65 protein-coding genes and 2 pseudogenes (2 of these 67 running past the window's edge) are annotated in these 53,112 nt (G+C 61.0%); 41 read left to right on the top strand and 26 right to left on the bottom strand.

Annotated elements, in window-relative coordinates; translation table 11 throughout:
- Positions 1–480 carry the 5' end (the start) of a DUF6056 family protein gene (locus ACSMDR_RS07075; RefSeq protein WP_436467753.1) on the bottom strand. 1,275 nt of this gene lie to the left of the window's left edge, so 480 of the gene's 1,755 nt are visible here — the first part of the coding sequence; the start codon lies at positions 478–480; its stop codon lies off the left edge, out of view.
- A gap of 39 nt (positions 481–519) precedes the next feature.
- Positions 520–606 (bottom strand): annotated as a pseudogene (locus tag ACSMDR_RS07070) (IS5/IS1182 family transposase); the annotation flags it as partial.
- A gap of 326 nt (positions 607–932) precedes the next feature.
- Here ACSMDR_RS07070 and ACSMDR_RS07065 point away from each other — a divergent pair.
- Positions 933–1,082: a DUF4113 domain-containing protein gene (locus ACSMDR_RS07065; protein ID WP_240039242.1), complete on the top strand. Its 150-nt coding sequence runs from the start codon at positions 933–935 to the stop codon at positions 1,080–1,082.
- Positions 1,083–1,098: 16 nt separating this feature from the next.
- Here the strand turns inward: ACSMDR_RS07065 and ACSMDR_RS07060 are convergent, their stop codons facing one another.
- The 18 genes from ACSMDR_RS07060 to ACSMDR_RS06975 all read right to left on the bottom strand — a co-directional run bounded on the left by ACSMDR_RS07060 (position 1,099) and on the right by ACSMDR_RS06975 (position 9,345).
- Positions 1,099–1,434 (bottom strand): hypothetical protein, encoded by a 336-nt coding sequence (locus ACSMDR_RS07060; RefSeq protein ID WP_436467752.1) that lies wholly within the window; start codon positions 1,432–1,434, stop codon positions 1,099–1,101.
- A 100-nt stretch (positions 1,435–1,534) separates the two neighbouring features.
- Positions 1,535–1,876 carry a hypothetical protein gene (locus ACSMDR_RS07055; RefSeq protein WP_436467751.1) on the bottom strand — a complete coding sequence of 114 codons (342 nt, stop codon included), beginning with the start codon at positions 1,874–1,876 and terminating at the stop codon, positions 1,535–1,537.
- Positions 1,873–2,070 carry a hypothetical protein gene (locus ACSMDR_RS07050; RefSeq protein WP_436467750.1) on the bottom strand — a complete coding sequence of 66 codons (198 nt, stop codon included), beginning with the start codon at positions 2,068–2,070 and terminating at the stop codon, positions 1,873–1,875. The genes ACSMDR_RS07055 and ACSMDR_RS07050 overlap by 4 nt, the downstream gene beginning before the upstream one ends.
- Positions 2,067–2,417 carry a hypothetical protein gene (locus ACSMDR_RS07045; protein ID WP_436467749.1) on the bottom strand — a complete coding sequence of 117 codons (351 nt, stop codon included), beginning with the start codon at positions 2,415–2,417 and terminating at the stop codon, positions 2,067–2,069. Before ACSMDR_RS07045 ends, ACSMDR_RS07050 begins: the two co-directional genes overlap by 4 nt.
- Positions 2,414–2,659 carry a DUF7415 domain-containing protein gene (locus tag ACSMDR_RS07040; RefSeq protein ID WP_436467748.1) on the bottom strand — a complete coding sequence of 82 codons (246 nt, stop codon included), beginning with the start codon at positions 2,657–2,659 and terminating at the stop codon, positions 2,414–2,416. Before ACSMDR_RS07040 ends, ACSMDR_RS07045 begins: the two co-directional genes overlap by 4 nt.
- Before the next feature lie 3 nt (positions 2,660–2,662).
- Positions 2,663–3,259 carry a 3'-5' exonuclease gene (locus ACSMDR_RS07035; RefSeq protein ID WP_224432191.1) on the bottom strand — a complete coding sequence of 199 codons (597 nt, stop codon included), beginning with the start codon at positions 3,257–3,259 and terminating at the stop codon, positions 2,663–2,665.
- 10 nt (positions 3,260–3,269) lie between these two features.
- Positions 3,270–5,660, bottom strand: coding sequence for a replication endonuclease (locus ACSMDR_RS07030; protein WP_436467747.1), 2,391 nt, complete (start codon positions 5,658–5,660; stop codon positions 3,270–3,272).
- A 229-nt stretch (positions 5,661–5,889) separates the two neighbouring features.
- Positions 5,890–6,222 (bottom strand): hypothetical protein, encoded by a 333-nt coding sequence (locus ACSMDR_RS07025; protein WP_436467746.1) that lies wholly within the window; start codon positions 6,220–6,222, stop codon positions 5,890–5,892.
- A 101-nt stretch (positions 6,223–6,323) separates the two neighbouring features.
- Complete coding sequence (locus ACSMDR_RS07020; protein WP_436467745.1) at positions 6,324–6,530, bottom strand: hypothetical protein; 207 nt, start codon at positions 6,528–6,530, stop codon at positions 6,324–6,326.
- Positions 6,527–6,838, bottom strand: a complete 312-nt coding sequence (locus ACSMDR_RS07015; RefSeq protein ID WP_436467744.1) for a hypothetical protein — start codon at positions 6,836–6,838, stop codon at positions 6,527–6,529. The genes ACSMDR_RS07020 and ACSMDR_RS07015 overlap by 4 nt, the downstream gene beginning before the upstream one ends.
- Positions 6,835–7,017, bottom strand: a complete 183-nt coding sequence (locus ACSMDR_RS07010) for a hypothetical protein (RefSeq protein WP_436467743.1) — start codon at positions 7,015–7,017, stop codon at positions 6,835–6,837. Before ACSMDR_RS07010 ends, ACSMDR_RS07015 begins: the two co-directional genes overlap by 4 nt.
- A complete protein-coding gene (locus tag ACSMDR_RS07005) occupies positions 7,014–7,190 on the bottom strand; it encodes a hypothetical protein (RefSeq protein WP_436467742.1) in 177 nt (58 codons plus the stop codon). Before ACSMDR_RS07005 ends, ACSMDR_RS07010 begins: the two co-directional genes overlap by 4 nt.
- Before the next feature lie 126 nt (positions 7,191–7,316).
- A complete protein-coding gene (locus ACSMDR_RS07000) occupies positions 7,317–7,760 on the bottom strand; it encodes a hypothetical protein (RefSeq protein WP_436467741.1) in 444 nt (147 codons plus the stop codon).
- A 14-nt stretch (positions 7,761–7,774) separates the two neighbouring features.
- Entirely contained in the window at positions 7,775–7,996 is a 222-nt protein-coding gene (locus ACSMDR_RS06995; RefSeq protein ID WP_436467740.1) for a hypothetical protein, read from the bottom strand.
- Entirely contained in the window at positions 7,993–8,217 is a 225-nt protein-coding gene (locus ACSMDR_RS06990) for an Ogr/Delta-like zinc finger protein (protein WP_131729902.1), read from the bottom strand. Before ACSMDR_RS06990 ends, ACSMDR_RS06995 begins: the two co-directional genes overlap by 4 nt.
- 11 nt (positions 8,218–8,228) lie before the next feature.
- Complete coding sequence (locus ACSMDR_RS06985) at positions 8,229–8,747, bottom strand: phage regulatory CII family protein (RefSeq protein WP_436467739.1); 519 nt, start codon at positions 8,745–8,747, stop codon at positions 8,229–8,231.
- A gap of 33 nt (positions 8,748–8,780) precedes the next feature.
- Entirely contained in the window at positions 8,781–9,143 is a 363-nt protein-coding gene (locus ACSMDR_RS06980) for a hypothetical protein (RefSeq protein ID WP_436467738.1), read from the bottom strand.
- A gap of 10 nt (positions 9,144–9,153) precedes the next feature.
- Entirely contained in the window at positions 9,154–9,345 is a 192-nt protein-coding gene (locus ACSMDR_RS06975; RefSeq protein WP_275909774.1) for a Cro/CI family transcriptional regulator, read from the bottom strand.
- Between the two features lie 122 nt (positions 9,346–9,467).
- Here ACSMDR_RS06975 and ACSMDR_RS06970 point away from each other — a divergent pair.
- From ACSMDR_RS06970 to ACSMDR_RS06920, 11 genes and pseudogenes are all read left to right on the top strand, one after another.
- Positions 9,468–9,638, top strand: a pseudogene (locus ACSMDR_RS06970) (helix-turn-helix domain-containing protein); the annotation flags it as partial.
- 51 nt (positions 9,639–9,689) lie between these two features.
- Positions 9,690–10,385 (top strand): LexA family protein, encoded by a 696-nt coding sequence (locus ACSMDR_RS06965; RefSeq protein WP_436468214.1) that lies wholly within the window; start codon positions 9,690–9,692, stop codon positions 10,383–10,385.
- 42 nt (positions 10,386–10,427) lie between these two features.
- Positions 10,428–11,348 (top strand): hypothetical protein, encoded by a 921-nt coding sequence (locus tag ACSMDR_RS06960; RefSeq protein WP_436467737.1) that lies wholly within the window; start codon positions 10,428–10,430, stop codon positions 11,346–11,348.
- Entirely contained in the window at positions 11,345–11,680 is a 336-nt protein-coding gene (locus tag ACSMDR_RS06955; protein ID WP_436467736.1) for an STAS-like domain-containing protein, read from the top strand. Before ACSMDR_RS06960 ends, ACSMDR_RS06955 begins: the two co-directional genes overlap by 4 nt.
- A 1-nt stretch (position 11,681) precedes the next feature.
- Positions 11,682–12,176 (top strand): hypothetical protein, encoded by a 495-nt coding sequence (locus ACSMDR_RS06950; protein WP_436467735.1) that lies wholly within the window; start codon positions 11,682–11,684, stop codon positions 12,174–12,176.
- The gene (locus ACSMDR_RS06945) at positions 12,176–13,222 is read left to right on the top strand and encodes a phage integrase (RefSeq protein WP_436467734.1); all 1,047 of its coding nucleotides are present in this window, start codon (positions 12,176–12,178) and stop codon (positions 13,220–13,222) included. Before ACSMDR_RS06950 ends, ACSMDR_RS06945 begins: the two co-directional genes overlap by 1 nt.
- A gap of 108 nt (positions 13,223–13,330) precedes the next feature.
- The gene (gpt, locus tag ACSMDR_RS06940) at positions 13,331–13,798 is read left to right on the top strand and encodes a xanthine phosphoribosyltransferase (RefSeq protein WP_005892554.1); all 468 of its coding nucleotides are present in this window, start codon (positions 13,331–13,333) and stop codon (positions 13,796–13,798) included.
- A gap of 155 nt (positions 13,799–13,953) precedes the next feature.
- On the top strand, positions 13,954–15,216 hold the full coding sequence (gene frsA / locus ACSMDR_RS06935) for an esterase FrsA (protein ID WP_005892556.1): 1,263 nt from the start codon (positions 13,954–13,956) through the stop codon (positions 15,214–15,216).
- A gap of 71 nt (positions 15,217–15,287) precedes the next feature.
- Complete coding sequence (gene crl, locus ACSMDR_RS06930; protein ID WP_436467733.1) at positions 15,288–15,680, top strand: sigma factor-binding protein Crl; 393 nt, start codon at positions 15,288–15,290, stop codon at positions 15,678–15,680.
- 89 nt (positions 15,681–15,769) lie between these two features.
- Positions 15,770–16,873, top strand: coding sequence for a glutamate 5-kinase (gene proB / locus ACSMDR_RS06925; RefSeq protein ID WP_005892561.1), 1,104 nt, complete (start codon positions 15,770–15,772; stop codon positions 16,871–16,873).
- 92 nt (positions 16,874–16,965) lie between these two features.
- Entirely contained in the window at positions 16,966–18,219 is a 1,254-nt protein-coding gene (locus ACSMDR_RS06920) for a glutamate-5-semialdehyde dehydrogenase (RefSeq protein WP_436467732.1), read from the top strand.
- A gap of 129 nt (positions 18,220–18,348) precedes the next feature.
- On the opposite strand, the gene ACSMDR_RS06915 is transcribed toward ACSMDR_RS06920, so the two are convergent.
- Complete coding sequence (locus ACSMDR_RS06915) at positions 18,349–18,774, bottom strand: universal stress protein (RefSeq protein WP_005892565.1); 426 nt, start codon at positions 18,772–18,774, stop codon at positions 18,349–18,351.
- A gap of 214 nt (positions 18,775–18,988) precedes the next feature.
- Here ACSMDR_RS06915 and ACSMDR_RS06910 point away from each other — a divergent pair, with 214 nt between their 5' ends.
- Complete coding sequence (locus ACSMDR_RS06910) at positions 18,989–19,744, top strand: substrate-binding periplasmic protein (protein ID WP_436467731.1); 756 nt, start codon at positions 18,989–18,991, stop codon at positions 19,742–19,744.
- Here ACSMDR_RS06910 and ACSMDR_RS06905 read toward each other — a convergent pair.
- Entirely contained in the window at positions 19,729–20,223 is a 495-nt protein-coding gene (locus tag ACSMDR_RS06905) for an RNA methyltransferase (RefSeq protein WP_436467730.1), read from the bottom strand. The genes ACSMDR_RS06910 and ACSMDR_RS06905 overlap by 16 nt on opposite strands.
- A gap of 309 nt (positions 20,224–20,532) precedes the next feature.
- Here ACSMDR_RS06905 and ACSMDR_RS06900 point away from each other — a divergent pair, with 309 nt between their 5' ends.
- From ACSMDR_RS06900 to ACSMDR_RS06855, 10 genes are all read left to right on the top strand, one after another.
- The gene (locus tag ACSMDR_RS06900; protein WP_436467729.1) at positions 20,533–23,154 is read left to right on the top strand and encodes a nitrate reductase; all 2,622 of its coding nucleotides are present in this window, start codon (positions 20,533–20,535) and stop codon (positions 23,152–23,154) included.
- Positions 23,151–23,936, top strand: a complete 786-nt coding sequence (gene cobA, locus ACSMDR_RS06895; RefSeq protein ID WP_436467728.1) for a uroporphyrinogen-III C-methyltransferase — start codon at positions 23,151–23,153, stop codon at positions 23,934–23,936. Before ACSMDR_RS06900 ends, cobA begins: the two co-directional genes overlap by 4 nt.
- Before the next feature lie 111 nt (positions 23,937–24,047).
- On the top strand, positions 24,048–24,629 hold the full coding sequence (locus ACSMDR_RS06890) for an ANTAR domain-containing response regulator (RefSeq protein WP_436467727.1): 582 nt from the start codon (positions 24,048–24,050) through the stop codon (positions 24,627–24,629).
- A 385-nt stretch (positions 24,630–25,014) separates the two neighbouring features.
- Entirely contained in the window at positions 25,015–26,400 is a 1,386-nt protein-coding gene (locus tag ACSMDR_RS06885; protein ID WP_436467726.1) for a CmpA/NrtA family ABC transporter substrate-binding protein, read from the top strand.
- A 21-nt stretch (positions 26,401–26,421) separates the two neighbouring features.
- Positions 26,422–27,354: an ABC transporter permease gene (locus ACSMDR_RS06880; protein ID WP_436467725.1), complete on the top strand. Its 933-nt coding sequence runs from the start codon at positions 26,422–26,424 to the stop codon at positions 27,352–27,354.
- A gap of 25 nt (positions 27,355–27,379) precedes the next feature.
- Complete coding sequence (locus tag ACSMDR_RS06875) at positions 27,380–28,201, top strand: ABC transporter ATP-binding protein (RefSeq protein WP_436467724.1); 822 nt, start codon at positions 27,380–27,382, stop codon at positions 28,199–28,201.
- A 65-nt stretch (positions 28,202–28,266) separates the two neighbouring features.
- Positions 28,267–30,813 carry a nitrite reductase large subunit NirB gene (gene nirB, locus ACSMDR_RS06870; RefSeq protein ID WP_436468213.1) on the top strand — a complete coding sequence of 849 codons (2,547 nt, stop codon included), beginning with the start codon at positions 28,267–28,269 and terminating at the stop codon, positions 30,811–30,813.
- Positions 30,810–31,142 (top strand): nitrite reductase small subunit NirD, encoded by a 333-nt coding sequence (gene nirD, locus ACSMDR_RS06865; protein ID WP_436467723.1) that lies wholly within the window; start codon positions 30,810–30,812, stop codon positions 31,140–31,142. Before nirB ends, nirD begins: the two co-directional genes overlap by 4 nt.
- Before the next feature lie 153 nt (positions 31,143–31,295).
- Entirely contained in the window at positions 31,296–32,387 is a 1,092-nt protein-coding gene (locus ACSMDR_RS06860) for a PfkB family carbohydrate kinase (RefSeq protein ID WP_436467722.1), read from the top strand.
- Positions 32,381–33,289 carry a pseudouridine-5'-phosphate glycosidase gene (locus tag ACSMDR_RS06855; protein WP_436467721.1) on the top strand — a complete coding sequence of 303 codons (909 nt, stop codon included), beginning with the start codon at positions 32,381–32,383 and terminating at the stop codon, positions 33,287–33,289. Before ACSMDR_RS06860 ends, ACSMDR_RS06855 begins: the two co-directional genes overlap by 7 nt.
- Before the next feature lie 65 nt (positions 33,290–33,354).
- Here ACSMDR_RS06855 and ACSMDR_RS06850 read toward each other — a convergent pair whose 3' ends face one another.
- The 3 genes from ACSMDR_RS06850 to ACSMDR_RS06840 are packed head-to-tail and all read right to left on the bottom strand — an operon-like array spanning position 33,355 to position 35,085.
- Positions 33,355–33,558, bottom strand: a complete 204-nt coding sequence (locus ACSMDR_RS06850; RefSeq protein ID WP_436467720.1) for a hypothetical protein — start codon at positions 33,556–33,558, stop codon at positions 33,355–33,357.
- A gap of 29 nt (positions 33,559–33,587) precedes the next feature.
- A complete protein-coding gene (locus ACSMDR_RS06845; protein WP_436467719.1) occupies positions 33,588–34,670 on the bottom strand; it encodes a methyltransferase in 1,083 nt (360 codons plus the stop codon).
- Positions 34,671–34,689: 19 nt separating this feature from the next.
- Positions 34,690–35,085, bottom strand: coding sequence for a hypothetical protein (locus ACSMDR_RS06840; RefSeq protein WP_436467718.1), 396 nt, complete (start codon positions 35,083–35,085; stop codon positions 34,690–34,692).
- Between the two features lie 263 nt (positions 35,086–35,348).
- On the opposite strand from ACSMDR_RS06840, the gene ACSMDR_RS06835 reads away from it, so the two are divergent.
- The 16 genes from ACSMDR_RS06835 to ACSMDR_RS06760 all read left to right on the top strand — a co-directional run bounded on the left by ACSMDR_RS06835 (position 35,349) and on the right by ACSMDR_RS06760 (position 50,879).
- Entirely contained in the window at positions 35,349–36,062 is a 714-nt protein-coding gene (locus ACSMDR_RS06835; RefSeq protein WP_436467717.1) for a beta-ketoacyl synthase chain length factor, read from the top strand.
- Positions 36,047–36,805 carry a lysophospholipid acyltransferase family protein gene (locus tag ACSMDR_RS06830; protein ID WP_005893806.1) on the top strand — a complete coding sequence of 253 codons (759 nt, stop codon included), beginning with the start codon at positions 36,047–36,049 and terminating at the stop codon, positions 36,803–36,805. The genes ACSMDR_RS06835 and ACSMDR_RS06830 overlap by 16 nt, the downstream gene beginning before the upstream one ends.
- Positions 36,806–36,822: 17 nt before the next feature.
- Entirely contained in the window at positions 36,823–37,077 is a 255-nt protein-coding gene (locus ACSMDR_RS06825; RefSeq protein ID WP_005893805.1) for a phosphopantetheine-binding protein, read from the top strand.
- Positions 37,078–37,103: 26 nt separating this feature from the next.
- A complete protein-coding gene (locus tag ACSMDR_RS06820; RefSeq protein ID WP_436467716.1) occupies positions 37,104–37,352 on the top strand; it encodes an acyl carrier protein in 249 nt (82 codons plus the stop codon).
- Complete coding sequence (locus tag ACSMDR_RS06815) at positions 37,345–37,932, top strand: COG4648 family protein (RefSeq protein WP_436467715.1); 588 nt, start codon at positions 37,345–37,347, stop codon at positions 37,930–37,932. The genes ACSMDR_RS06820 and ACSMDR_RS06815 overlap by 8 nt, the downstream gene beginning before the upstream one ends.
- Positions 37,932–39,740 (top strand): ApeI family dehydratase, encoded by a 1,809-nt coding sequence (locus tag ACSMDR_RS06810; RefSeq protein WP_436467714.1) that lies wholly within the window; start codon positions 37,932–37,934, stop codon positions 39,738–39,740. Before ACSMDR_RS06815 ends, ACSMDR_RS06810 begins: the two co-directional genes overlap by 1 nt.
- Positions 39,737–41,500 carry a glycosyltransferase family 2 protein gene (locus ACSMDR_RS06805; protein ID WP_436468212.1) on the top strand — a complete coding sequence of 588 codons (1,764 nt, stop codon included), beginning with the start codon at positions 39,737–39,739 and terminating at the stop codon, positions 41,498–41,500. Before ACSMDR_RS06810 ends, ACSMDR_RS06805 begins: the two co-directional genes overlap by 4 nt.
- On the top strand, positions 41,490–43,085 hold the full coding sequence (locus ACSMDR_RS06800; protein ID WP_436468211.1) for an HAL/PAL/TAL family ammonia-lyase: 1,596 nt from the start codon (positions 41,490–41,492) through the stop codon (positions 43,083–43,085). Before ACSMDR_RS06805 ends, ACSMDR_RS06800 begins: the two co-directional genes overlap by 11 nt.
- The gene (locus tag ACSMDR_RS06795; RefSeq protein WP_005893795.1) at positions 43,075–43,500 is read left to right on the top strand and encodes an acyl-CoA thioesterase; all 426 of its coding nucleotides are present in this window, start codon (positions 43,075–43,077) and stop codon (positions 43,498–43,500) included. Before ACSMDR_RS06800 ends, ACSMDR_RS06795 begins: the two co-directional genes overlap by 11 nt.
- Positions 43,497–44,108, top strand: coding sequence for an outer membrane lipoprotein carrier protein LolA (locus ACSMDR_RS06790; RefSeq protein ID WP_436467713.1), 612 nt, complete (start codon positions 43,497–43,499; stop codon positions 44,106–44,108). The genes ACSMDR_RS06795 and ACSMDR_RS06790 overlap by 4 nt, the downstream gene beginning before the upstream one ends.
- Positions 44,098–46,443 (top strand): MMPL family transporter, encoded by a 2,346-nt coding sequence (locus ACSMDR_RS06785; RefSeq protein WP_436467712.1) that lies wholly within the window; start codon positions 44,098–44,100, stop codon positions 46,441–46,443. The genes ACSMDR_RS06790 and ACSMDR_RS06785 overlap by 11 nt, the downstream gene beginning before the upstream one ends.
- 54 nt (positions 46,444–46,497) lie before the next feature.
- Positions 46,498–47,076, top strand: coding sequence for a DUF3261 domain-containing protein (locus ACSMDR_RS06780; protein WP_436467711.1), 579 nt, complete (start codon positions 46,498–46,500; stop codon positions 47,074–47,076).
- Positions 47,073–48,362, top strand: a complete 1,290-nt coding sequence (locus ACSMDR_RS06775) for a beta-ketoacyl-[acyl-carrier-protein] synthase family protein (RefSeq protein ID WP_436467710.1) — start codon at positions 47,073–47,075, stop codon at positions 48,360–48,362. Before ACSMDR_RS06780 ends, ACSMDR_RS06775 begins: the two co-directional genes overlap by 4 nt.
- Positions 48,355–48,810, top strand: a complete 456-nt coding sequence (locus ACSMDR_RS06770) for a hotdog family protein (protein WP_005893790.1) — start codon at positions 48,355–48,357, stop codon at positions 48,808–48,810. The genes ACSMDR_RS06775 and ACSMDR_RS06770 overlap by 8 nt, the downstream gene beginning before the upstream one ends.
- Positions 48,811–48,918: 108 nt before the next feature.
- Complete coding sequence (locus ACSMDR_RS06765; RefSeq protein ID WP_436467709.1) at positions 48,919–49,644, top strand: 3-ketoacyl-ACP reductase FabG2; 726 nt, start codon at positions 48,919–48,921, stop codon at positions 49,642–49,644.
- On the top strand, positions 49,641–50,879 hold the full coding sequence (locus ACSMDR_RS06760; RefSeq protein WP_005893787.1) for a beta-ketoacyl-ACP synthase: 1,239 nt from the start codon (positions 49,641–49,643) through the stop codon (positions 50,877–50,879). The genes ACSMDR_RS06765 and ACSMDR_RS06760 overlap by 4 nt, the downstream gene beginning before the upstream one ends.
- A gap of 59 nt (positions 50,880–50,938) precedes the next feature.
- Here ACSMDR_RS06760 and mog read toward each other — a convergent pair whose 3' ends face one another.
- Entirely contained in the window at positions 50,939–51,469 is a 531-nt protein-coding gene (gene mog, locus ACSMDR_RS06755; protein ID WP_005893786.1) for a molybdopterin adenylyltransferase, read from the bottom strand.
- A 412-nt stretch (positions 51,470–51,881) separates the two neighbouring features.
- Between mog and ACSMDR_RS06750 the strand changes: the two genes are divergently transcribed.
- On the top strand, positions 51,882–52,220 hold the full coding sequence (locus ACSMDR_RS06750; RefSeq protein ID WP_005893784.1) for a DUF3135 domain-containing protein: 339 nt from the start codon (positions 51,882–51,884) through the stop codon (positions 52,218–52,220).
- A gap of 305 nt (positions 52,221–52,525) precedes the next feature.
- Positions 52,526–53,112 carry the 5' portion of a threonine/serine exporter family protein gene (locus ACSMDR_RS06745; RefSeq protein ID WP_436467708.1) on the top strand. It continues 211 nt past the right edge of the window, so 587 of the gene's 798 nt are visible here — the first part of the coding sequence; the start codon lies at positions 52,526–52,528; its stop codon lies off the right edge, out of view.

The following is a 53,112-nucleotide window of genomic DNA, read 5'->3' as shown; positions in this document are numbered from 1 at the left end:
TCGATTTACAGCTAACGAAAAAACACAAAAAAATATCAATGTGTATAGTGTTGTCCAAAGATAATTTGCTGATCCGACTATCCAGAAAGTGGTTTGACCAAGATTTGGATTGGCAATCCAGTACACAAAGAATAGAATAAGAAATGTCAAGCAATCTCTAGCTGTCGATTTTTTATTAAAGATAAATGACGGTAGCATGGTACACAGCAGCAATAATGAAACTAGTGCAAGGCTATTTAATGCTGAGTATATGTTTTTGTGAAACAATGAAAGCATTGTGCTACTAGTCACGTCCGCAGCTAGACGCCCACTCCAAGATAGGTAATGATTTATTAGCCCCTCAATATTACCACCAAGACTTAAGTAACTATAATCATCTGATTGCATCGGGACATTAATCTGGACAGCAACCAATAAGGAAAAAATAAAAGCACAGCATACAGCGAACAGGAGGTATTCATAACGTAACTTTACATTCACCACTCACCCCATAATTTTCAGTTGAAAAACACTAAGAGCCTATCCAAGTAGGCTATTATTCCAAACAATGAGACCACAGGCAAAATACAACATAGCCTCGTAACTTTCGCACTTCTTTTCCCAGCGAGTCTATATCCAGCGAAAGCGATTCATGGATATTGAAAAAATACCATATAAATACTATAATGGGTAGTGTTAGAAGTGTGACATGGCAAACAGGAGCTGACAGATAAGTGATGAACTCTGGGAGAAAATCAGGGTGAGATCATGAGTGAGCAAAAGCAAAGCGAAGTGTTCAATAAGCGAGCTTCCCAAGCTTAAATCGGGTTGGCTGCGCTTATTTGGTGAGCGTTCTTTGTTTGTTTTGTTCTCATTTTTAGCTTAAAAAACGTTCATAATCTCGCCCTGGGGATAAAATAGCCCTATTTGCTTCCCCGCGCAGTGAGGCGCTGATGCAGGTCATCGACAAGATCAACCAAGGGCGGTTGGGGAAGGTCTACTTCGCGGCCAGAGGCCGCGACACCCGAGAGTGGATGATGAAGCGGGAGCAGTTAAGCCCCCGCTATACCACCGCGCTCGGTGAGCTGCCGGTGGTGAAGTAACTGCTGCTCTAACCTGTCAGTACATACGTTCGATCTGCTTGCCAAAGCTCACCATCATCCATCCGGCGGTAAAAAAGCTGGCCCAAGTGAGGAACCCAATGAAGGTCTCCGGGATCATGGCCTGGATGATGGGCCACTGGTCAAACAGCCCTGGTGGAGGAGGGAGTGCAGCTTTGCCATCTGTAATGGTCTGGATTCTGGCAAAAGCCCGTTCGAGACGGCGTTCAAACAGGAGTGTTCTGACGCCCAGCATCATTGCCGCCAAAGAGGATAGCATCAGCAAGCCACCAAAGAACTTCATCACCACTGGCTCCATTATCAGTGTTACAAGCAGGTCTTTCAGGCGTTCCATCTTGGGTATCCCATTCAAGCCTCGTTCGAGGCAGCTTACACCTGATAGTCATCTCAGGTCATCAGGGGAGGACTATGCCAAATATCGACACTGTGACCGGTCACAACGCCAAGATTTGATCCCCAGATGTGTGCCAGCATGTCGCCTCGCCCTTGAAGGTGCCGCCGCAACCCTCTGGCAGTGCGCACTCGCAGTTGGGGCAGGTCTGCACGGCCAGCTCTGCTTGTTGTTGCTGCCAGCGTTCCCAGTCGCGGCGCAGCAGGGTACTGATGTACTCATCGGCGCTGTAGGGCTCACCAGATCCAGCGCGAGCCCGGCGCAGGGTCTCCAGTGTCTCGCGCTCACGGGTGGAGAGGGCTACTTCCACCCGCTTGATGCCGAGCGCGGCCTGGCGCTTGCGCTGTTCTTCCTTGCGCGCTTTGGCGTCTTTGGCAGTCTTCATCGGCGTACCCCCACAACCTGGCCAGAAACGCGCCCGCTTTCGCGGATGTCCTGCAAGATGATGTTGGCGTGATCCCACGACAGGGCGTGGATATAAAACTCGAAATCAGCCTCGGGGGTGGTGTAGCGAATGGTGAATAGCTTCCACTCACGACCATCGACAATGGTGGATAGCTGAATGGGGATCGTCTTCACGATGACCTCCTTGCGTAGATGCCACGACGCGCCCGGGTGTCTTTGCCTACCTGGCGATAACCTGGGCCGGTGACGCTTACCGTTCGCTTTGGCTTGGTCGGTGGAGTTAGGGTGTCGAGCTCGCCCTGGAAGAAGGGGAACCAGGCATCCTCGAACCTGATGACTCGTTCCATGCGGTCGAGCAACTGATCGCAGATGTGGCGGTCGGCGTCCGGCAGGCCATTGAGTTCGCGGGTGATGGCAGTGCGACCCGCCGATCCCGGCGGGTGCTGCTGGATGATGGGCCATAGCCGCAGGCAATGCGGCTGCAGGCGCTCGATGTCGGAGCGGGTGATGGTGTCAGTCATGCCTGCGGCTCCTTCGTCCACTCTGTAATCTTTGCCCGGGCTTCCTCTTCGCTTACCTGCGGCACCTTGAGGGTGAGCATCTGGTCGTATTCCCAGATCCCATCGTCACTCACCAATAGCATCTCCGATGCACCATTCTCTGGGTTGCGGGTCATGGCCAGCCCCAATGGGTGAAGGATTTCACGGTTTATGCGCATGATAAGCCCCAATTCGCTGGCCTGATTCCAGTTGATGTGCTTCATCCCTTATCCCCCAACCATTCCGCAGCCATTCATTGCTGCCTGTATCCGCTGATAGATGGCGCTGACGTAGCGGGCCTGATGCTTGGCATCGTCCAGCGCGCGATGGGCCACACCCTCGAATGGCATGTCTTTCTTAGGGTCAAAGCCCAGAAGGTCACGCCCCATATCAACAACGGTGCGCACATCCCGATCCTTAAATCCGTTCCAGTAGCCAATAAAACGCACTTTGTTCACCGCATCATAGGCGCTGGCCATGATGGTGCAGTCAAACCCAGCACCGTTACCCCACACACAGGGGCGCTTGCCTTCTTGCATCAGCCACTCCTGAAACTTTTGCAGTGCCTGGAGAAGCGCCATCCGTTTTTCGCCATCTACGTTATAGGCTATGGCCGCGCGTGCTTCATCACTCTGCCCCAGCCACCACAGCACGGTGTCAGGGTCTATCTCCCCAAACCTTGCGCTATCTCGTAGGTCGATATGCGCCTCGAACTCTGCGCCCAGTTCACCGGTCATCGGGTCAAAGAACACTCCCCCGATGGTGACGATTGCCGCGTTCGGGCCTTTGCCCATGGTTTCCAGATCCAGCATTACGTTTTTCATCTTCATTCCCTCAGTTAACGCCCAGGCGCGCCCGCGCCTTGGCAATCTCCGCCTTATGACGGTCGTTGTCGGCTTGCATGCTCGCGGCGCGGGCTTGCTCCTGTTCGCTGGGCTGATAGCTGCCCCGGTCTTCTTCGTCATCCAGCAGGCGGGTGAAGATGGCGACCGCCTCTTCGGCCTGGGTCAGCGGCAGGTCGGCCAGCCAGTTGGTGACGCTGCCGCCGGAGTGCATCAGCTCGCGGGCCTGCTGTTTCAGCGCGCTGCTGCTGGCGGCCCGGTTGCGGGCCAGTTCGGCTTCCACCTCGGCGGTCAGCTGATTGGTGACCGCATCGCCAGCACCTGGCCAGTGACGGGTCACAATCAGCCGATCACCCCGCAGTCGCACATACTGGCCGCCGGCATTGATGATGCTGCCGTGTTGCAGCAGGGCCGCGCTGCTTTCATCGAGACCCATACGGATCAACTCTTTAGCCAGAGTGGATCCTTTAACCCCTGATTTAGATCCTTCCGTACAGTTATTGACAGAACTCCAAGGGGCGCGGCTGCCGCCGCTCAAGGTCAACTCGCTGCGCTCGCCCACTGCATGCTCGCGCTGCTCGCCCAAACCCGACACCGCTGCCCCCTTGCGCACTATCTGCCAGCCTTCGGTGCGGGTGACGGCCGTGGTCATGCCCACGTCAGAGATCACCCCCAGCAACTTGATCACGTCCTCGCCATACTTGTTGGCGGCTTCATCCAGGCGCTTGGAGAGGCGGATCAGATGTTCTTTGCGCGGGGCATCGATGCCGCCCATGGCGTTGATGAAGTCGCCCCAGCGGTTGTTGTCAGCCGCTTGGCGGGCTAATTCCAGCACGCAGTCCCATTCGATCACCTCGTCGCCCAGGCGGCGCAGCTCGCGCCACACGCTCACGGCAGGGCCACCGATCTGCTGAAACTGGCGGATGCGCCAGCAGCTCGCCCAGGCAGCCACGGCAATGGTGGTGTGGTCTACGGGGGCCTCGGCCTCGTAGTCCATCCCCACGGCATGGCCGTCGATGTTCTTGGCGATGTACTTGGCGATATAGCCGGTGGCGCTGCCCTTGGTCGGGTCGATCTCTTTCCAGTTCACCCTGGGGTTGATGGCCTTGATGGTCTGCTTGTCAGTGATGTCGAGCAGGCTCTTGATATGTGGCAGCTTGTTGCGGGTGCGCGACTTGGCCAGCGCGTCCAGCTCGCTGCCGTTGGGCATGTTCAGTTCGGCCCGTTCGGCAGCAGTGAAGTGAAAGGCCAGCAGGGTCAGAAAGACGTGCTGATGTTCCGGATTGATGAACAGCAGGCAGTGCCAGTGCGGGGTGGCGTCGTGGTGCGGCTCCACCACCCGAAAACCAAAGGCCCCGACCTTTTCCCGCGCCAGCGCGGCACGAAAGCGGGCCCACTGTTTACACAGCAGGCGGTTGGTCTCGGTCGGGGTGGCGTTGTTAAAGGCTTCGTTCTGGTATGTCTTGGACTTGTCTTGTTTGCCCACCCGCCAGGCGTGATAGCTGGATGGGGCGGTCAGGGTCAGGAACAGGCCCAGCTTGCCCTGTTCCTGTGCCATGTCCTCAAAGCCCCGCATCCGCACCATCAGCTCATGACGGCGGATCTCGGGGTTGGCCACGGATGCCATGATGGCGTCAGTCAGATCGATCTCTTGCCCCAGCTCCTCGTTGACGGCGCTCATGCTCTCCATCCATGCCCGCTGGGCCGCCTTGCGCTGGGTGAACTCGCGCACGGCGTGGGCACTGGCGTAGGGGCTGACCCCTTTACGTACCTGGCCGGTGAGGATGGCGATCAGCTCGCAATAGACAGCCCAGGCGCGGTTAATCTTGCGTAGCCACCACGACTCGTCGAGCAGGCGCACCAGCAGGCTGGCGGCGGCGCCTTCGAATTTCTCTATCTGTGGATCCATAGCGGCTCGCTCACCAGCAATCAGTGGGCGGCACAGCAAACGTTCAGCCTGAGTGCGTGGGTCTTTTGGCAAAGTTGGGCAGAAGTTCCAGGCCCGAGCCTGAGCGCCAAGGTCTGCCAGAAGTTGTTCGGCATCCCACTGATGCTCGGTGCCATTGTTGAGCAGTGTCTGGCAGCGACGGGCCCATTCTGCAGCCGCCATTTCCCGGCGAACATCGTTGCGCAGGTCGACCACCGGGATAGGAAAGCGGGCAGCCGCCTTGCTGCAAACGTCCACAATACGACGCAGCCAGATATTGGCTGTTTTGGGGTTGGCCGGGTAACGGTGCAGGTAGGTTTTAGCCAGCGGCTTGGCAACATGCCACTCGACGGATGCCAGCTTCTCGGCAGCACCAGCCATGTTGATGGCGTGGTGACCAGAGCGATAAATCGGGGGGAGCTGAATGCCCTGCAGGTTAGTGACTGGCGTCATCATCGGGTCACCGCCTTGGCTGCAAAATGGCGGCCATTCCGACCACATGCCCAGGGCGCCCAACGGCGACGCTCAAGATAGGTGGTTTGGCACAGGGTCAGGCTTTCAGTGGTGATGCCGGTTGAGTGATCGGTGTGTTTGATCACCCAGCGGCGGGTACACACTGACTCACCGCGGCAATTTGTTGCTTGGTGCTGACAGTCGGCACAGGTCTTTGGTTGGTTATTATTTTTCATTTGCACACCCCGCATTTGCCATTGGTGTATTCCTGCGGTTGCAGGAAGCGGCCGCACTTGTTGCAGGTCGGTACCATGTCCAGGGTTGCCAACCGATCAGACCAGCAGTTGGCTTCGCAGAACATCAGGTCAGTCCAACCGCTCGTCAGGCGCACTGCGAACACTGGGCCGAAGTCGCCGCAGCAACTGCAACGCATGGAGGGGCGAGAAGCAGGGGCCGCCTTTATCACGGTTTCACTGGCAGCGCGGGCCAGTGACCAGCATTCGTTAACGCAGTAGGGATAGGAGCGGCGGCCATAGCGCCCGGCAACGGGCAGGCAAACGGCCATGTTTTTGCAGTGGGTGCAGGGTTCCAATGTGGAGGGAGGGACGACAATCGGGCGCAGAGAGCCCAAAGCCGGGGCAAGCCCGGCTGGTTTTTGATGGGTCATTAGATAGCGCCTCCGTTGTATGACTGGCGCAGACGGGCGGCAGATTGGCGCTCGCAGCGGCGGGCTGCGCGCACCATGTTCAGCATGGTTTTGATATAGCTGTGTGGGCGGCAGGGACGTCGACGGGCATTCAATAATTCGAGTTGGTATTCCCGGCGGCGCGCTGCGTCGCTCAACATGGCATCAAGCCAGAAGTCGTGGATCATTTGATGGTCTCCCCCAGGCCGTGGAGCGGTTCACAATCAGCCCACCACTCGGCGATTTCTTTAGCCAGGGCCAGCTCGGCGCTACCGACGGCCAGCCAGTACACGGCGCGGATGGCGCCCAGCGCCAACAGCTCAGACGCATCGAGATCAGCCCACAAAACCCGAGCCTGATCGTATTCAGCGCGGGCCGCTTCCCAGTGCTTGGTCAGCTGGCTGACCGGCGCCGGCGGCTGCATATGGGCTGGGCCAGCTTCTGCGCCGCCAAGCCCATCGCTCGTGGCTTCCTGTTCAAACAGGTCGTCGGTCATAGGGCCCCCCCTTCCACTTCGCTGTAATCCGGCTCATCGATGGCAACATGGCCCGCTTCGATACGGATGGAGATACCCAGTTCGCCGCAGCAACAGAGCGGGGCGGTCGTGGTCAGGCTGGATTCGTTCTCGGCTATCCACTGTTTCAGGCTGGCGAGGGTCATGATGGTTTTGCTCATACCGACACTCCTTCCAATACACAGGCGCGGCCAGAGGACAGGGGCTCGATACGGGCTGCATGGCGTTGGCCTCGGAGCCAGTGGCCGCGCACCTTGATGTAGCCGTGGCGCACCAGGTAGGCGATGGCATCGGCAGGGGATTGGGCGGTGTGCTTGCTGGTGATGGCGATCATTGGGCACCGCCTTGCAGGTCATTGGCGACTTTGCGGATTGCCTGTTCTGCTGTACTATTGTTCATGAGTTAACCCTCAGTTTTGTTTGTAAAACCCCGCGGTGTTCCACCACCTTTGCGGGGTTTTTTATTGGCCGTTTCCGGCCACTTTCTTCAGTGCCGCAATGCGGCTTTCCAATGTGCCGGCCTGCTCGGTGAGCAATGCCCGGCGTTTGTCTTCGTGTTCTGCATGCTCCCGCTCACTGCGCGATGGCCCCTCACCACGGCGGGTTGAGCGGTGCCACTCGCGCCGGTGCAACACAGACCCGTCGAACTCCCGCAGGGTGGCCAGCAGATCGCCCAGAGCGATGCGGATTGCCTCTTGCTGCTCAAAGTCGAACTGGTCCAGCTCCTGCCCTGCGGTGGTGGTTGATACCCCAGCCGCGTAACAGATGACCGACTTGGCCTGGGTTGGCAGGCGTGACCAGCGGCTGGCCGCCCCATTGCGGCCAAACTGGGCGCGCATCTCAGCCAGCGCCACGTCAGCGACGCTGGATTGTTGAACGAGCTCGAAAACCTGTGCTGTGTTCATGGGGTGACCCTCTCTTATACCTGCAGCAGCTTGGTCAGCCAGCGCGGGCGAGGTTGGCGGCAGGGCTGGAAGCGCAGGGCGCCGCGGCGGCCTTGGTTGTCTTCCAGATAACTGCCATCGAATCGGGTGTTGTTGCGCATCACCGGCTCGTCGCCGCTGGCAACGACGGTGGCGCGGGTGAACAGCAAAAATGGCAGCGGGATCAGCCCCGGCTGCTCGGCGCGCAGCTTATTCATTGGGCCACCGCCTTTACCCTGCGCGGGACCATGGGCAGCACTATGGCCGGGTTGGGCATGGCGCTGGGGCTGATGGTGGCGATGATTTCGAACCCCGCCTTGAAGGTGTGGCCGCAATCCACGTTGCTGCATTGGTAAGTGGCAATGCCGCACAGCGGGCTCATCCGGGTGGATGTGCGAGTGCTGGCGCGGGAACCACAGTGTGGGCAAATCAATCTCATGGTCTGGTCTCCTATGCGCCCAGGGCTGCGCGGGCCATGTCGGCGGCACACGCAAGACTAGGGACGGCGTGAAAGCGGTCTTCGATCTCGGTTGCCAGCAGCACAAGATGCTCGATGCCAGCCCACAAGCCGCCGACGACGGTGTTTCTGTTGGATTTGGTGACGCGGTCACCAGCGAGGATGGTGGTTGCCTGGGCAGTGACGCCCATGATCTGGGCGCCAGCGTTGAGCGCCTGCTGGGCACGGGTCTCTGTAGTGATGGCGGCGCCGGTAGAGGGGAGGCAAACGGCAGTCAGGCCGCACTCAAACAGCAGACCGTCAAACAGGGTGTCGTCACCGGTGGCGTGGTAGAGAGTGATCAAGTCTTGGGCGGTCAGCTTGTGCCGCTCTTGCGCCGGGTTGAACTTGTTGCGCAGCACATCGGCGTTCATGTCGATCTCGGCGGCCAACTGGGTCAGGTTGTGCACCTGCTTGAAGCGGTCACACGCACCGGCAAAGTGACTGTGTAGGTTTTGTTGATGTTTAGACACTTTCGGCTCCTGTTCGTAGCCGCTACTGTGAGATCAAGCCACAGAGCGGGGAGTGGACTTCTTGGCCAAGGCACTGCTGGCCAACCGGCGGCCAGTGTTCTCATTGACCAACTTGAAATACTGTTCTGGCTCTCTGGCCATATCGCGCCAGCGCACCAGATTGACCCAGGGCTGATCGCCAGCCCGCAGTTTGGGGATGATGGGAATGCGGCCATCGGCAATCATGTCTTGGGCGGTACGCTTGGGGAGCTTGAAGTTGTAAACGTCGAGCAGCATGTCCAGAAAGGCATCGAGCGGGATGGCCGGCAGAGATTGCAGGACTAACCCCTGCTTGATGGCCGCCAGCTCACGCAGTACCTCGGTGAGAGGCTCGACAGAATGACTTTCCATCGTCATGGCGATCTCCTTACTGCGCTGGGCGAGCAGAAGGTGCTGCGGGGTCGGCTTTCAACTGGCCGCTGGTCAGCACTTCAATTTGGTAGGCACGGCCTTGGGGGATGGTTTGGCCCCACTGAGAAATTGCGGCCTCTGAGATCTTCAACGCCTTTGCCAATGCAGCGGCTGAGTTGAAGTAGCTAATCGCATCTGCTTTTTTCACTGTCACACCTCGACCATAAGTTCGGATTTGTAAAAATCCTAACCTAGGTTTGAGCCATAAGCAAACTTAAATTTGCTAAATAAGTGAGCTTAAGTTCGGATTGCCAAGGTTAAGCTAGGCCAATGAACATTTCAGATCGAATACTCAGCAGAAGAACTGCCCTGGGTCTTTCCAAGACGGCACTCGCCAAAGCGATTGGTGTGAGTGATGTTTCTGTTGGAAAGTGGGAGTCAGGTCTAAATCAGCCTAAAGGCCGCTATCTCAATGATTTAGCTGATGTTTTGGGTGTGTCCGTAGATTGGCTGTTGACGGGAGCAATAAAGCCACCAACTTCCTTGTATGCGATGCAGGTTGGGGAGCGGATTAAAGCTAAACGGGTACAGCTTGGCCTCGAACCATCCCAACTTGCTGACACACTCGGTGTAAGCCATGGCTTGATAAGCAAGTGGGAGAGAGGGGAAGTTGTACCCAGTGATGAAAGGCTATCTCATTTGATGGCTGCTCTTGGTGTTGATGAACACTGGCTGCTTCATGGGGTTGGCTCTTTACCTAAACCGGAACGACAGGAAAGTCTTGAGGGGCTGCATTTTGAATACCCCAGCATTGAGCCTGTCCCAATACCACATGGAAACAGAATTCCGATCATAAGTTATGTTCAGGCCGGAAACTGGCGGGAAGTGTGTGAGCAGGCCACCACCTTCGATGGTAATGTCGAATATGTGACATCCAGCGTCGATATTGGGCCCTGTGGCTTTGGTCTCTGGTTGCGTGGTAACTCAATGAGCCCAGTATTCAATGAAGGTGACCTGGTCATCATCGACCCCGATGAACAACCGCGCCCAGGCGACTATGTGGTCGCCAAGAACGGCAGCGAAGAGGCCACCTTCAAGAAGTACCGGCCCCGCGGCATCGATGAGAATGGGCAAGAGGTGTTTGAGCTTGTCCCCCTCAACGACGATTACCCCCCCATGCACTCCGACCGGCAGCAGATCGAGATCATCGGCGTCATGGTAGAACACCGAATTTTCAGAAAACGATAGGGCGCTTCGATAGGCCTGTCATTGGATAGCAAGAGAGAAAGAATGACAACGATCGTTGCGCCTTCCCATATTTGTGTTTATCACAGTGACCACGTTAGTAACGTCACCGCATCATTCCTGCGGACTCTGATGGAACATGGTCATAAAGGTCCGGTCATTCTCGATTTACGAGAGACTCAATATATCAGTAGTGCCGCGGCGCTCATGTTGTTCGCCCACGTAAACTTTCTACATCTACTTTATGGTTCCAGACATCGAGTGAAATGCTTGTACCCGTCCCAAAAAGTTAACCCTAACGGGCATAGATATGTAGTTGGCACCCAACTGTCGAGAGCTCTGTCGAGTGGCTCGCTAGAGGCGCTGGATCTGCTGGTGAAAGATAAGGTGTTCTTTCAATCCTCGAACGATTTGGGTAAACATGCGGGTACCACTCTGGCGCAATTGACCGAAAAACTAGCATTACCTGCAGGCGACCAATTACTACAGATGCTTGGCGGTGCTATCGGTGAGGCGATGCTCAATGTAAAGCACCATGCCTATGCTCATGACCCAGTTCTGTTCAGCGGCCCCTTGGCCGCACGGTGGTGGCAGTACGCTCGTTTTGATGAGGCCGAAGGCAAATTTATCTTTTTGATATATGACCTTGGGCTTGGCATATTACAAACATATAAGAACGCTGTTACGGGTTTCAAGCAAGATGAGTACCTCATGGAAGAGGCCCTGAGCTTTGGTTTCAGTCGTCATAGTGCTACAGACCCCTCACGGGGTTGTGGCTCCGATGACTTGAAACACCCGATAAACTGCGGAGAAACGTTGCTTATCCACTGTGATGATGTGCGGTACGTTTACCGTGGCGAGATCGAGTCTGGGAAGGCAACGATAAAACGGACAACCTTCAACCTAGGTGGTAACCTCCTAGAATGGGTTTTAAAGGTGAATGATTTGTATACGGAGGCTCCATGATGAGTATCATTATTGATGTGGGAACGAAGTTCTCCCGCTCTCCCATTGGCCGCTACTACTCCGACGGCAACAACAGCGGTGCACGTTTTCGGGACGAGATCCTTAAGCCAGTACTTACTGACAGTGACGAGCTTGTTATCTTGGACTTTTCCAATGTGAACATCGGGGTAGGCTCTTCATTCCTTGAAGAAAGCTTTGGTGGGTTGGTGAGAGAAGGTTTTGATGCCGAAGAGCTGAAACGCCGCATTAAAATTGAAGGTGGTATGGCGGCTTATCCATCACAGGTTATCCGGTTTGTTGACAGAGCAAAATCGCATTTTGTGAAGGGGTAGTATGCAGCCAGAGTTAGACACTTGGTCTTTGTTGGTTCGGTCTGGCATCCTTGGCATTATTAGCATTACGCTGGTTTTTATCGGTTGGTGGGTTGTCTATCGAAATGCCAAAAAAATGGCTACTCGTTCAGAGACGAAAGGGTTTGTCGATGACCTGATGAAGCAGGTTTCTGAAATGGAAAAGGCAGCAGTTGACTACTGGTTAGCGGGTCGAAAAGACCGTACAGAACCCCGAAATTTCGAAATGCTAATGCTCGCTAAATTGGCACTTCTAAACCAAAAAGTTGACATACTCAACACGAGAAATATTCAAACAAAAAGCATAATCGAGCAAATCGGTTTGTTGCAGGATGGCATGCTGCTTGACTGTGAGCGCGCGGATCAGATGTCTTTGGATGAGCGAAGTGCAAAAGCCAATGAAGTCTTGACTGCTGGTTGTGAAATTCAGACATCTCTCTATCGACAATTCATCACTAAATATCCCCCTCAGCTCTAATGACCGTCCGTAAACTTGATGACGGCAAGCCGCTCCCCTGGCTTGCCGAAGTGTATCCCCAAGGCCGAGAAGGCCCCCGCAAGCGCAAGCGCTTTGCCACCAAAGGCGAAGCGCTGGTCTGGGAAAAGTGGCTGCTCGAAGAGCACAACAGCAACCCCTGGTTGGCCACCAATGGCGTGGCAGAGGACAAGCGCAGGCTGTCAGACATCATTGACCTTTGGTATCGGCTCCATGGCCAGGGGCTCACCGCCGGGGCCAAGGTATACCGCAAGCTCGGGTTAATGGTTGAAGCAATGAACAACCCCTACGCGGCCGACTTCTCCAAGAATCACTTCGCCTCGTATCGAGACAAGCGGATAAGTCATGAGATCATATTCCCGGGACGCTGCAAGCCTAAACCCGCAAGCACCAAAACGGTCAATGATGAACTTCGGCTAATGAATGCGGTGTTCGGTGAACTCATTCGTCTGGAAGAGTGGACTCATGAACACCCGCTCAGAGGGTTACGCTCCTTCAAGGTGCAAGACCCTCAAATGACCTATATGACGGCCAATGAAATCCAGATGCTGCTGGCATCCTGTGAACGGTCCAAGATCCCCGATTTGGTCACTGTGGTAAAGCTGTGTCTTTCAACTGGGGCTCGCTGGTCAGAAATACAGGGGCTAACCCGGGCACAGGTGACCAAGTATCGCCTGACCTTTACCCGCACCAAGAATAAACGCTCCCGGACTGTGCCTATCTCCTCCGAGATGTATGACCTGATCTCAACCCGGAGCAGAGAGGACGGGAACTTGTTTGCCCCTTGCTATGATGCGTTTGAATACGCTGTGCAAAAGTCAGGAGTAAACCTGCCAGTCGGTCAGTTAAGCCATGTTTTAAGGCATACGTTTGCGAGCCATTTCATGATGAATGGTGGTAATATCCTCGTCCTACAACGGATCCTTGGTCACAGCACGATAGTCATGACCATGAGATACGCACATTTTGCCCCCGACCACCTTGATGACGCTGTCAGACTTAACCCGCTGACCTGCCCACACTCATAGGTAAAAATGGCGACAGAATGGCGGCAGAGATCCGTAAGCCTTGCGTCTGGTTGCGCGCTACCGCGCACTAAGTCATTGTTTTAACTACAAGCCGTTGAGATTAATAGTATGCCTAAGAAATTCTACGTGTCATGGGATAACCTGCAGCGGGAAGCCCGTCGTCTGGCTCGTCGCCAACTGCCAGTCAGCCAGTGGAAAGGGATCATCGCCGTCAGTCGTGGTGGTCTGGTCCCCGCGGCCCTGATGGCCCGTGAACTGGGCATTCGCAACGTAGAGACCCTGTGCATCTCCAGCTATGACCACAACAACCAGCGCGAGCTGACAGTGGTCAAGGCCGCGACCACAGCAGGGGATGGTGAAGGCTGGCTGGTGGTTGACGATCTGGTCGATACCGGGGGGACCGCCAAGGCCATTCGCGAGCTCTATCCCAGAGCCAAGTTCATCACCATCTTCGCCAAGCCGCTGGGCGAGCCGCTAGTGGACGACTTCGAAGTCGCCATTCCGCAAGACACCTGGATTGAACAACCATGGGACATGGCGCTGGAGTTCACCACGCCCATCTGCGAAGAGCAGTAATTCCGGCGGCCGTTGCCGGCACGTCTTGCTGATACACAGGGCTCCTTCGGGGGCCCTGTTTCGTCGCCCGCGTCTCATGAAGCCAGTCTGGGGTGGTCTGCCATGACAAAACATGGGTAAGATGGGTCACTGATTGATGGCGATGAGACGATTCTGTGAAGCCAAGCGACGACATTAACCTGACCGAACAACTATTTACCCGCGTCAAGAAGGTACAGGAGACCTCGGCGATTTCGAACAGCAGCCCCCTTGAACCACAGGATGAGACGGAAGATTTCATCGATGGTTCTGCGGTGCGCAGCTGGTATCGTCTGCTGCGTCGTCCTTCCTGGGCCTGGCAAGGTGCGGATCCGGTCGAGGTGGAGCAGACGCTGGCCCGGATCGCCATGGGCAAGGGGGAGCGCAGCCACCCCGATTTGCTCGATACCATCAAGGGGTATGTGCCGGGTAACTGGGTCTTTGAATGGAGCCAGCAGGCCAGCGGTCACTTCAAGGAGGGAAGAGCCCTTGCCGAAGCCGGCCAGCGTCCGGAGGCAATCAATGCCTTGCTCAAGGCGGTGCGCTACTACTCCATCGCCAGTTATCCCCATCTCAAACACGATGAGCTGGCCGATCAGGCGCAGTTGCTCGGCAATCTCGCTTACCGGGAGGCGGGGCGCCTGTTCGATGTGCCGCTCAAGGAGATACAGGTTCCCTTTCGTGGCAAGCACATCCAGGGTTACCTGCACCTGCCGACCATCGACAAGCCGGTGCCGCTGGTGATGGTGAGCGGTGGCATCGACTCTCTCCAGCTCGACTACCTCAATTTCTATCGCAAGTACCTGGCCCCGAATGGTATTGGCATGCTCTCCCTGGACATGCCGGGCATTGGGTATGCCGAACATTGGCCCCTGGTGCAGGACACCAGCCGCCTGCATCAAGCCGTGCTGCACTATCTGGCCGAGGTGGCCTGGGTCGACCATCAGCGCATTGCCATGGTGGGTTTTCGCTTTGCGGGCAATGTAGCGGCTCGACTCGCCTTCATTGAACCGTTCAAATTGCGCACTGTGGTATGCATCGGTGCCGGGGTGAATCAGTGCTTCGCCGACCCATCGCTTTTTGCCAAGTGCCCGCGCATGATGCGTGATAGTCTGGCTAACAGGCTGGGTGCCAACGCCGCCGACTGGGAGCAGATCCGCACCAAGAGTCAGGTGTTTTCCCTGAAAAAACAGGGGTTGATGAGTACGCGGACCTCAGTCCCCATCCTCAGCATCGGTCACAAGCGAGACTTTATCTGTCCGGAGCAGGATGTCAGGGCACTGGCCGCTTGCAGCCGTAATGGCAAGGCGGTGGTGTTTGACAAACAGCCGTTGCGGGAGGTCTATGACAAGGCGCTTCACGAAACGGTAACTTGGCTCAAGCAACATCTATGTACTTGATTATCTTCTTTTTACGCTGTCACCATCATCGGTTGATGGGATGGCACTGCTTGTTCAACACGGAGGTTAACATGCCAGAAAGAGTCACCTATAAACGCCTGTTGCGGCAATTTGCCGCCATTGGCCCCTATTTGCGCGAAGATCTGTGCGAAGAGGGTCGCTACTACTTCGACTGCCTGTCGGTCTGCGTCAGCGCCAAGGCGGCGCCGGACAAGCGGGAGTTCTGGGGGTGGTGGCTGGTGCTGGAGCAAGATGATCACCACTTCCAGTACCACTATCAGCTCGGTTTCTACAATGGCGAGGGCAACTGGATAGACAAGCCGCTCCCCAAAAAGCATCAGGTAGAGGTAGACCGCTCCTTGCGACTCTTCTATCGGCTGCTCAATACCAAGCTGACGCAACTCGAGTGTCAGCTTGCCCCCGCGGAGCAGGTCACCCACGAGTTATCTGTCACCGCCGCCTGACCCGACTGCCCTGCGGGGGTTAATTGCCTTGCAGGGCAGCAGGGGCGTGGGTATAAAGGGAACCCCTATCTTTTTGCCTTATTGTCTCCATGGAAAACAAAACCATAGTCGTCAAGTTGGGCACCAGCGTGCTCACCGGGGGTTCTTCCCAGCTCAATCGTGCCCACATGGTCGAACTGGTTCGCCAGTGCGCCGCGTTGCACCGCCAGGGCCACCGGGTGGTATTGGTCAGTTCGGGGGCCATCGCCGCCGGTCGTGCCCACTTGGGTCACCCCCCCCTGGCCCCGACCCTGACCAACAAGCAGATGCTGGCGGCCGTGGGCCAGACCCAGTTGATCCGGGTCTGGCAGGATCTGTTCAACCTCTATGATCTGCATGTCGGCCAGATGCTGCTGACCCGCGCCGATCTGGAGGACAGGGAGCGTTATCTCAATGCGCGCGATACCCTGCGTACCCTGCTCGATCACCGCATCATCCCCATCATCAATGAGAACGATGCCGTTGCCACCGCCGAGATCAAGGTGGGGGACAACGATAATCTTTCCGCTCGCGCCGCTATTCTGGCCGATGCGGATCTGTTGATCCTGCTCACCGATCAGACCGGACTTTTCACCGCGGATCCGCGCACCAACCCGGATGCCCAGCTGATCGAGGAGGTGCAGACCATAGACGATACCCTGCGTAAATTGGCAGGAGGCAGCGTCAGTGGCCTGGGAACTGGCGGCATGGCGACCAAGTTGCAGGCGGCCGATGTGGCCCGCCGGGCCGGGGTCGATGTGGTGATCGCCACGGGGCAGGTGCCGGAAGTGGTGGGGCGTCTCGCCAATGGCGAGCGGATCGGCACCCGCTTCCCGGCCCTGGCTTCTCCCCTTGAGGGGCGCAAGAGCTGGATCCTGGCAGGCCCTCCGCCCCTTGGCGAGGTGCAGGTCGATCTCGGCGCCGTGGCCGCCATGCGCGACAAGGGCTCCAGCCTGTTGCCCAAGGGCATTACCGGGGTGAGGGGCATCTTCGTGCGTGGCGACGTGGTGCGGATCCTGGATCCTCATGGCAGCGAGCTGGCGCGCGGCATCTGCCGTTACAACCACGAGGAGCTGACACGGCTGCGCGGCGTTCACTCGGATCAAATCGAGACGCTGCTGGGCTACGGCTATGGCGCCGTGGCCATTCACCGCGACGATATGGTACTGCTGTAACCTCAAGGTAGGGCTATGACCCTGCGCGAGTACATGGTATTGCTGTTATCAAGTTGGCGGGTCAATCCCGCCAGTAATGAAAGGATCGAAAGATGAGTCTGGAGACATTGGGACAAGCGGCCCGCGGCGCCGCCTATCAGCTGGCGACCATCAGTACGGCCCAGAAGAATCAGGCACTGCTGGCCATCGCCTGCGAGCTGGAAGCCCGCCAGAGTACGATATTGGCCGCCAACGCCAAGGACATCGCTGCGGGCCGGGAGGCGGGCCTGTCCGAGGCCATGCTCGATCGGCTGCTGCTCACCCCTGAGCGGCTGGCAGGCATTGCCAATGACGTGCGCAAGGTAGTGAGCCTGGATGACCCGGTCGGCGCAGAGCTCGATAGCCGGATGCTGGAGAACGGCCTGCGCCTCTCCCGGCGCCGGGTGCCTATCGGCGTCATCGGCGTCATCTATGAGGCGCGCCCCAATGTCACCATCGACATAGCGGCCCTCTGCCTCAAGACCGGCAACGCCAGCATACTGCGCGGCGGGCGCGAGACCTTCCACTCTAACCTGGAGCTGGTCAAGGTGATCCAGGCCGCCCTGGCCAGTGCAGGGCTGCCCATTGCTGCGGTGCAGTACATCGACAACCCGGACCGCGCGCTGGTCGCCGAGCTGCTGCGCCTGGATCGCTACGTGGACATGATCATTCCCCGTGGTGGCGCCGGTCTGCACAAGATGTGCAAGGAGAACAGCTCCATTCCCGTCATCATCGGCGGTTTTGGGATAAGCCATGTGTTCGTGGATGCGAGTGCGGATCTGACCCGCTCCCTGGCCGTCATCGACAATGCCAAGGTGCAGCGCCCTTCGGCCTGCAACGCCCTCGATACCCTTTTGGTCCATGAGGCGATCGCCGCCGATTTGCTGCCCCAGCTGGTGCTGCGCATGAACGAACAAGGGGTGAGCCTGGTGGCCGATGCCACGGCCATGGGCTTGCTGGCCGATGCAGACGGTCTGCGCGAAGCCGGTGCCGAGGATTTTGATACCGAGTGGCTCAGTCTGACCTTGGGGGTCAAGGTGGTGGCGGACGTACACGAGGCGCTGGCACACATGCGCGAGCACAATGCCAGCCACTCGGATGCCATTCTCACCAATGATCTCTACAACGCCGAGTGCTTCATCAATGGTGCCGGCTCTGCCGCCGTTTACGTCAATGCCTCGACTCGCTTCACCGATGGGGCACAGTTTGGTCTGGGGGCCGAAGTCGCTGTCTCTACCCAGATGCTCCATGCCCGGGGCCCCATGGGGCTGGCCGAGCTGACCAGCTACAAGTGGGTGGGTCAGGCAGATTATCTCTCCCGTCCCTGAGCCTGCTGATGCGATGTCCTGGCCAATGAAATGCCGACCCCGGGGTCGGCATTTTTATTGCCGGAGAGGAGTGCTCTGGCAGTAGTGGCTAGCGCACGCTCATTAGCTTCATTAGCTTCATTAGCTTCATTAGCGTACTATCAACACGGGGCAGGGCGCGTGACGCACCACGGATTCCGCAACGCTGCCAACCAGCAGGTGGCTGAGGCCGGAGCGACCATGGCTGCCCATTACCACCAGGTCCACCTTGTCCTCCTTGGCCTGGGCGACGATTTCGTCGGCGGCGCGGCCAAAGCGCACGATGAAGTCGGCAGGGATCGGCAGCGTCTCGATGAGCCGCTGTATTTCTTCCTTGGCGTGACGCTCCATCTCGTGGGTGATCTCGATGGCGGTCATGTGCAGTATTTTGTAGCTGTCAAAGCCATGCAGCTGATCGACCACATGGATCAGCTTGAGGCTGGCATTGTGGCTCTTGGCCATGAAGACGGCATAGTCCAGTACGGGTTGGGACATCTGGGAGAAATCGACGGGACAGAGCAGGGTGCGGATAGACATGGAAGGCTCCTTACGCGAGTTGTCTATGGGGGTAAGCCGTACAAATGGGTTACCAATGAATCTCATTTACAGTTTTACCTACTTGCCGCGCAATAACTTGCGACTGGCTCGCAAATTTGAAAAATGGTCGCACGGCCTTGATCTGAATGGGCTGATCTTCAGGGTCAGCCGTGCATAATCAAAAGCATGGTGCCGGAAGGCGAGAGGAGAGGGAATGCAGATACTGATACGAGTCCTATTGATCTGCGGTTGCCTCTGCCCCCTGATGACTCGGGCTGAGGATCTCCCCGTCTATTGTGATGATTGGCCCGGCTTTTGCGAGGCGGATGGGGGGGGACTCTATCTGGATTTGGCACGGCACATCTATGAGCCGCTTGGTTATCGGGTTAAGCCACAATCCATGCCCTATAAGCGGGCGCTGGCCATGGTGGTCAAAGGAGGGCATGGCATCACCATGGGGGTCTATCTCAATGAGGTGGAAGGGGTGCGCTGGCCCCATTATCCGGACGGTGCCGACGATGTGACCGTCTTCATGCTCGACAAGTGGCGGGCGAGCTGGCAGGGGGAGCAAAGCCTGGCCCAGCAGCGGGTGCTCTGGCAGCGGGGTTGGGCCTTTGACAAGTACATCAAGGTGCCGATGCGCTGGCATGAAGTGAACAGCCATGAAGATGCCATGGCACTGCTGCCCAAGGAGCGACACCGTTATTACCTGAGTGCCGGGGTGCTCTATGCCAATGACCCGCTGCCGCCCCACATCAGCCGGGTCTTCCTGCGCTGGTTGCCAAGTTACCCCATCTTTGCGCGCAGCGACGCCGGGCTCAAGTTGCAGCAAGAGTGGGATAGAGGCATAGCTCGCCTCATTGACAGCGGCGAGTTGACCCGGATCTACCGGGAGAATCGCTTGCTCGACTACTACCGCGATTTTTTACGGGGGCTCAAGCAGGAGCGGCGGGCTCAGTCTGCCCGATAAGCCTTGGCCAGCCGGTCATAGAGGATGACGTTAACGGTGGCGGCCAGGTTCATGCAGCCGTGGGTCGGGATATAGACTACCCGCTTGACCCCGGAAAACAGCGCCGGTTCCAGGGTGCCATCCTCGGGGCCGAAGATGTAAAAAGCCCGGGCCGGATGGTCGAACTCCGGCAAAGGGGTAGCCCCCTCAATCAAATCCACCAATACCGGCTCGCAGCCAGCAGGCATCACGCTGAGCAAGTCATCCACGCCGAGCAAGGGGATCTTGTCCACCATCTGCTTGGTGTCGGTGGCAAACCGGCGCGCCAGTTCGAAGCGGCTGCCGGTATAGCACACCTCGTCGGCCCCATAGCAGCCTGCGGCCCGCATCACGGCCCCCACATTGCTCGGTGATTTTGGATTGACCAGGCCCAGGCCGACGTAGTCGCAGTTCGCGTCCCTTGCAGGCTCGACGCCTTCGTTATTGTTCTGTTCACTCATCTCGCTCTCCTGGTTTGCGGCGCCATTATAAAGGGCCATGCCCCGTTCTGCCCAGCCCACAGCTCTTGCTGCCTTGGCAACCCTGTCGGACCTTGCTCGTCTGTCCAGGCTGGGGCAGTTGCACCGAGTTGGGGAGCCATGAGGGAGGACGAGGGTCCACCGTTGGCGCTGGCAGGCGTCCGGCAGGCTGGCAAGCTCTTTGCATTATCTTGTGCTGATAGACCACCAACAATATCAATGACAGGACAGAGGCGTCCGTTCCCTTCGATGGGGCGGACGCCTTTTTATTGCGGGCAGGCAGGAGGAAGGATGAAGACCACATGTGCATATTGCGGTGTTGGCTGTGGCATCAGCGTCACGCAGCAGGCGGGCGAGTGGCAGCTCGAGGGGGACAGCGCTCATCCGGCCAATGGCGGCGCACTCTGCGTCAAGGGGGCCAGCCTGCTGGAGACCCTGGCCTTTCCCCAGCGTCTGCTCTACCCCCGCCATCAGGGCCAGCGCATCAGCTGGGACGAGGCACTCAGTATGATGTCGGCCCAGTTCAGCCGGATCATGGCGGAATCCGGCCCCGAGGCGATCGGCATCTACCTCTCCGGGCAGCTCACCACGGAAGATTACTATGTGGCCAACAAGCTGATGAAGGGCTACATCGGTAGCGCCAATGTCGACACCAACTCCCGGCTCTGCATGTCCTCGGCCGTGGTGGCCCAGCAGCGGGCGTTCGGGGAGGATCTGGTCCCGGCCTGCTATGAGGATCTGGAGCTGGCGGATCTCATCATCATCACCGGGGCCAACACGGCCTGGACACACCCGGTACTGTTTCGCCGCATCCAACAGGCGCGCAGCCGCCGTCCCGAACTCAAGCTGGTGGTGATGGATCCCCGCCGCACCATGACGGCGGAGCAGGCCGACTTGCATCTGGCCCTGCGTCCCGGCACCGATGTGGCGCTCTGGAACGGCTTGGGCCGCTACCTGCTCGATCACGACATCTGGGACCGAGATTATGTGGCGGCCCATGTCAGCGGCATCTCGGCCCTGGCCCGGGAGCTGGACGATCCCGCCTGGATGCCGGAGGCGGTGGCCCAGCATTGCGATCTGGCCCTCTCCGATCTGCTCGGTTTCTACCAGTTGTTCGCCCGCCACCCGCGCACCCTCAGCCTCTACTGCCAGGGCATCAATCAGTCCAATCAGGGGACGGACAAGGCCAATGCCATCATCAATGCGCATCTGCTGACCGGCCGGATAGGCAAGCCCGGTACCTCCCCCTTCTCCCTCACGGGGCAACCCAATGCCATGGGCGGGCGCGAGGTGGGCGGGCTGGCCAGTCAGTTGGCCGCACACATGGGCTTTAGCGACGCAGAGCGCGATCGCCTGCAGCGATTCTGGGGCAGCCCACGGATGGTGACGGGGCCTGGCCACAAGGCCGTCGAGTTGTTCGAGGCGGTGCACAGTGGTCAGATCCGCGCACTCTGGGTGCTGGGCAGCAACCCGGCAGCTTCCCTGCCAGATGGCGACCGGGTGCGGGAGTCCCTGGCGCGCTGCGAGTTTCTGGTGGTCTCCGATCTGACGGCGCAGACCGACACGGCGCGCCATGCCAATCTGCTGTTGCCCGCCCTTGGCTGGGGTGAGAAGAGCGGCACCGTCACCAACTCGGAGCGCTGCATCAGCCGCCAGCGCCCCTTCCTGCCGGCTCCCGGTGAAGCGCGTCCCGACTGGTGGGCCCTGGCCAGCCTCGGCCAGCGTCTCGGCTTTGGGGAGGCGTTCGCCTTCGCCGATGAGCATGCCATTTTCAGCGAACATGCCGCCCTCTCCGGCTTTGAAAACCGCGGGGAGCGCCAGTTCGACATCTCGGGGCTGGCCGGGCTGACCCCAGCCCAGTTCGAGGCGCTTGCTCCCCTGCGCTGGCCGGTCAATGAGGCTCATCCCCAGGGGTGCGACCGGTTGTTCGAAGATGGTCGCTTCCCTACCCCGGATGGCAAGGCCCGCTTGTTACCCCTGAAGCAACAGGCCCCCGCACTGGAGCCGCTGCCACCGGGAGCAGGGCTGCCCTTGCTGCTCAACTCGGGCAGGTTGCGGGATCAGTGGCACACCATGACCCGCAGCGGCCATGTACCTCGCCTGCTGGAGGCCGAACCCTGGCCCCGGGTCATGGTGGGACCGGCCAGCCTGCTCAGCCTGGGGCTGAATGCCGGGGACCTGGTCAGCCTGGACAATGGCCGGGGTCAGGTGCGGGTGCAGGTGGGACTGGATGAGGGGCTGCGGGAGGGGGAGGCCTTCTTGCCCATGCACTGGACCGACAGCCAGTGCAGCCAGGGCGCGGTCAACCGGCTGGTGGCCCCGCGCACGGATCCGCTCTCCGGCCAGCCCATGTTCAAACAGGCCAGGGTGAGGCTCAACAAACAACCCACCCATTGGCAGGGCGTCTGGCTTGGCCAGCAGGCGCCTGCCGAGCGGGGGGACTGGTGGGCGCGCCGCCCTCTGGAGGGCGGGGAGTGCTGGTTGCTCGCCTCCTGGTCTGAGGGGATGAGTGATTGCTGGCAGCGACTGGCCCTGGATGGGCACTGGCTGCGCCTGCCCGTCAAGGGGGGCTGGCTCGCCATTGCCCTCTCCCAGGGCCGGATCCAGAGCCTGCTGCTGGTCGGTGAGCGTTGGCCGACCCTGAAGGTTGAGTTGCTGGCGAGCCTGCTCGGCTTGCCTTTGCAGGTGGGGGCCCTCAGTCAGACCCTGAGCGATGCCTTTGCCGGTGACTCCCGGCTCGTCTGCTCCTGCTTCCGGGTGACGGAGGCGCGCATCGTCAACGCCATCCGCGAGCAGGGGGTGAGTGAATTGGCGGGGCTGCAGGGGCTGCTTCAGTGCGGCAGCAACTGCGGTACCTGTCTGCCAGAGATTGACAAGCTATTGATACAACACCGCTTCCTGGAGTCAGCATGATGAAAAACTATCCGGAACAGATCGCCGTTCACATCAGTCTGGTGGGGGCAGGCCCTGGCCCTCTCGAGTTGTTGACCCTGAGGGCCTTGCGCCGCATCGAAGCGGCCGAGGTCGTGGTTTACGACCGCCTGGTGGGGGCCGAGATCCTCGCCATCATACCGGTCGGTGCGGCCCGCTTCGATGTGGGCAAGCGCTGTGGCGAGCCCAGCCCGAGCCAGCAGGAGATCAATGCCCTGCTGCTGGCGCTGGCGCGTACCGGCAAGCGAGTGGTGCGGCTCAAGGGGGGGGATCCACTCATCTTCGGCCGGGGAGGGGAGGAGGCCCTCTATCTGGCCCATCACGGCTTTCGGGCCGAGCTGGTGCCCGGGATCACGGCGGCGCTCGGCTGCGCTGCCAGCACGGCCATCCCCTTGACCCACCGGGGGCTGGCTCGATCGGTGACGCTCGTGACGGGCCATCTGCAGGGGGAAGAGAGCTTCAATGGTTGGCGCACCCTGGTCGGAGAGGGCGAGACCCTGGTCTGTTACATGGGGCTGGAGCAGGCTGGCAAGATAGAGGCTGGCTTGCTGGGGGCGGGCGCCGATGGGGCGCTGCCGGTGGCCCTGATCGTGGCGGGGTGCAGCGAGCATGAGCGGGTGATCCGCTGCCAGCTCGGTGGCCTGGCCCGGGCCGCAGAGGCCCTGCGGGGCGCGACGCCAGTGCTCATCATTCTGGGAGAGGTGGTGGCGCTGCGTGATGAACTGGATCAACTGCTCATTGGCCTGGAGAGCCGGGTCGCCTGATCTACCCCTACTACCTAGAGCTGGATAATTTAGGGGTAGATTCAAACACTTGGCCCCCATGTTGCGTCAAAGAGAGCCTGTTCGATGGATTGAACTGACAAGAGGTGAGGCATGCAACATCAAGGCGGTAACTCTGAGGGGCGCCACTCCATACTGCTGATCCATGCCGATGACAGGATACAGGCCAACCGGCTGGGTATCCTGGTCAGCCATTATGGTCACAGCCCCCGCATTCTGGATGAGTGGGGGTTGCTGGGCGGCAAGATACAAGGGGACGGGCTGCTGATCAGTTGTCGGCGCTTCAGTGCCGAAATCAGGCTGGCCATGACCCAGGGGCAATTACTGCCCCGGATACTGTTTTGCGATCGCTTGACGGCGCAACAGCAGGCTGAGCTGCTGGCCCAGGGAGCCCTGGTGGTGCCCCATGGTTGCGGTGAGCGGGAACCTGTCGAGCAGTGGCTGCGACTGGCCCGTGCCCAGTTGGCCATGGTGCAGCAACAGCAGCAGGCTCAGGATGCATTGAAGGTGAAGCTGGAAGAGCGACGGCTTATCGAGCAGGCCAAGGGGCGTTTGATGCGCCACCAGGGGCTGGATGAGGAGGCGGCTTACCAGGCGATGCGCAGCACCGCCATGGCCCAGAACCACAGCCTGGCGGAACTGGCCCGCCGTCTGCTTCAGGCGTTGCCCGCCTGAGAGGCGGGCGTCACTCAGGCGACCTGAGCGAGGTGAGGGGGGATGGGTGGCCAACTTGGTGCAGATGCGCCGCGCTGGCGCACCCTGGCCCGACGCGCAGCCCCATTCACCCGGTAGACAGGGCATGTGAGAAGTTGGCACGTATCCTGAATAGCTAATAGAGAGAGCAATAACAAGCCGGTGCCGCCAAGGGCGGACAGGTGCCAGGCCCTTCGGGGTTATCATCATGAGTGCTGGCACCATGAACGCTGGCACCATGAAAACTGGGCAATGTGGCCCCATCGACCATCAGGTCGGTGGGGCTTTTTTTTTGGCAAAACGGGGATGGCAACAACGCAACGGCGCGTGATGGCCAGACCCGGATAAGCGAAGTGAAGAGGTAACTATGAAGCCAAGAATGATGTGCAAAGGTGCGCTGCTGGCCATGTTGGCCTGGCCAGCCCTGGGGGCGGTAACGGCTGCGTCTGAGACGGTCAGCATCGGAGCCCCCGAGAAGGAAGAGCTCAAGCTGGGCTTCATCAAGTTGACCGACATGGTGCCCCTGGCGGTGGCCTATGAGCAGGGCTATTTCGAGGACGAGGGCCTCTATGTCACCCTGGAGGCTCAGGCCAATTGGAAGGTGCTGCTGGACAGGGTCATCGATGGCGAGCTCGACGGTGCCCAGATGCTGGCGGGCCAGCCCTTGGGAGCCCACATCGGCATCGGCACCCAGGCCGAGCTGGTGACCGCCTTCTCCATGGATCTCAATGGCAATGGCATCACGGTTGCCAACTCGGTGTGGCAGGCCATGCTGCCTCAGCTGGCCAAGCAGGCCGATGGCCAGGTGGTGCGCCCCGTCTCGGCCAGCAGCCTCAAGCCGGTGCTGGACCAGTACCGCCAGTCGGGCAAGGCCTTCAACTTCGGCATGGTGTTCCCCGTCTCATCCCACAACTACGAGTTGCGCTACTGGTTGGCGGCAGGGGGCATACACCCTGGCTACTATGCCCCGCTCAAGGGGGATGACTCGGGTCAGCGTCAGGGGGAGGTGCGGCTCTCGGTCACCCCGCCCCCCCAGATGCCCGCCACCCTGGAGGCAGGCACCATCTCGGGTTACAGCGTGGGCGAGCCCTGGAACCAGCAGGCGATCGCCAAGGGGATCGGAGTCCCGGTCATCACCGACCTTGAGATCTGGCGCAACAACCCCGAGAAGGTGCTGGGCGTCACCGAGGCCTGGGCCGAACGCTATCCCAATACCCATGCCCGTCTGGTCAAGGCGCTGATCCGCGCCGCCCACTGGCTCGATGCCAACGACAATGGCAATCGCCGGGCGGCGGCCAAGCTGCTGGCTCGCCCCGATTACGTGGGGGCGGACGAAGGGGTGATCGCCGCTGCCATGACCGGCAGCTTCGAATACAACAAGGGCGACGTGCGCAGCCTGCCCGATTTCAATGTCTTCTTTCGCCATCATGCCACCTACCCCTACTACTCCGATGCCATCTGGTTCCTGACCCAGATGCGCCGCTGGGGGCAGATCCCCCAGGCGCAATCCGATGCCTGGTTCGAGCAGGTTGCCCGCGCCGTCTATCGGCCCGAGGTGTACCAGCAGGCGGCGCTGTCACTCATCGAGGAGGGCAAGCTCAAGGCGGCGGATTTCCCGGCGTTTGCGACCGAGAGCGGTTATCGCGGCCCGCAACAAGGTTTTATCGACGGCATCGTCTATGACGGTCGCCATCCCAATGACTATCTGAACCACTTTGCCATCGGCCTCAAGGGCGATGAACAGGTGCAGTGAAGCCAAGGACAAGGAGTCTTCATGATGAAAGCGACAGCGATCGGGCGCCTGCTGGCCCCCTGTTTCGGCATAGTGTTGTTTCTGCTCTGTTGGCAGCTGGGGGCCAGTCAGGTTAAGACTAGTTTGGGTACCTTGCCGGGCCCCGGGGCGACCGCCAGCCAGCTCTGGCAACTGGGCCAGGAGCACCTGGCCGAGCGGGAGCGCGAATCCGGCTTCCTGGCCCGCCAGGCCAGTCGCAATGCCGAGCGGCTGGCGGCGGATCCCGCTGCCAGCATCAAGGTGAGAGCCTACCCGGGGCGGGCGACCTTCTTCGACCAGATTGGCACCAGCTTGCTGACGGTGGCCACCGGCTTTGGGCTGGCGACCCTGCTGGCCGTCCCTCTGGGGATAGTGCTTGGCATACACCCGCAGCTCTATCGCATCGCCAATCCGGTGATCCAGCTGCTCAAGCCGGTCTCCCCCCTGGCCTGGCTGCCGCTGATCACCATGGTGGTGAGTGCCGTCTATGTGAGCCCGGATCCCTGGCTGGCAAAATCCTTCGTCAACTCGGCGCTGACCGTGGCCCTCTGTTCACTCTGGCCGACTCTGCTCAACACCTCGGTCGGGGTGAGCTCGGTGGACCCGGATCTCCATAACGTGAGCCGGGTGCTGCGGCTGCCCTTCCTGACGCATATCGCCAAGATAGTGCTGCCCAGCGCCTTGCCGATGATCTTCACCGGCATGCGCCTCTCCCTGGGCGTCGCCTGGATGGTGTTGATTGCCGCCGAGATGCTGGCCCAGAACCCGGGGCTCGGCAAGTTCGTCTGGGACGAATTCCAGAGCGGCAGTTCCGCCTCCCTGGCCCGGATCATGGTGGCCGTGGTGACCATAGGTCTCATCGGTTTCGCGCTGGATCGCCTGATGTTGGCGCTGCAGCAGTGGTTGTCCTGGGACAAGCGGCAGCTGCTGCGTTGATGGCCCTGACGGGCAAGGAGTCGTGATGAAAACCTATCTGGATTTGAGTGAGCTCGGCATGTCGTTCACCACTGAGCATGGGGTCTTCGAGGCCCTGACCGGGGTGAACCTGAAGATAGAGAAGGGGGAGTTCATCTCCCTGATAGGCCACTCTGGCTGTGGCAAGAGCACTGTACTCAATCTGGTGGCCGGGCTGCTGGAGCCGAGCCAGGGGGGCATCATCCTCGATGGCCGCGAGGTGGATGGGCCAGGGCCCGAGCGGGCCATGGTGTTCCAGAACCACGCCCTGCTGCCCTGGCTCAGTGTTCATCAGAACGTTGAGCTGGCGGTCAGGCGGCGGGTAATGGGGCGCGAGGAGGTGGCCGAACAGGTGCACTACTTCCTCTCCCTGGTGCAGATGGAGCATGCCAGCCACAAGATGCCCCATGAGATCTCGGGGGGCATGAAGCAGCGGGTCGGCATCGCGCGGGCGCTGTCGCTCTCCCCCAAGGTGCTGTTGATGGATGAACCCTTCGGCGCCCTCGACGCCCTGACCCGGGCTCATCTGCAGGATGCGCTGATGGCCATCCAGGCCGAGCTGGGCAACACCGTCATCATGATCACCCATGACGTGGACGAGGCGGTGTTGCTGTCGGATCGCATCATCATGATGACCAATGGCCCGGCGGCGACCGTGGGGGAAATTCTGGCGGTCAACTTGCCCAGACCCAGGGACAGGGTGGCCCTGGCCGACGACCCGGCGTACCACAAATTGCGCCAGCAGGTGCTGCGTTTCCTCTACGAGAAGCAGCGCAAGGTGACACAGCTCAAGACGGCCACCGGGGGCGTCATCAGACGCACCGCCTGAATCGGGACACGCGAACAAGGATGAACGAGATGGATAAACAAAAATTGGTGGTGATAGGCAATGGCATGGCTGGTGAGATAGACCATCACTTCACTGAACAACCCAAGGTGGTTGAGAAACAGCAACTGCTGGTCGTCGGCAATGGCATGGTCGGTCATCACTTCATCGAACAGCTGGTGGCGGCAGATGGACTGGCCAGCTTCACGGTCACCGTATTGGGTGCCGAACCCGATCCCGCCTATGACAGGGTGCATCTTTCCGAGGTGTTTGGCGGCAAGGCGTCCGATGCGTTGCGCCTCGCCGACCCGGCCTGGTACGCCGAGCAAGGGGTGAGTTTGCGGCTCGGTGCCAAGGTCGAGAGCCTGGACAGGGCCGCTCGCCAGCTCTGCCTCGAGTCCGGGGAGCGCCTCGACTATGACCGTCTGGTACTGGCCACCGGCTCTGTGCCCTTCGTGCCGCCCATCCCCGGTCATGAGCGGGCTGGCTGTTTCATCTATCGCACCCTGGGGGATCTGGACGAGATCCGCGATGCCTGCGCCGCCGCCCGCACTGGCGTCGTCATCGGCGGCGGCCTGCTCGGCTTGGAAGCGGCCAATGCCCTGCGATTGCTGGGGCTCAAGACGCGGGTGGTGGAGTTCGCTCCCCGACTGATGCCGGTTCAGCTCGATGAGAGCGGCGGCGCCCTGCTCAGGGAGAAGATCCAGGGGCTGGGGGTCGAGGTGTATACGGCCACCGCCACCGAGGCCATCGAGGATGGTGAGACGGCGCGGCATCGCCTGCGCTTCGCCGATGGTCAGCATCTGGAGACGGATGTGATCCTCTTCTCGGCCGGGATACGCCCGGCGGATTCCCTGGCCCGTCAGGGGGGGCTGAGGGTGGGTGAGCGAGGGGGTATCTGCATCGATGAGGGCTGCATCAGCTCGGATCCCGCCATCCTGGCCATCGGTGAGTGTGCGCTCTGGCAGGGGCGCATCTACGGACTGGTGGCCCCCGGTTATCAGATGGCCCGCGCCGCCGTGGCGACCCTCTGTGGCGGTGAGACCCGCTTCCAGGGCGCCGACATGTCCACCAAGCTCAAGCTGATGGGGGTGGATGTGGGCTCCATCGGCGATGCCCATGGCAGCAGCGAAGGGGCTCAGGAGCTGTTGCTGCTGGACAGGGTCAATGGCATCTACAAGAAGCTGGTGACCGATGGCGAGGGCAAGCGGCTGCTCGGCGCCATCCTGGTGGGCGATGGTAGTGATTATGAGCGGCTGCTCCAGTACTACCAGAACGCTCTGCCTCTGCCCGAACCCGTGCTCTCTCTGTTGATGGGGGAGGGGGCCGAGGCGGCGGCGCCCATGGTGCTGCCCGACAGCGCCATCCTCTGCTCCTGCCATAACGTCAGCAAGGGGGCCGTGGTGGCGGCGGTGCGGGCCGGCAATCAGGATGTGGCCGCCATCAAGTCCTGCACCAAGGCGGGCACCGGCTGTGGCGGTTGCAGCAACTTGCTCAAGCAGGTGGTGGACGTGGCCTTGGCCGAGCTGGGGGTGGAGGCCGACCACAGCCTGTGCGAGCACTTCGCCTACAGCCGTCAGCAGCTCTACCACCTGGCCCGCGTGGGGGAGATCAAGACCTTCGATGCCCTGCGGGATCGTCATGGTCAGGGGCTGGGTTGCGATATCTGCAAGCCGACCGTGGCCTCCATTCTGGCCTCGCTCTGGAACGAGCACGTGCTGGAGAAGCCCCATCGGGGACTGCAAGATACCAACGACGCCTTCTTGGCCAACCTGCAAAGAGATGGCTCCTACTCGGTGGTGCCGCGCATTCCCGGCGGCGAGATCACCCCGGACGGCCTCATCACCATCGGCGAGGTGGCCCGAAAATACGGGCTCTACACCAAGATCACCGGCGGCCAGCGCATCGACTTGTTCGGTGCCAGGGTCGATCAGTTGCCGGACATCTGGGCGGAGCTCATCGCGGCGGGCTTCGAGACCGGCCAGGCCTATGGCAAGTCAGTGCGCACCGTCAAATCCTGTGTGGGCTCCACCTGGTGTCGCTACGGGGTGCAGGACTCCATGGGGCTGACCATGCGGCTCGAGCACAGGTACAAGGGGCTCAGAGCGCCCCACAAGCTGAAGTTTGCCGTCTCAGGCTGCACCCGGGAGTGCGCCGAGGCCCAGAGCAAGGACATCGGCGTCATCGCCACCGAACGGGGCTGGAACCTCTATGTCTGTGGCAATGGCGGCATGAGGCCGCGCCACGCCGACCTCTTTGCCACCGATCTTGATGAGCCGACCCTGATCCGCTACATAGACCGATTGCTGATGTTCTATGTACGCACCGGGGAGCGTCTGCAGCGCACCTCGGTCTGGATGGAGAGCATGGAGGGGGGGCTAGACTACCTCAAGTCGGTGATCATTGAGGACAGGCTGGGCCTCGGGGCCGAACTTGAGGCCCATATGGAGTCCATTGTCGGCAGTTGGCAGTGCGAGTGGAAGAGTACCCTGGCCGATCCGGACAAGGTGGCCCTGTTCAAGGCATTTGTCGATGACCAGCCGGTTGCCACGCCGCCAAGGCGCGAGGAGCGTGGCCAGTGGGTCCCGGCGATCAAGATCAAGGAGTTGATATGATGCAGCAAGAAAGCTGGTTGCCGGTCTGCGCCCTGGCCATGCTGTTGCCAGCTCAGGGTCGCAGTGCCCGGGTCGGGGAGCTGCAGTTGGCGCTGTTTCTGCTCGGGGAGCGAGTTTATGCTCTGGATGACAGGGATCCCGTCTCGGGTATTGCCCTGCTCTCACGAGGCATAGTGGGGGATCTTGGCGGAGAGCCGGTGGTGGCCTCGCCGCTCTACAAGCAGCGCTATGCCCTGGACGATGGGCGTTGCCTCGATGATGCTGGTCTGGCGGTACGCAGCTGGCCAACCCGGCTCGATGGCGACCAGGTCTGGATCAATCTCGCATGAGCCCACCTGGCGGCGGACTGTGCCATTTGTAATAAACACCGGGCCTGTGCCCGGTGTTTTTCTGTGCGCAGACCGACAAATTTTCATCCTCCTGATTGTATCGAAACGTTTTCCTTGGATTATAGACATAAGTTTGTAAATGGATGTTTGTCTATGACTGAGCGAGAGCAAGAGATCCTGGCCCTGTTGCGCCAGGACCCCATGATTGCCCAGCAGGAGCTGGCGACCCGACTCGGCATCAGCCGCTCGGCCCTGGCCAGCCATGTCTCCAGCCTGATCCGGCAGGGGCTGGTGATGGGGCGGGGCTATGTGCTGCGGGAGGGGCCCTACGCCGTCGTGGTGGGGGGCGCCAACATGGATATCTGCGGCCAGAGTCGGGCGGCACTGCGCATGGGGGACTCCAACCCGGGCTCGGTGCGCACCTCGGCCGGTGGCGTGGGGCGCAACATAGCCGAGAACCTGGCGCGGCTTGGCACCGATACCCGTCTGGTGACGGCGGTGGGCAACGATCAGCATGGCCATCAGCTGCTTGAGGCGAGCCAGAGTGCCGGCGTCGACGTGCGCCAGGTGCTGGTGCTCGATGGCAAGGCCACCTCCTGCTATCTGAGCCTGCACGACGGCCTGGGGGAGATGAGTTGCGCCATCAATGACATGGGCATCATCGAGGAGCTGACCCCGGCCAGATTGACACCCCTTGGCGGTTTTCTTTCTGCCGCCAACGTGCTGGTACTCGACACCAACCTCGCCACCTGCACCCTGGACTGGCTGTTCGACCGCCATGGGGAACAGGTGCTGTTTGTCGATACCGTCTCGGTAGCCAAGGTGGAGAAGATCCGCTCCTGGCTCGGCCGCATTCATACCCTCAAACCCAATCGCAGCGAGGCCGAACAGCTGTGCGGCTTCGCCATCGAAGGGCCGGATACCTGGCCCAGGGCGGCGCACTGGTTCCACAGTGCCGGCGTGCAGCGCCTGTTTCTGAGCCTGGGCGAGCAGGGCATTTTTTATAGTGACGGGGAGACGCAGGGTCACCTGCCCATCCTCGGCTGCCCGGTCAACAACGTGACCGGTGGCGGTGATGCCTTCATGGCCGGATTGGTCCATGGCTGGCTGGCCGGCAGCGACATGGCGCAAACCACCCGTTTTGCCCTCGGCTGCGCCGCCCTTACCGTCGGTTGTCATGAGACCGTCTTTTCCGGCCTGTCCAAGGCCGCCGTCGAACGTGTTCTGGAGGAGTACCCATGTTGACAAGCTATCTCGATATCCAACCCGAAGTCGCCGCCGCCCTCGCTGCCGGCCACCCCGTCGTGGCGCTGGAGTCCACCATCATCTCCCACGGCATGCCCTATCCGCAAAATGTGGAGACGGCGCGCCGGGTCGAACAGGTGGTGCGCGACAATGGCGCCATCCCGGCAACCATCGCCATCATGGATGGCCGACTCAAGGTGGGATTGGATAACGACATGCTGGAGGCCCTGGGCCGCGCCGGTCACCGAGTCACCAAGTGCAGCCGCCGTGACATCCCCTTCGTGCTGGCCAAGCGCGCCATGGGGGCAACGACAGTGGCCTCCACCATGATCATCGCCGCCATGGCCAAGATCCGGGTGTTTGCCACCGGCGGCATTGGCGGTGTCCATCGGGGCGCCCAGGAGAGCTTCGACATCTCGGCGGATCTGCAGGAACTGGCGCAGACCCCGGTCGCCGTGGTTTGCGCCGGGGCCAAGTCCATTCTCGATATCGGCCTGACCCTGGAGTACCTGGAGACCCAAGGGGTGCCGGTGATCGGCTATCAGAGCGAGGAGCTGCCTGCCTTCTATACCCGCGAGAGCGGCTTCAAGGTGGATTACCGGCTCGACTCCCCCCAGGAGGTGGCCGAGGCGTTGCGCATCAAGTGGGATCTGGGACTGGCGGGGGGCGCTGTGGTGGCCAACCCCATACCGAGCGAATTTGCCATGGCGCGAGCCGACATCGACAGCGCAATCGCTCAGGCGCTGGCCGAGGCGGATGAACAGGGCATCAAGGGCAAGGCATCGACCCCCTTCCTGCTGGCCCGGGTGTGCGAGCTGACCGGTGGCAACTCGCTGGCGGCCAACATCCAGCTGGTGCTGAACAATGCAGCCCTCGGGGCGCGCATCGCCGGCAGCCTCTGAGGCCACGCCGTTCGCCAATAAAAAAAGAGAGCCCTGGGCTCTCTTTTTTATTGGCAGAGACGAAATCAGTCGCTCAGCTCATCCCCGACCTGTTTGACCGCGTCCCGGGTGCTGTGGCCTATCTCACGGGTGTCCCGGGTGGTGTGGCCAATGTCGCGGGTCACGTTCTTGGTGGTGTGCCCGACCGTGCGGCCCGCTTCCTTGATGTCGGCGCAGCCAGCAAGGGCGAGGGGGACGAGCAGCGCCACCAGGGGTCTCAAACGATGCATTGCAATCACCTCGATAAGGGGGGAGGCCATTATGACGCCTGGGGGAGCGGGCGGGCAACCAGCAGGGTGTGGCCCGGGCCCGGGATCTCGTGCTCGGCTTCCACATGGAAACCGGCCTCGCGCAGGCACTGATACATCTCCTTGGAGTGGTAGAAGCGACTGTTGCCGTTGGCGATGGCGGTGAAATAGAGAGAAGTGGCGTTGAGGCTGAAGCTGGCCGCCTCGAAGCTCTGCCTGTCCCAGAACAGTTCAAGGATGCAGATCCGGGCCCCCGGTTTCATGTGCTGGCGAATGCGCTTGAGGATGACGACTATCTGCGCGTGGCTGAAGCAGTCGAGGAACTGGCTCATCCACCAGATGTCTGCCTCACCGGGCAACGGACCTTCGGCGTCGAGCATGTTGACCCCATGGCCAGTGACTCTGGCAGTCATTCCGGCGGCCTCTATTCGGGGCTGCGCGAGGGCGAGCTGCTCGGGCAAGTCCAGTATGGTGACCTCGAGCTCCGGATCCCGGGCCGCGCAGGAGAGGGCCCACTTGCCGGTATTGCCTCCCACGTCATAAAGAGTACGCGGTGCATAGCCCAATACATGATCCTGGGCCTGCTGGAAGGCCCAGTCAGAGTAGAAGTGATCGAAGGCGAACCAGCTGGCCCGGGCTGGCTCCGGCAACTCGTCGAGGTGGGGATAGATGGTGGCCCACTCGCGGTTGAACACCTTGAGCCCCTCGGGCTTGCCTTCCCGAATGGCATCGAGCAGATGGGCGAGGGGCTGATAGCAGACATGCTGGGTGAAATCCATATTGACCCGGGTCATGGGGTCGTTTTGCAGGTATTTGCCCACCTTGCCCAGCACATAATGGTCACCGACCAGATGGCAGAGCCCGCCCCCCAGCCCCATGTCGAGCAGCACCCCGGCGCCATATTCGCCGATCGCGCAGTGGCTGGCGATCTCCGCCGTCGTTGCCCCCTCTTTGCCGCGATCCTCCAGGTAGGCGAGCACACCGATTTCACGCAAGCACCAGCTCGCCTGGAACAGCATGGGGGCAAAAGCGATACGCTGCGCCTGGCTGATGGCGGAGAGGGCATCATGCCCCTCGCTTTGGTAATGTTTCACAGGATCTGCCACTCCGGGGTTATTGATTATTGCTGGTGCGGGACAGCTCGATCTGGATGGCTTGGTTCAATCCCTGGATCCAGCGATTATAACTGCGGTGGATGGCGCCCTTGCCATTGTCATCCAGATTGATGCTGCTGACGTAATTGAGGGAGTAGTCATGAGCGGTATAAGGAATATTGATCACCGCCTGATGCTGGCGCACATTCAATTGCCCGCGGATAAGACCGGGTTGTTCTTTCTTCATCACCCAGCCCTTGCTCAGGCCGCCATTGAGAATGGCATTGCCGACCTGCTCCTCGCTCAGGGTGAAGGTCACCTGATTGGCTGGCAGATTACGGACAGGTTGGCTGGTGGAGCAGGCGGCGAGCAGAATGCAGCCGAGCAACAATCCTGATTTGGTTATGAAATTCATTATTTTCCCCGAGGTAGGTTTCTTATGAAGCGGGGCAATGAGACAACATAATGGCACTATTTTCAATAAAATATGACTGTAGACAAGGGCTTATATGTTCTGTCATCTATTATTTATGGAAAATAATGCTATGATGGCCGCCGAATTAATGGCAGGCATCAAAGTAGCATTATTTCGCCATGTTTCTAGCCGGATGACAGCCGGTACTCTGATTAATCCAACTCATCAGCCATTGCGCCGCACCAGGACGGAAGCTCGCCATCATGCTCTCATTTTCACTCCTTGATGCGCAGGCTCTCTCCCCCGGGCTGAACCACGACACCCAATGGCAACAGTGGGCAGTAGAGGGTCAGTGGCCCGATGCTGCCCTGTTGCCGCCGACTCCGCTGCTGCCCATGATGATGGCCCGCCGCCTCAGTGCCGGGGCCCGGCTCGCGGTGCAGCTCGGCTTGGACATGCTGGCCCGCCATCCCATCGACAATGCCATCTTCGTCAGTCGCCACGGTGAGCTGGCGCGTTCCATGACACTGTTGCAGGGGCTGGCGGCTGCCAAGCCCCTCTCTCCCACGGATTTCTCCATGTCGGTGCACAACACGGCGGCCGGGCTCTGTTCAATCCAGGGCAAGGCTGCGCTGCCCATGAGTTCGCTGGCGGCAGGGGAAGGGAGCCTGATGGCGGGGGTGACCGAAGCGATCGCCAACCTGCAGGCCGGTTACCGGCGCGTGTTGCTGGTTTTCTTCGAGGGAGAGATCCCCGCTTTCCATCACGCCTGGCTCCCGGCGACGGCCCCCTATGCGCTCGCCCTGGTACTCGGGGATGAGGAAGAGGGCGAGCGTTGGTACTGCGAAGGAGCGGTGGCGCTGGCTCACACTCCCGAGCTGGCCCAGCCGTTGGCATTCTGGCGTGCTCGCTTGTTGCAGCAAACCACATGCCTGCTGGGAGATGGGCACCAGGAGTGGGCATGGCGGCGCGGTTGAACCGGCTCTGGCGGCTGTTTGGCACCGCCCTTGGCTTCACGGTGTTTGGCGTGGGAGGCCTGCTGCTCAGCCTCTGCTGGTTCCCGCTGTTGGCCCTCTGCCTGCGTGGCGAGCAACGTCGCACCCTGGCCCAGGCCAGCATCAAGCAGAGTTTTCGGCTGTTCATGGGGCTGCTCAAGGGATTGGGGGTGCTGGACTATCGGGTGATCGGCATGCCCCACGATCTGCGCGGCGCCCTGGTGGTCGCCAATCACCCCAGTCTGCTCGACTATGTGATGCTGGCCGCCGAGCTGCCGGTATGTGACTGCATCGTCAAGCAAGCCTTGTGGCATAATCCTTTTCTGGGCGGCGTAGTACGTGCCGCCGACTACATTCCCAATGTGGAGGCAGAGCGATTATTGCCGCTCTGTATGGCCCGGGTACGCAGCGGCGGCTTGCTGCTGGTGTTTCCGGAAGGTACCCGCACCACCCCGGGAGAGCCATTGCGTCTGCAACGGGGGGCGGCCCAGCTTGCGGTCCGCAGTCAGGTGCCGCTGCAGCCGGTACGCATTTACTGCAGTGAGCGCTTCCTCACCAAGCAGGACAAATGGTTCAGGACGCCGAGGCGCAAGCCAAGCTTCATTCTGGAGTTCCTGCCGCAGGTCACTGCCGCAGAGGTGGTCGGCAACGAGCAGGGCAGCGCCCTGGCCGCCCGCCAGTTAACCCGATTTCTCACCAAGGTCCTGCAACCCGGGACCCAATGACAGCGTATGGAACAGCAATGCAAGACCTGCAACTAGAGATAAAGCAACTCATTATCGACAGCCTCAATCTGGAAGGATTGACCCCGGACGACATCGACAGCCAGGCCCCCCTATTTGGCGATGGTCTGGGCCTGGACTCCATCGATGCGCTCGAGCTCGGCCTTGCCATCAAGGGGCGCTACGGCATAGTGCTCTCCGCCGATGACGAGAATACCCGTCGTCACTTTGCCAGCGTCGCAGCCTTGGCTGCCCTGGTTCAGTCCCAATCCTGAGCCCGTCCCTTTTCGGAGAAAGACAGATGAACAGAGACGAGATTTTTATCGAGATCAAGACCACCCTGATGAAGCTGTTCGAGGTGGATGAGGCGGACATCACCCTGGATGCCCAGCTCTATCAGGATCTGGAGCTCGACAGCATAGACGCCATCGATCTGGTGGTGCACCTGCAAAAATTGACCGGCAAGAAGATCAAGCCCGAAGAGTTCAAGTCGGTGCGCAGCGTAGCCGACGTGGTCGACGCGGTCGAGCGCCTGCTGGCCGATGCCTGATCCCAAGGCCAGACCCATGCTGCGGCTGCTCTCCCTGCTGGCAGGGGGGCTGCTGCTGACCTATCCCCTGGCCGTCTATTGGGGGCTGACCCATTGGGGTGGCTCCGCCCTGCTGGCCGTCTTGCTGGTCACCTTTGCCCTGCGGCTGCTGCCCGGTGTTTCCCCGGTGCGCGAGTGGCTGCTGCTCGGCCGCCTGCTCGCCTGTGTTGGCCTGCTGCTGACGGGCTTGAGTGCCATCTTTTCGGCCCAGCACTGGCTGCTCTATTATCCCCTGGCCGTCTCTCTGGCGCTGCTCTGCCTGTTTGGCTGGAGCCTGATCCAGCCCATGAGTCTGGTTGAGCGGCTTGCCCGCCTGACCGATCCTGATCTGCCGCTGGCGGGAGTGCGTTACACCCGCACCGTGACCCAGGTCTGGTGCGGTTTCTTCGTGGTCAACGGCGCGCTTGCCGCCGCCACCATCTGGCACGGAGACCTGGCGCTGTGGAGCCTCTACAACGGCTTGATCAGTTACCTGCTGATGGGACTCTTGATGGGCGGGGAGTACCTGGTGCGGCTGCGGGTCAAGCGGGGTTTTGCCTGATGAGTGATGCTCTCCACACTGGCGCGCCTTGCCAGGACTTGCTTGCCGCCATCTGGGCGCGGAGAGACGAGGAGCTGGTGGCGTTCGGCCCCCAGGGAGATAGCCATTTCGGTGAGCTGAGATGCGGCGCCGAGGCGTTGGCGGGCGTGCTCGCCAGCTCATCGGCAGCGCGCTGGGCGCTCTGTTTCGACGACAGCCTGCTGTTTGCCCAGGCGCTACTCGCCTGCGCCTTGTCGGGGCGTGAGGCCGTGCTGCCCGGTCATCAGCGTCCGGCTGCCCTGGCCGAACTCGGGGCGGGTTTTGACGGCATATTGACCGATAGCCCGCAGTTGGGGGAGGGGAGCGAGCATCCCTGGTTGCGTCTGCCCCTGACGGATGGAGCGCATGAGATCCCGACGCAGCGCTGGCATGCCCCCAGCCGTTTGCAACTGACGCTGTTCACCTCAGGCTCGACCGGTGCCCCCAAGGCCATCCCCAAGTCATGGCATCAACTCGAGGCCGAGTTGCGCGTGTTGATGGCGCTTTGGGGTCAGCGGTTAGTCGGTACTCACCTGCTGGCGAGCGTCAGTCACCAGCACATCTATGGCCTGCTGTTTCGGATCCTGTTGCCTCTGGTGCTGCGCATCCCTTTCGCTCGTACCCTGACCCTCTACCCGGAGCAGCTCAAAGGCCAGCGAGGGCCCTGGGCGCTGATCGCCTCTCCTGCCTTCCTGAGCCGGCTCGATCCCGAGATAGGGGGGGCAGGATGCCACCTGATTGTCTCCTCCGGCGGCCCCCTGGCGCTGGCGGATGCGACTCGGGCCGGTCAGCTGTTTGGCCAACTGCCCATAGAGGTATTTGGCAGCAGCGAGACCGGCGGTATCGCCTGGCGTCAGAGCCTGGCCCCCCAAACCCCCTGGTGCCCCATGCCGGGGGTCAGGGCCCTGGTGGCGGCCGATGAGCGCTTGCTGCTGCATTCCCCTTTTCTGCCCGATGATGCGCCGCTGCTCTGCGCCGATCGCATTCAACTGGCTGATGCGGGTTTTCATCTGCTGGGACGAGGGGATCGCCTCATCAAGCTCGAAGAGAAGCGCATCTCCCTCGATGAGGTTGAAACCCGGCTGCAGGCTTTGTCCTGGGTCGAGGAGGCGGCCGTGCTGCCCCTGACGGTGGCGGCCCGGCAACTACTCGGTGCCGTGCTGGTGTTGACCTCAGAAGGGCAACGGCAGTGGCAGACCCTGGGGCCCGGACGCTTTCTCATCGCCCTGCGTGAGCAGTTGCGACCCTGGCTCGAACCGGTGGCGCTGCCGCGCCGGGTGCGGGTCTTGGCGACATTGCCATTGAGCAGTCAGGGCAAGCGCCCCTGGTCCGAGCTGAAGGCGCTGTTTGATGGGGGGCTTGCCAAGGAGATGGCGGGGCCCGAAGCATGTCACCCGACGAGGCGAGAGATGGACAAGACCGACTCAGGCGCAGCCGTCATGAAAATCAGTACACTCCCGACTCTGCTCGAGCAAGTCATGACCCAAGACGCGCTGGTGCTGCGGCTTCGTCTTGATCCCGAGTTGCCCTGGTTTATCGGTCACTTTCCGGGCGCGCCTCTGCTGCCCGGCGTGACGCAGGTACATTGGGCCATGCACTACGCAGGTCAGCTGCTTGGCCTGGACAGGGCCTTTGGCGGCATGAGCCAGCTCAAGTTCCAGCGTCCGCTGCGCCCGGGTCAGGAGTGCTGCCTGCATTTGACCTGGCAAGCCGATAAGGGCCAGCTGCTGTTCAGCTACAAGATTGCGGGCGAGCACGCCAGCAGTGGGCGGGTGACGCTATGCCCCTGAATTGCTGCATCATCATCCCCTGCTACAACCACTCGGCCCCCCTGGCCGGGGTGCTGGCCACGTTGGCCCCCCTGGGACTGCCTTGCTTGCTGATCGACGATGGCAGCGAGCCGGGAGCCGCCGCAGACCTCGATGGCTTGGCTCGCGAGCATCAGGCGTGGGTGAGCCTGCTGCGCCATCCCCGGAATCTTGGCAAGGGCGCCGCGGTAATGACGGGGCTCAAGACTGCCTTGGCGCGTGGCTTCAGCCATGGCTTGCAGATAGACGCGGACGGTCAGCACGATCTTGCTGACGTGCCGCGTCTGCTGCGCGAGGCCGAGGCCCATCCCGAGGCGCTGATCTCGGGCCGCCCGCTCTATGACGACACCGTACCCAAAGGGCGCCTCTATGGCCGCTACATCACCCATGTCTGGGTCTGGATTGAAACGCTCTCTTTTGCCATCAAGGACAGCATGTGCGGTTTTCGGGTCTATCCGTTGGACGGGAGCTGTGCCTTGATGGCAGCGGTCCCCCTTGGCAAGGGGATGGATTTTGACACCGAGATCATGGTGCGCCTCCACTGGCGCGGGGTGGAAACCCGCTTCGTGCCGACCCGGGTCATCTATCCCGCCGATGGCAGCTCGCACTTTCGGCTCTGGCAAGACAACCTGGACATTTCCTGGATGCATACCCGGCTGGTGTGTCGCCTGCTCTGGGATCTGTTGCTGCGCCTGCTGGGCTGGCCCGCCCGCCTCCGGGGGGCGCGGCAAGCGCCCGGTTCGGGCATCTCTCATGGCAACAGTCCCCGTTCCGAGGGCTGGCTGACCAGGCTGTGGCGTCAGGGCAAGGCGCACTGGTCGCGCACCCCGGAGCGGGGCAGCTTGCTGGGGTTGCAGATCATGCTGGCCAGCTACCGGTTGCTCGGGCGCAGAGGGTTCAAGGCACTGCTCTACCCGGTGATCGGCTATTTCTGGCTGACCGGCCGCCGTCAACGGGAGGCCTCCGAGCAGTATCTGGCCCGGCTCGAAGCGTTCGCCAGGAGCCAAGGGGTGAGTCTGCCTGCTGAGCCGAGATCCAGCTTTCGCCACTTGCTGCGCTTTGGCGAGGCGGCCCTGGACAAGCTGGCGGGCTGGCGCGGCGACATAGTGCCCGGGCAGGTCGAGCTGGTGGGGCGCGAGCACCACGAGGCGGCGATCCGAAACGGTCAGGGCCTGCTGCTGCTTGGTTCCCACCTCGGCGATCTCGAGCTGTGCCGGGCACTCGGTACCCAGGCCGGTCAGGTCACCATCAACGCCCTGGTGTTCACCCGTCATGCGGCCCGCTTCAACGCCCTGCTCAAACAGATCAATCCAGGATCCGGTCTCAACCTCATCCAGGTGCAGGAGATGGGGGCGGACACCGCCATACTGCTCAAGGAGAAGATAGAGGCGGGGGAGTGGGTGGTGATCGTCGGTGATCGCACCTCGGTCACCCGGGAAAAACGGGTAGTCTGGGCCGACTTTCTCGGCGCCCCGGCCCCCTTCCCCCTGGGCCCCTTCGCCCTGGCGAGCGTGCTCGTCTGCCCCGTCTACCTGATGTTCGGCCTCAAGGAGCAGGGGCGTTTTCGGGTCCATTTCGAGCCCTTCGCCGAGCGGCTAATGCTGCCACGCAGCAACCGGGAGGCGGCGCTGCAACGCTGGGTGCAGGCCTATGCGGACAGATTGCAGCACCATTGCCTTCGGGCGCCGCTGGACTGGTTCAACTTCTTCGATTTCTGGCAGCTAACTCATGATGAACAGTGATACCTCCTATACCCGCAAGGCCGATGATGACCAGCAACAAGTCACCTTCGGGGCCGGGCCCCTGCGTATAGAGCAGGTGGTCGCCCTGGCCGAAGGGCGGGCCGTGCCAACACTCAATCCGGATCCCGCCTTTCGGGCCCGTATTCAGCGCGGCGCCGATTTTCTCGATCGCTTGTTGAGCGAGGAGGGGGTCATCTATGGGGTGACGACGGGCTATGGTGACTCGGTCACCCGGGCCGTCCCTCCCGCCCTGGTGGCCGAACTGCCCCTGCACCTGACCCGTTTCCACGGCTGTGGCCTGGGGGAAAACCTGAGCCTGGAGGCCGGGCGCGCCGTGCTGGCGACCAGGCTCTGCTCCCTGGCCCAGGGCGTTTCGGGAGTCAGCCAGGCTTTGCTTGCGCGGCTCTGCTGGTTGCTGGAGCAGGACTTGATCCCCCGTATTCCCGAAGAGGGATCGGTCGGTGCCAGCGGCGATCTTACCCCGCTCTCCTATGTGGCCGCCGTACTGGTGGGGGAGCGCGAGCTCTATCGGGATGGTCAGCTGGCGAGCACCGCCGATGTCTATCAGGAACTCGGGGTCACGCCGCTGCGCCTGCGCCCCAAGGAGGGGCTGGCGCTGATGAATGGCACCTCGGTGATGACGGCGCTGGCCTGCCTCGCCTATGCCCGCACCGAATACCTGATGAAGCTGGCGACCCGGATCACCGCCCTGGTCAGCGTCGCCATGGGGGGCAATGCTTTCCACTTCGACGAGAGGCTGTTTGCGGCCAAGCCCCATCCCGGCATGCAGGGCATCGCCGCCTGGCTGAGGGCGGATCTGGTGGCGGGCGAGCTGCCCCGCCACAGCGACCGGCTGCAGGACAGATACTCCCTGCGCTGCGCGCCCCACGTCATCGGCGTGGTGGCCGACAGCCTGCCCTGGTGGCGTCAGCTCATCGAAAACGAGCTCAACAGCGCCAACGACAATCCCCTCATCGATGGTGATTTCGAGCATGTGATGCACGGCGGTCACTTCTATGGCGGCCACATCGCCATGGCCATGGACAGCATGAAGACGGCGGTGGCCAATCTGGCCGACCTGCTCGATCGCCAGTTGGCCCAGCTGGTGGACAGCAAGTTCAACGGCGGCCTGCCGAGCAACCTCTCCGGTGCCTGCGGCGAGCGACAGATGATCAACCACGGCTTCAAGGCGGTGCAGATCGGGGTCTCCGCCTGGACGGCCGAGGCCCTCAAGCTGACCATGCCGGCCAGCGTCTTCTCCCGATCTACCGAGTGCCACAATCAGGACAAGGTGAGCATGGGCACCATAGCGGCGCGGGATGCCCTGCGGGTGCTGACCCTGACCGAGCAGGTCGGTGCCGCCTGTCTGCTGGCGGCTGTGCAGGGGGTCGAGCTGCGCCTCGGTTTGCAGCAGCTTAGCCTGGCCGATCTGAGCCCGGCCTTGCGGGAGATGGTGCTGGCGGTGCGAGCGCATCATGCCCCTCTGGTGGAGGACAGGCCCCTGGAGCAGGAGCTAAGAGCCCTGATCGCCCGGCTGCAGGCCCGCCACTATCCACTCTATGGAGACAAGACACATGCAGAGTGAAACCTGGATGATCAGCCACAGCATAGAGGTCGAGATCCCCTTTCATGACGTGGACATGATGGCTGTCGCCTGGCATGGCCATTATGTGCGCTACATCGAGCTGGCCCGCTGTGCCCTGCTTGAACAGATCGATTACAACTACCCCCAGATGGAGGCCTCCGGCTACCTCTGGCCCATCATCGATTTGCGGCTCAAATACATGGCTCCCCTGCGCTTTGGCCAGAAGGTGCGGGTCGAAGCCCGGCTTTGTGAGTACCAGAACCGGCTAAAGATTGAGTACCAGCTGTTCGATCTCCTGAGCGGGGCACGCACCAGCAAGGGCTACAGTATTCAGGTGGCGGTGAACAAGGAGAGTGGCGAGATGTGCCTGGCCTCCCCTCGGGTGTTGCTCGACAAGCTCGGAGTGAGCGAATGAGGGCCTGGTTGCGAGTCAGCCTGCTGCTGTTGGCAGCCCTGAGCCCAGTCTGTTTGCAGGCCAAGGTCCTGAGCCAGGATGAGGTGCGCCAGTTGCTGAGTCAGCATCAGGCCCAGCGTGCCCAGTTTGAGCAGGAGAAGCAGGTGGCGGGCTTAAGCCAGCCCCTGCGCGCCAGCGGTGATCTGCTGTTGGTGCGTGGCAAGGGGCTCTGGTGGCATCAGCAGGCGCCGTTCGAACTGGGCCTGAGTCTCACCGACCAGCGCATGAGCCAGCGAGTTGGTCAGGGGCGCGCCGAGGTGATCGATAACCCCCAACTGCTCGAGTTCAGCAAGATGTTGCTGGCACTGTTCGGCTCGGATGAGCAGGCACTGGCCCGCTACTTTGAGCTGGCGTTTCAATCTGGCGAGCAGGGCTGGACCTTGACCCTGACTCCGCTGGCGCCTCCCCTGGACAAGGTGTTTGCCCGGCTTGGCTTGAGCGGGGGTGAGCAATTGGACAGGCTGCTGATCGTGGACAAGCAAGGGGATGAGACCCTTATCCACTTCTCTCACTGGCAGACGGTGAACCTGCCGCTTCCCCCTGAGCAAGAGGCTCATTTTGCCCCCTAAATTACCCATCATCGCAGCACCGCCACCCCTTGCCGCCGGCATCAGCGAGGCAAGCTGGCGCAGGCTGGCCCTGGGCTGGCTGCTGCTCTGCCTGTTGGCACTGGCATCACTGGGTTATCTGCTGCCCCATAGCCGCATCAACACCAGTTTGATGGATCTGTTACCCGAAAGTGAGCGATCCTCTCTGGATCCGGCCTTGCAGCAAGGGTTGCTGCATCAGCTTGATGGTCAACTGGTCTGGATGCTGAGTCTGCCTGCGGGTCAGGATAGCCGGATCGCCGCGCAAAGCTGGGAGGATGCCCTGAGGGCGCTGCCCGAGCTCAGTAGCGTTCGCGGCGCCCAGCCCGAGCTGGCCGGTGCCTGGCAAGCGTATCTGCATGACTACGCCTGGCAGCGCCTCGATGGCGTCAGCCGGGAGCGGCTCGCCGCAGGGCCGCACGCCTGGAGCCAGTGGGTACTCGGCCAGATCTACAGCCCCTTTGGCGGAGTCTCGCGCGCCGAGTGGCAAAACGATCCCCTGCTGCTGACACGGGCCGGGGTGCAGGGTCAGGTCGCCACCGCCTTGCGGCTGGACCATGACTGGCTGGTGAGTCAGGATGAGAGCGGGCGGCGCTGGTATCTGCTGCGGGCAGAATTGGACCGTTCGGCCTTCGACCTCGCTCGCAATGGTGCCTTGCTGAGCCGGCTCGACGAGGCGGAGCAGAGACTCAAGGCACACTATCCGGGGGTTGAGCTGCTCCGCCGTGGCACGCTGTTTTATAGCCAGCACGCCAGCAACCTGGCTCAGGCAGATATTTCCACCATAGGGTTGGGCTCGCTGATTGGGGTGATGCTGCTTATCTGGGTTGTGTTTCGTTCGACCCGTGCGCTCTGCCTCGCCCTGCTGCCCATCATTATCGGCCTGGGCTGGGGGCTGTTGGCTGTCCTGATCTGGTTTGGCGAGGTTCACCTCTTTACCCTGGTGATCAGCACCAGTCTCATCGGCATCGCCATCGACTACGGCCTGCATTTTCTCAGCGAGCGGCGCCTGAATGGGGCCGAGGAGAGCCCTCATCAGACCCGGGCCCGGCTGTTACCCAGCCTCTGGCTGGCGCTGCTCACTACCTTGATCGGCTATGGCCTGCTCTGGCTGGCGCCCTTCCCCGGCCTGCAGCAGCTGGCGCTGTGCGCTCTGGTCGGGCTCTCTGCGGCCTTCGTGACCGTTGTCTGTCTCTTTCCGCTCTGGCTGGGCCCTCTGCCGCAAGAGGAGCCAGCAGTATTGGTGTGGTTGAGCGGCTGGCTCAAGCTGTGGCGCGAGCGACGCACGTTGCGCTGGGGGCTGCCGCTGATCAGCCTGTTGCTGGTGGTCGCGGGGCTGAACCGGTTGCAGGTTGACGATGACATTGGTCGCCTGCAACCCCTGCCCGTTGAGTTGCAAGCCCAGGAGCGGCAGATCCAGCATCTCACAGGCCAGCAGGGGGGCATGCTGGGGTTCCTGGTCACGGGGGAGGACGGGGAGGCGGTCTTGCAGCGGCTAGAGGCCCTGACTCGGACGCTCACCCTGGCCAAGGCGCAGGGACAATTGACCGGGTTTGTCTCGCTGGCTCAGTGGCTGCCATCCCTGGCGCAGCAAAAGGCGGATCACGACGCCCTTGGCAAGCTCCTGCCCGAGGTGGTGACGGCGCTCAACCAGGCCGGCGTACCGGCCAAGGGGATCGCCAGACCCTGGCAACCTCTTACGCCCGCGCTGTGGCTGGCCAGCCCGGTCAGCGAGGGGAGCCGTCTGCTCTGGCACCGCCTGGCCGATGGCCGGGTCGCCATCTGGCTGCCGATCTCGGGGGTGAGTGCGCCCGCTGCCATGGCAAACCTGGCCGCGAACCAGCCTGGCGTCTATTGGCAGGATAAGCGGGCTCAGTGGAGCCAGCTGTTCGCTCACTACCGCATCAAGCTGGCCGAGCTGTTGGGATTGGCCATGGGACTGGTCGCCCTGTTGCTCGGCTGGCGGCTCGGCTGGCGCAGGGGGGGGCGAGTCCTGCTGGTCAACGTCCTGGCGCTGGGGGCGGGGCTGGCCCTGCTCGCGGCCTGCGGCCAGCCGCTCACCCTGTTCGGGGTCCTGGCGCTGAGTCTCATCTTTGGCATCGGCATCGACTACGGGCTCTTCTTTGCCCACAGTGGTGCCGATCCCCATCGTCAGCGCTCGACCCTGCTCGCCATCTTGCTGGCCAACCTGACCACCCAGCTGGCATTCGGGCTATTGGCCCTGAGTCACACTCCGGCCATTGCGGGCTTCGGTCTGGTGCTGAGCGGCGGTATCTTTACCGCTTTCCTCTTATCTCCTCTGGTGCTGGACAGGTGATGACCCCATGACCCTCACCCCTGTTTGGCCCACTCTAGATCCCCGGGACACAAGATGAAGCCGCTTCTGCCTCTCTGTTTATGCGCCAGCTTGCTGAGCGCCTGTGCCAGCCAGCCCGCCCCTGCGCCGGATAATCGCGCCTTCCTGACCCCGGGCACCAGCCTGGTGTTGCCGGTGCCAACCCTGGCGCAGCCACTTTATCGTCAGCAGCTGCTGAGTGCCCGGACCCAAAGTGGGGAGCATCAGCTGCTGGCGGTGCTGGAAGCCGATGGTCGCCAACTCACCCTGGTGGGGCTGACCCCGAGCGGGATCCGGTTGTTTCGCGTGAGCTATGACGGTGAGGCGATTCGCACCGAGCAACTCTCCAGTCTGCTGGGCGGCACTGCCCTGCCGCCCGTGGCCCAGGTAGTGGCCGATGTGATGCTCAGCTACTGGCCCATTCCCGCCTGGCAGGCGCAGCTGCCCAGAGGGTGGCAGCTCAAGGATGAGGGCATGGTGCGGCGCCTGAGGGATCCCGGGGGCAAATTGGTGAGCGAGATCTTCTATCAAGATATTGGCGGGGAGCGTGAGCCTGTGCGTCTGGTGCAGCACGCCTTCGAGTACCAGCTACTGATGGAGAAGTTGGCCCCATGACAGTGCTCATCAATCCCGTGTCCCCCTGTTTTATCCAGGATTACGGCCTGATCTGTGCCCTGGGCGAGGGCAAGCTGGCGGTAAGCGAGGCCCTGGCCGCCTGGCAGGCGGAGGGCATCAGCCCGCTCGACACCGAATATCAGGCCCTGAGCGATGGCAGACTCACGCCGGTTGGCCGGGTGAGGAGCGAGTTGCCCCCGCTGTCTGACGCGCTGGCGGCCTATGACTCTCGCAACAATCGACTGCTGCTGGCGGCCCTGGCTCAGATCCAGCCCAGGCTCGATGAGCTCAAGGCCAGGGTGGGGGCTGATCGCATCGCCATCGTGCTTGGCACCAGCACGGCCGGGATTGCCGAGGCGGAGTTGGCGGTCGCCGCCTGCGAACGGGGGGCGTCACTCCCCCCTGCCTTTGACTACCGCCAGCAGGAGCTGGGCTCGCCGAGCGAGTTTCTGTCGCGCCAGCTGGCCCTGACGGGGCCGGCTTATACCATCTCGACCGCCTGCTCTTCCAGTGCGCGCGCCTTTATCAGCGGCCAGCGGTTGCTGGCGGCCGGGATGGCCGATGCGGTGATCGTCGGGGGGGCCGACAGCCTGTGCGGTTTGACCCTCAATGGCTTTGATAGCCTGGAGTCTCTCAGCCTGACGCGCTGCCGTCCCTTCGGCGAAGCTAGACGGGGCATCAACATCGGGGAGGGGGCTGCCCTCTTTGTGCTGAGCCAGACCCCGGCCCCGCTGGCATTGCTGGGGGCTGGTGAATCCTCCGATGCCTGGCATATATCGGCGCCTCATCCGGAGGGGCTGGGGGCAGAGGCGGCGATGCGCATGGCCCTGTGCCAGGGGGGCATTGATGCCAGCGAACTCGATTACATCAACCTGCATGGCACCGCGACCCGGCTCAACGATGAGATGGAGAGCCGTGCACTCGCCCGGTTGTTTGGGGAGGGTGAGACGGCCCCTTGCAGTTCCAGCAAGATGTTGACCGGCCATTGTCTTGGGGCCGCAGGCGCCATCGAGGCGGCGCTCTGTTGTCTGCTGATGGAGCTGGGACAGGCTGCCCCCGACCAGGGTGCAGTGCAGGATCCTGCGCTGGTGCCGATTCAACTGGTGCAAGGGGGCGGACCCGCGTTTTCCAGCAAGAGCCTGGCTGACCCCATCACTCTGGCACTGTCGAACTCCTTCGCCTTTGGTGGCAATAACGTCAGCCTGCTGCTGGGCCGCCGCGATCTTGCATGCCCCGATGGGGAGCGTGGTCTCGCGGCACAAGAGATGACTACAGAACATGAATAAGATAACCATCGCCGAGCTGTTACCCCATCAGGCCCCCATGCTGCTGCTCGATCGCCTGCTCGATTATCAGGGCGCAAGGGTGCGTTGCGAGACCCGGGTCGGCGTGCAGCATGCGCTGCTGCTCGATGAGCAGGGAAACTTGCCCGCCTGGGTCGGCATAGAGCTGATGGCCCAGACCATAGCCGCCTGGGCCGGGATGCGGGGACGTGAGCGAGACGAGCCGGTGCGTATCGGCATGCTGCTCGGCAGTCGCCAGTATCAGAGTCAGGTGTCCGCCTTCGCGGCGGGGCAGCGGCTAATCATCGAGGCCGAATGCCTGCTGGAAGATGGTGGAATGGCCAGTTTCGAGTGCCGGATCCTCAGTGGCGATCGGCCCTGCGCCGAGGCGCGGCTCAGTACTTATCTGCCCAGTGAGGGCGAGCTGGCCACTCTCTTGGACACCGCGTGAGCGTGGCCGGTCTGGCTCAGTCTTGATGTCGGGTAATCCAGTGCAGCCTGATGGTCTGTGCGGGGGCCTGGGACCGAATTATTTGAATTTGTTAGGGAAGGATTGATTATGAGTTCCACCGTATTGGTGACGGGTGCCAGCAAGGGCATAGGCCGGGCCATCGCCTTGACGCTGGCCCGGGATGGCTTTCACATAGTGGTGCACTATCACAGTGATCGCTCAGGCGCAGAGGCAACCTTGGCCGAGCTAGTTGCGGCGGGGGGCCAGGGGCGACTGATCCAGTTCGATATCTCGAACAGGGAAGAGTGCCGAACCCGGCTCGAGTCGGACATCGAGACCCATGGCGCCTATTACGGCGTGGTCAGCAACGCCGGTGTCATCCGCGATGGCGCCTTCCCGGCCTTGACCGATGAAGATTGGGATGGGGTGCTGCACACCAATCTGGATGGTTTTTACAACCTGCTCAAGCCCTGCATCATGCCGATGATTGGGCTGCGCCGGGGCGGGCGCATCGTCACTCTCTCCTCCGTCTCAGGCATCATGGGCAACAGAGGTCAGGTCAACTACAGCGCCGCCAAGGCGGGCATCATCGGGGCCAGCAAGGCTCTGGCGCTGGAGCTCGCCAAACGCAAGATCACCGTCAATTGCGTGGCCCCCGGGCTCATCGACACCGGCATGGTCAATGCCGAGGTAGAGGCCGAGGCGATGAAGATGATACCGCTCAAGCGCATGGGCCAGGCTGACGAAGTGGCGGGGCTGGTCTCCTACCTGATGTCGGACATAGCGGCTTACGTGACTCGCCAGGTGATCTCCATCAATGGAGGCCTGATATGAGCGCGAACAACAGGCGGGTCGTGGTGACCGGCATGGCCGGAGTGACCGCCTTTGGCAACGACTGGCAGAGCGTGGGGCCGCGCCTCAAGGCCGAGCGCAATGGGGTGTGCCAGATGCCGGAGTGGGCCGTCTATGAGGGGCTCAATACCCGACTGGCCGCCCCCATCCCGGGCTTTGCATTGCCGAGCCACTATACCCGCAAGCAGACCCGTGCCATGGGCCGCGTCTCACAGCTATCCACAGTGGCGACCGAGCTGGCCCTCAGCCAGGCTGGCCTGATTGGCCACCCGGTACTGACCGGTGGCCGCACCGGCATCGCCTACGGCTCCTCCACCGGCAGTACTGCGCCCATCAGCGCCTTCGGCGCCATGCTCAACGACAAGACCACGGCCAGCATCACTGCAACCACCTATGTGCAGATGATGCCCCACACGGCGGCGGTCAATACTGGCCTCTTCTTTGGGCTGCGTGGCCGGGTCATTCCCACCTCGAGCGCCTGCACTTCCGGCAGTCAGGGGATTGGCTATGCCTATGAGGCGATCAAGCATGGCTATCAGGATCTGATGGTGGCGGGTGGCGCGGAGGAGCTTTGCCCTTCTGAGGCCGTGGTGTTTGACACCCTGTTCGCGACCAGCTTGCAAAATGAGACTCCGCAGCAGAGCCCCAGACCCTTTGACAGGGATCGCGATGGGCTGGTGATAGGGGAGGGGGCTGGCACCCTTGTGCTGGAGGAGCTGGAGCATGCCCTGGCGCGGGGCGCGACCATCCTCGCCGAGCTGGTGGGGTTTGCCACCAACTGCGACGCCGCCCATGTCACCCAGCCCCAGAGAGAAACCATGCAACTCTGCATGGAGATGGCCTTGAACGATGCCGGTTTGCAGGCCGGGGACATTGGCTATATCAGTGCTCACGGCACGGCGACCGAGCGTGGCGATATTGCCGAGAGTCATGCCACAGGTGCTATTTTCGGGGACAAGACCCCCATCTCCTCATTGAAAAGCTACCTTGGTCACACCCTGGGAGCCTGCGGCGCCATCGAGGCCTGGCTCTCTTTGGAGATGATGAATGAGGGCTGGTTCTCTCCCACCCTCAACCTGAACGAGCCGGATCCCGCCTGCGCCCCGCTGGACCATATCCGCAGCGGCGGCCGGGTGCTGGATGTGGAGTACGTGATGTCCAACAACTTCGCCTTTGGTGGCATCAATACCTCGCTCATCTTCAAGCGCTGGCCGTGATGGCCGGCATGGCAAAGAGGCGCTCTTGGGCGCCTCTTTTTATTGGGGGTGAGCAGAGCTTACTGCTTGGGGCGAAAAGGCTTGATGACGTTCTCATCGCACTCGAGATAGGGCCCTTCCATCAGATCGATGCAGTAAGGAATGGCGGGGAAGACAGCATCCAGGCACTCGCGAATGGATTTTGGTTTGCCTGGCAGGTTGACGATAAGGGTACTGCCCCGCAGGCCTGCGGTCTGGCGGGAGAGAATGGCGGTCGGGACGAACTTGAGCGACTCGGCGCGCATCAGCTCACCAAAGCCCGGCATCATGCGATCGCACACCGCCTCGGTCGCTTCAGGGGTGACATCACGCTTGGCGGGCCCTGTGCCCCCGGTGGTGACGATGAGGCAGCACTGCGCGTCATCCGCCAGCTGAGTCAGGCATGCCTCAATCTGGGGCTGTTCGTCCGGGATCAGGCGGTAGACGGCTTCCCACTCACAGCTCAGGTAGCACCCAAGCGTGTCCATGATGGCCTTGCCGGAGAGGTCCTCGTAGATGCCTGCACTGGCTCTGTCACTGACGGTGACTATGCCGATCTTTGCCTTATTCATACGATCCCTTGTCTGTCGCGATAGATAGGGAAATAAAATAGCATAATCAGATAGATATGTTAAATCCTGGGCTCGGTGGCCAATATGTCGCGTGATTGTTCATGGGGTTGTCGAACAGCTTGAAAATACATTTTCAGACGTAAAGTCCGCAATGGGAATAATAGTGCTACCCGGCTTGTTAAAAATGTATAAGAGATCATGGTTCGGGATGAGCTTCGATTTAAAAATTCAAGATGCTGATCTGCAATGATTAATATGTTCTTGTCGTAGGGAATTGTATTCAATGGAAGCCCGCAAGCGATTTAATGGTAAATTGAACTCCGCTCCCCCTTGGCATATATAACCAGTAGGAGAGGCTGGAACAGGCAATGTTCCGGCATCACACCCTCTCGATGCGAGAGTGGAGGGCGATATGGAATTACCTGATTTTGATACCTTGAAACGACTGGCCGCAACAGAGCCTCACTTGCTTGAGACCCTGCTCTATGAACAGATAGAGGCGGTGATAGAAACAGCCAATCCGGATCAGCAGCGCAGATTGAGAGGATTGCAGTTTCAGGTCGACTGCCAGCGCAGACTGGCCAAGAACCCCATCGACAGCTGTCTTCGCATCGTCAACATGATGCAAGACTCCTTCTTCCTGATGCGAAGCGAGATGAGCCGGCTCTGCTATTTCTCGGAAGAGGATGAACTTCCCCCATTGCCACCGCGCGATAATGTGGTCTCGTTGCAGGACCATCGCCATAAATAAGTGCCATTCGGCAATGACCTGTGCCGTGTTATAGCGTGGAAAATTATTATTCCGGATGACCTGGCGGATGAGTCAAACATTGTTTTATCGAGTTTTATTTGTCGCGCTGGCATGTTGTGATGTTAAGGAGATTACTATCCCATGCTGGTTGTTGATTGCACCCATTATTATGAGTGATATCGCTTTCAAGCTATTTTTCATTCGGTTAGTTGATCTCTCACCCTAATATACCCTACCAAGGATGGGTGAATAGCCTGGCCAGCTAGGCTAAGATAGCGCCTTTAACGCTACGACTCGAAGGGAATATGAGAAGTATCAGTCCAAGAAGGGTGCTGTCCCGGGAACAGCAGACAGAGGTCACCCGCATCCTCGTCAAGACAGGACAGATGTTGGCCCAGTTTGGTGCCGAAAGCCGGCTCATCGAGCAAACCACAATGCGGCTGGGTCTGGCGCTTGGGTTGGAGAGTGTCGAAATGGCCATCTCCTCAAGCGCCATCGTGCTGACCAGCCTCTATCAGGGGCATTGCGTCACCACCACCCGCCGGGTGCGCGAGCACGGCATCAATATGCAGGTGGTATGCGAGGTACAACGACTGTGCATCATGGCGGAGAAGCACCTCATCGGGGCGCGGGAAGTCAGGCAGCGACTCGATGCCATCAAGCCGTTCCACTACCACCCCTGGCTGGTAGTGCCCATGGTGGGCCTCTCCTGCGGTGCCTTCAGCCTGCTGTTTGGCGGCGACTGGCCCATCTTCCTGGTGACCTTCCTCGCCAGCGCCTGCGCCATGCGGGGACGTCAGCTGATGGCGCGCCACCATCACAGCCCCCTCATCAACTTTGCCGTGACCGGCTTCATCGCCACTCTGCTCGCCTCCAGCGCCACCTTCTTCGG

This window comes from Aeromonas molluscorum (assembly GCF_051376105.1).
GTDB classification, from domain to species: Bacteria; Pseudomonadota; Gammaproteobacteria; order Enterobacterales; family Aeromonadaceae; genus Aeromonas; species Aeromonas molluscorum.
The sequence above is the reverse complement of the archived record's forward strand: the minus strand, read 5'-3'. Positions and strand labels throughout refer to the sequence as shown.

Excerpts from the sequence above, each read along its gene's own strand:
- ACSMDR_RS07065 (WP_240039242.1), top strand. The coding sequence starts at position 933 with ATGCAGGTCATCGACAAGATCAACCAAGGGCGGTTGGGGAAGGTCTAC.
- ACSMDR_RS07060 (WP_436467752.1), bottom strand. The coding sequence starts at position 1,434 with ATGGAACGCCTGAAAGACCTGCTTGTAACACTGATAATGGAGCCAGTG.
- ACSMDR_RS07055 (WP_436467751.1), bottom strand. The coding sequence starts at position 1,876 with ATGAAGACTGCCAAAGACGCCAAAGCGCGCAAGGAAGAACAGCGCAAG.
- ACSMDR_RS07045 (WP_436467749.1), bottom strand. The coding sequence starts at position 2,417 with ATGACTGACACCATCACCCGCTCCGACATCGAGCGCCTGCAGCCGCAT.
- ACSMDR_RS07040 (WP_436467748.1), bottom strand. The coding sequence starts at position 2,659 with ATGAAGCACATCAACTGGAATCAGGCCAGCGAATTGGGGCTTATCATG.
- ACSMDR_RS07035 (WP_224432191.1), bottom strand. The coding sequence starts at position 3,259 with ATGAAAAACGTAATGCTGGATCTGGAAACCATGGGCAAAGGCCCGAAC.
- ACSMDR_RS07030 (WP_436467747.1), bottom strand. The coding sequence starts at position 5,660 with ATGATGACGCCAGTCACTAACCTGCAGGGCATTCAGCTCCCCCCGATT.
- ACSMDR_RS07025 (WP_436467746.1), bottom strand. The coding sequence starts at position 6,222 with ATGGCCGTTTGCCTGCCCGTTGCCGGGCGCTATGGCCGCCGCTCCTAT.
- ACSMDR_RS07020 (WP_436467745.1), bottom strand. The coding sequence starts at position 6,530 with ATGATCCACGACTTCTGGCTTGATGCCATGTTGAGCGACGCAGCGCGC.
- ACSMDR_RS07015 (WP_436467744.1), bottom strand. The coding sequence starts at position 6,838 with ATGACCGACGACCTGTTTGAACAGGAAGCCACGAGCGATGGGCTTGGC.
- ACSMDR_RS07010 (WP_436467743.1), bottom strand. The coding sequence starts at position 7,017 with ATGAGCAAAACCATCATGACCCTCGCCAGCCTGAAACAGTGGATAGCC.
- ACSMDR_RS07005 (WP_436467742.1), bottom strand. The coding sequence starts at position 7,190 with ATGATCGCCATCACCAGCAAGCACACCGCCCAATCCCCTGCCGATGCC.
- ACSMDR_RS07000 (WP_436467741.1), bottom strand. The coding sequence starts at position 7,760 with ATGAACACAGCACAGGTTTTCGAGCTCGTTCAACAATCCAGCGTCGCT.
- ACSMDR_RS06995 (WP_436467740.1), bottom strand. The coding sequence starts at position 7,996 with ATGAATAAGCTGCGCGCCGAGCAGCCGGGGCTGATCCCGCTGCCATTT.
- ACSMDR_RS06990 (WP_131729902.1), bottom strand. The coding sequence starts at position 8,217 with ATGAGATTGATTTGCCCACACTGTGGTTCCCGCGCCAGCACTCGCACA.
- ACSMDR_RS06980 (WP_436467738.1), bottom strand. The coding sequence starts at position 9,143 with ATGACGATGGAAAGTCATTCTGTCGAGCCTCTCACCGAGGTACTGCGT.
- ACSMDR_RS06965 (WP_436468214.1), top strand. The coding sequence starts at position 9,690 with ATGCAGGTTGGGGAGCGGATTAAAGCTAAACGGGTACAGCTTGGCCTC.
- ACSMDR_RS06960 (WP_436467737.1), top strand. The coding sequence starts at position 10,428 with ATGACAACGATCGTTGCGCCTTCCCATATTTGTGTTTATCACAGTGAC.
- ACSMDR_RS06955 (WP_436467736.1), top strand. The coding sequence starts at position 11,345 with ATGATGAGTATCATTATTGATGTGGGAACGAAGTTCTCCCGCTCTCCC.
- ACSMDR_RS06950 (WP_436467735.1), top strand. The coding sequence starts at position 11,682 with ATGCAGCCAGAGTTAGACACTTGGTCTTTGTTGGTTCGGTCTGGCATC.
- ACSMDR_RS06945 (WP_436467734.1), top strand. The coding sequence starts at position 12,176 with ATGACCGTCCGTAAACTTGATGACGGCAAGCCGCTCCCCTGGCTTGCC.
- gpt (WP_005892554.1), top strand. The coding sequence starts at position 13,331 with ATGCCTAAGAAATTCTACGTGTCATGGGATAACCTGCAGCGGGAAGCC.
- crl (WP_436467733.1), top strand. The coding sequence starts at position 15,288 with ATGCCAGAAAGAGTCACCTATAAACGCCTGTTGCGGCAATTTGCCGCC.
- proB (WP_005892561.1), top strand. The coding sequence starts at position 15,770 with ATGGAAAACAAAACCATAGTCGTCAAGTTGGGCACCAGCGTGCTCACC.
- ACSMDR_RS06920 (WP_436467732.1), top strand. The coding sequence starts at position 16,966 with ATGAGTCTGGAGACATTGGGACAAGCGGCCCGCGGCGCCGCCTATCAG.
- ACSMDR_RS06915 (WP_005892565.1), bottom strand. The coding sequence starts at position 18,774 with ATGTCTATCCGCACCCTGCTCTGTCCCGTCGATTTCTCCCAGATGTCC.
- ACSMDR_RS06910 (WP_436467731.1), top strand. The coding sequence starts at position 18,989 with ATGCAGATACTGATACGAGTCCTATTGATCTGCGGTTGCCTCTGCCCC.
- ACSMDR_RS06905 (WP_436467730.1), bottom strand. The coding sequence starts at position 20,223 with ATGAGTGAACAGAACAATAACGAAGGCGTCGAGCCTGCAAGGGACGCG.
- ACSMDR_RS06900 (WP_436467729.1), top strand. The coding sequence starts at position 20,533 with ATGAAGACCACATGTGCATATTGCGGTGTTGGCTGTGGCATCAGCGTC.
- cobA (WP_436467728.1), top strand. The coding sequence starts at position 23,151 with ATGATGAAAAACTATCCGGAACAGATCGCCGTTCACATCAGTCTGGTG.
- ACSMDR_RS06890 (WP_436467727.1), top strand. The coding sequence starts at position 24,048 with ATGCAACATCAAGGCGGTAACTCTGAGGGGCGCCACTCCATACTGCTG.
- ACSMDR_RS06885 (WP_436467726.1), top strand. The coding sequence starts at position 25,015 with ATGAAGCCAAGAATGATGTGCAAAGGTGCGCTGCTGGCCATGTTGGCC.
- ACSMDR_RS06880 (WP_436467725.1), top strand. The coding sequence starts at position 26,422 with ATGATGAAAGCGACAGCGATCGGGCGCCTGCTGGCCCCCTGTTTCGGC.
- ACSMDR_RS06875 (WP_436467724.1), top strand. The coding sequence starts at position 27,380 with ATGAAAACCTATCTGGATTTGAGTGAGCTCGGCATGTCGTTCACCACT.
- nirB (WP_436468213.1), top strand. The coding sequence starts at position 28,267 with ATGGCTGGTGAGATAGACCATCACTTCACTGAACAACCCAAGGTGGTT.
- nirD (WP_436467723.1), top strand. The coding sequence starts at position 30,810 with ATGATGCAGCAAGAAAGCTGGTTGCCGGTCTGCGCCCTGGCCATGCTG.
- ACSMDR_RS06860 (WP_436467722.1), top strand. The coding sequence starts at position 31,296 with ATGACTGAGCGAGAGCAAGAGATCCTGGCCCTGTTGCGCCAGGACCCC.
- ACSMDR_RS06855 (WP_436467721.1), top strand. The coding sequence starts at position 32,381 with ATGTTGACAAGCTATCTCGATATCCAACCCGAAGTCGCCGCCGCCCTC.
- ACSMDR_RS06850 (WP_436467720.1), bottom strand. The coding sequence starts at position 33,558 with ATGCATCGTTTGAGACCCCTGGTGGCGCTGCTCGTCCCCCTCGCCCTT.
- ACSMDR_RS06840 (WP_436467718.1), bottom strand. The coding sequence starts at position 35,085 with ATGAATTTCATAACCAAATCAGGATTGTTGCTCGGCTGCATTCTGCTC.
- ACSMDR_RS06835 (WP_436467717.1), top strand. The coding sequence starts at position 35,349 with ATGCTCTCATTTTCACTCCTTGATGCGCAGGCTCTCTCCCCCGGGCTG.
- ACSMDR_RS06830 (WP_005893806.1), top strand. The coding sequence starts at position 36,047 with ATGGCGGCGCGGTTGAACCGGCTCTGGCGGCTGTTTGGCACCGCCCTT.
- ACSMDR_RS06825 (WP_005893805.1), top strand. The coding sequence starts at position 36,823 with ATGCAAGACCTGCAACTAGAGATAAAGCAACTCATTATCGACAGCCTC.
- ACSMDR_RS06820 (WP_436467716.1), top strand. The coding sequence starts at position 37,104 with ATGAACAGAGACGAGATTTTTATCGAGATCAAGACCACCCTGATGAAG.
- ACSMDR_RS06815 (WP_436467715.1), top strand. The coding sequence starts at position 37,345 with ATGCCTGATCCCAAGGCCAGACCCATGCTGCGGCTGCTCTCCCTGCTG.
- ACSMDR_RS06810 (WP_436467714.1), top strand. The coding sequence starts at position 37,932 with ATGAGTGATGCTCTCCACACTGGCGCGCCTTGCCAGGACTTGCTTGCC.
- ACSMDR_RS06800 (WP_436468211.1), top strand. The coding sequence starts at position 41,490 with ATGAACAGTGATACCTCCTATACCCGCAAGGCCGATGATGACCAGCAA.
- ACSMDR_RS06795 (WP_005893795.1), top strand. The coding sequence starts at position 43,075 with ATGCAGAGTGAAACCTGGATGATCAGCCACAGCATAGAGGTCGAGATC.
- ACSMDR_RS06790 (WP_436467713.1), top strand. The coding sequence starts at position 43,497 with ATGAGGGCCTGGTTGCGAGTCAGCCTGCTGCTGTTGGCAGCCCTGAGC.
- ACSMDR_RS06780 (WP_436467711.1), top strand. The coding sequence starts at position 46,498 with ATGAAGCCGCTTCTGCCTCTCTGTTTATGCGCCAGCTTGCTGAGCGCC.
- ACSMDR_RS06775 (WP_436467710.1), top strand. The coding sequence starts at position 47,073 with ATGACAGTGCTCATCAATCCCGTGTCCCCCTGTTTTATCCAGGATTAC.
- ACSMDR_RS06770 (WP_005893790.1), top strand. The coding sequence starts at position 48,355 with ATGAATAAGATAACCATCGCCGAGCTGTTACCCCATCAGGCCCCCATG.
- ACSMDR_RS06765 (WP_436467709.1), top strand. The coding sequence starts at position 48,919 with ATGAGTTCCACCGTATTGGTGACGGGTGCCAGCAAGGGCATAGGCCGG.
- ACSMDR_RS06760 (WP_005893787.1), top strand. The coding sequence starts at position 49,641 with ATGAGCGCGAACAACAGGCGGGTCGTGGTGACCGGCATGGCCGGAGTG.
- mog (WP_005893786.1), bottom strand. The coding sequence starts at position 51,469 with ATGAATAAGGCAAAGATCGGCATAGTCACCGTCAGTGACAGAGCCAGT.
- ACSMDR_RS06750 (WP_005893784.1), top strand. The coding sequence starts at position 51,882 with ATGGAATTACCTGATTTTGATACCTTGAAACGACTGGCCGCAACAGAG.